Genomic DNA, 46,964 nt, shown 5'->3' on the forward strand with positions numbered 1-46,964 from the left:
ACCAATAGCCGTTAAAGCCGCTGTCGCTCCAGTGCCCCCAGTTTTGGTTGTAGACAAAGCTGCCGACACTGTCAATATCGACCCAGTTGCCGCCCACTTTCACTTTGACTCCCAAGTCTTGGACAACCTCATTCCAGGTGGCGGAGCCTCCATTGAATTTAGGCATCACAAATCCATAGCTGGCTTGTCCAACCCCTGATTTGGTGATGACAGGTCCGTCCGCCGCTGAAAAGTAATCCATTGAGGTAATGGTGGTTCCCGCTCCTTCAGCGGCCTGAACCTGCGCAGTTGACAGCAGGCTGACGCTAGCCACCATAACTATCGCCAGGAACAAACTCAAAACTTTTTGCTTCATAAATACCCTCCCTTAATCATAGTGGATTCTCCTATCCTATGCACGGACAGGAAAATACTAGCATTCTAGTACATCTTCATTCTATCGAATATCATCGCCGGATGAATAGGTGTTATTTTTTTGGTTGGGTCACATTTTTTCGGGTCCCTGCTTAGCAAGAGGTTATTACATTCAGGGAATATATGAAGTGGGGAGAGTTTTCGATTGCACATGCGCGGGATGATGGAATCGCGAGGTGTCTAGCCGCCTAATTCATAGATTTATATGCGGCCCAGTGATATCGCCCGCTTCCTATGTCACCGCCGTATACATAGTGCACGTTGCATTCTCGTTAATGTTGGTAAATTGGCGTCGTTAGTCAAATAAAAAAGCTAAAAGGGTCAAAATATCGGCTTCGGTTTCTTGCGGTATGAACGTCATTTCATGATGCGGCTATCAGATGGTTTGACTATTTTTAGTTTTATAGATTTAAATACAAGCTATCTTCCGAAATTTTCATATTCTGTACTAGATTAAGCAGAAGGGAGGTATCGTATATTATGGCTAGATCTAAATCTAAATATTCCACTCTTTCACCTGCAAGCAAAGCTAAAGGAATCTCTAGAAACAAAAATAAGAACAAATCCAGAAACATGGCTGCCAACAAAGCAAAAGTCATTCAACGTACAATTGTTAAAGTAGTTGTGCCTGGCGAAGAGAAAAAAATCGAGAAACACAATTTTTGGTGCTGATTCCGCATTAGATCAAACAGAAGGGAGTGCTGAATTGTTATGTCTAGATATGGAAAATCCGCTCTTTCGCCTGCAAGCAAAGCTAAGGGGGCTTCTAAGAACAAAAATAAGAACAAATCAAGAAACATTGCTAATAACAAAGTAAAAGCGATTCAAAGAACAACCGTTAAAGTAGTTTTGCCTGAACAGGAAAGAAGACATATGTTCATGTGATTATTACTATGAATGAGCGGTAACCTCACAAAAAGCCGGATCCTATAGCAGACCGCTATAGTGACCCGGCTTTTTTAAACCCATTAAAATACTAAAATAACTCCTTGTACGGCTGCCGGCCCTGCACCTACATTGGTAATACGCAGGCGGAACGTGCCTGGAGGCAGAGTAAAGAATAAACGTACCGTACGAACACCGGTAACTGTCACGCTGTTAGTGACCGGGCGGCCTGTAGTGGCATCCACGATTTGATATCTGACAATCGGGGTGGTAATGCTGCCGGCTCCGCGGCTTTGGGATACAATGATTTCGCCTCTATTTACCCGTTGCCGTACCCGGAACGCACCTGTTTCAACCGTTCCGTTGAAGAAAGGAAATCTAAACGTGAGAATTCGGCGAATTGGTCCGCGTGATCTTTTTAGCGATAGCCTTAAACTAGGGCGCATATCACCAGCTCCTTTTCAGTTGATCTAGTGATAAAGTATGTAAGTATTCCATTTTGGTTCCTACTTCAGAGAAAATAGGTTTTAGTATACTATAAAAAAAGAATCAGCCAGTAAGAACTGGCTGATTCTTTTTACAAAACGGGTAGTTATTCAATCATGTTCTTTGTGGCCGTGTACATCTTTTCTGTGTACTCGTCGATTTCATCTCGTGACATGCGCAAGCGATTCACAGAAGTGCCGTAGCCAATTTCCTGTTTCCCCTCTTCCAATCCTTTGAAAATTCCCTCAGTGAAGGCATCCAATGGTTCGCCTTGTACATGCAGCCCCGCTCCGCCTAGATCTGTATTTACTGCGGGAGGAGCAACTTCAATGACTTCTACAGACGTATCGGAAAGTTGGTGTCTTAAACTCAGTGTAAATGAATGCAGCGCCGCTTTGGTTGCCGAATAAATCGGAGCAATCACAAACGGTGTAAAAGCCAGCCCAGACGTCACGTTGATGATCGCCGCCGCTTCTTTTGCCGCAAAAAACGGAGCGAACAGCATAGATAGGTGGAAAGGCGCCTCCACGTTGGTTAGGATTTCTTGGTTGAAATAACTCGAATTGTTCTTCGCATCCGCTTTTAATACATTAAATCGTTGTTGAATCCCTGCATTGTTGACTAACACATTCACTTCCGGATAGTTCGCAGTCACCCAGTCAAACAAGGCTACGCGCTCGGATTCCATGTTCAAATCACATACATGAGTAATAAGGTTGGGGAACTTTTCTTTCGCATCTTCAAGTGCACGTTCACGCCGTCCGCAAACAATAACCGTATTCCCGGCTTTAATAAAACGCTCTGCAAAAGCCAATCCTATCCCGGTACTTCCGCCTGTAATAAGTATGGTATTTCCTGAAAGTTTCATTACAGCGCCTCTTCTCTTTTATTATTTTTCTTACTTTCCTGAATACGTTTTGCATAACGTGAAATTTTTACGTCAATTCCTTCTAAGGCTTTGGTCATCAACGAAATTTCAGCCAGCACCGCTTGCTTGTGATTTTTCAACATTTCCAGCCGGAGTTCAGTGGTCTGATCTCCTTCTACTACCCAAGCAATATACTGCTTGATGCCACGTATGGACATGTGCGTGTTTTTTAAATAAGTAACGATTTCAAGGAGCGTCATTTGATCTTCCGAAAATAACCGCCTGCCCGCTTCATCGCGCTCGATTAGCGGGAGCAGTCCCTTTTTTTCATAATAACGCAACGTCGATTCCGGAATATTGAACTTGGCTGAAACTTCGCTAATGGAATAATACTTCATCTGGAGACCTCCAAATTTGATCTCATTGCCGACAGGAATAGAATACGACTTAAACCATGGTTTAAGTCAACACATGATATTTTATTCTGTTGAATTAATATTATTAGTGTGTCGTGGTGTCCTATAGACTTCACAAGTCTATTTATTGTTCAGATATCGTTGTTAAACTGGTATATTAGGAGTTGGATTCTGCTTTTTTAACAATGGAGGTGGAAAATTACTTTATGCAAAAACAAGCGGTAACGGACGAACTGGTTTTCAGAGCGATGGAGAGGAATCTGGCTATTATCCGTTTTGACATCGATCGAAAGGTAACCTATGTAAACGAGGTTTTCGCGAATACGATGGGATATTCAATTGAGGATATACTGAAGATGCAGCATCGGGACTTCTGCTTTGACTCATTTGTTAACTCACCGGCCTATGAGCAGTTCTGGGGGGCACTGCTGTCCGGGCAAAGCTTTCAGGATAAGATTGAACGGAAAAACGCCCGCGGTGAAACGGTGTGGCTGGAGGCCACCTATATGCCGATATTTGATGAACAGGATTCTGAGATCATCGGCGTCTCCAAAGTCGCAACGGATATTACTAAACGCCAATTTGGCCTGTCCACTGTGGTTAAGGAATTGGAGAAGACCTCCCAAGGCTTAAACCAGCGTGCCGAGGAGGGGATTAGCCGGAGCAGGGAACTGCTGCTCAGTGTGGACCGGATTGCTGAGTTTTCGGAGGATAACACCCTCACCCTTGAGGGGCTGCAGGAACAGGCCAAATCGATCCAGGGGATCGTGCAGACCATCCGTGATATTGCCTCACAGACCAACCTGCTCGCTTTAAATGCAGCCATCGAGGCAGCCCATGCGGGTCCATACGGCAGAGGGTTTGATGTAGTAGCTACGGAGGTGCGCAAGCTGTCGGGCGAGGTGTCGGAATCCATCACCAAGGTGCAGAGCGCCATTAGCGGCATTACAAAAGAGATCTCCGAGATTTCAGACGGCATCGGCCGCGTCCAGTCTTCTACGGTGGAGAGCCAGCAACAGATACGAGTGACCATGGAAGACTTCAGCAGCATCGTTGACTCTGCCCAAAAACTAGATGAACAGGCCCGGAGTGTTGCTGAAAATATATAAATATGGCATAGTCCCCCCAGCCAGGGGGGATTTACCCGCTACGGTGCGACATAAGGAAGAGGGGGGACTCCCACGAAATGCAAAAGGCTTTTGCATTTCAATCGGTCTAAAATGGGAGTTTACGGAGAATAGAATGCACTTTTGCAGTTGATCTCATCGAGCCGGCCTTCTTCCCACGAAAAATTGTTCATGGCCCTTCATTTTCATTTATTCTTTTGAAAGATCTGGCCTGCTATCTCGCCAACTTCGATTTTTCCGTTACCGGATTGCGTAATGGTCGCGTCTTGCGCCACATGGTCGATATCGAGACTGCCGTCACCCACATGGATCTCGGCTGAGCCACCTACACGATCGATCTCAATATGTCCATTAATATTGTTGATGGTTACATCCGAACCGATATCGTGAACTGTGATGTTGCCGTCCCGATTATCGACTTCAAGCGAGCCGGATAGATTGGACACTTGAATATCGCCGTTAATATTGTCAATCTTGGCGCTGGACGATAGATCCAAAATGTGAATCTCGCCGTCCCGATGTGACTTAATGTCCAACTGGAGCTGCTTTGGAACTTTGATTTCCAAATCGACGGCCCCCGATCCCATAGCCAGAAATTGCCCTCTATACCGTGCATCTAAATAAGCGGTATCTTGCTGTGCTTCCAGCTTTAGCTCCAATTTGTCCATACGGACCCCGTTCGCCCTGGCAAGAGGAACAACCTCGATCCGATCGGAATCAGCATTACCCGTAATATGAATTTCCCCATTCCGATGGTCAATGACCAGCTTCGTTAGACCGTCCGCTTTTAGTTCCAGGTTCTTCGCAGCTGTCTCGGCTGATTCTTCTTTCGCCCCGCAGGCCGCAAGCAAAAGCAGGAACACTACAAACACGGCGCTCTGTATCATCTTTACTCGGTTCATTTTTATTCTCCATTTCCTTGTAGAAGTTTTGCTCTGAAAATCCGCTTCTCAGACCACATCGCGTTTTACAAACAAGGGATACGATATCAGATGCATGACGGCGATGTGAAGCACGATAAGGGCAAGAGAAAACCCTGCCGTTATTCCAGCAACCGAAGGATTTCCGTATAAAAATGGCGTAAGATCCGTATGTGAGAAAATGAAATATTTCGTCCAGGCCCACCCGTCCATTGCGATCGCGATAACAAACCCGGCCAATGAGATAAGCAGGGAAATCACGATCGAGAAGGTCGTACTGCGAAAGGCGGCGGAAATCATGAAAGCAAGCGTAATTGCGATCAGCAGGAAGGGAATATTAAGCACATATCCTGCCAGTAAAGCCTGCAGTGTGGGGATTTCTCTTACAATCTGGTCTTTGACATAGAAATAGCTATCCGACAGTCCAGCGAAACCGAATATGAAACCTCCAAGGAGGACGGATGTGAGCAGGCCAACCGCGGTTAGAAACAGGCCGAACAGGATGGCGGCGGTGTACTTGGACAGATAGATTTTGGTGCGGCTCGCCGAACGGGTCAACAGTAGCTTAATCGTGCCCGATACGAATTCGGCCGCCACGATTTCGCCGGCGATAATGACGGAGATCAAAGATGCCGCAAAAATGATATTCCGCACCTGATCTACCGCAAAGTTCCAGCCATTGGTGCTAGGCGGAATGTTTTGATCCAAATGGTATTGATTCAGCAGGATGTTCTTTTCGGCCTGTTTGATTTCAATCTTCAGCGCATCCGGTTTAGCGGCTTCTTTGCTGAGCTGCACATTTTCTTGTTCCAGCTCCGCTCTCCAATTGTCGCTCGCAGTGCTGCTGCCGGCAGTCCTCAAATTCACGATTTGCAGCAGCACGTATAGCAGAACGATAACAATCATCACCCACGTGCGTTTCCGTTTGTAAATCTTCATGTTTTCATTGCGAATGAATGGAATCAATGCTTTTCTCCTCCCGTTATCTCCATGAATTTGTCTTCCAGCGTCTGCTTGATCGTGTTCACACCATACACATTAATTCCGGCTGCCATTAGCTTTCGGCTAATCTCGGGGATTTGTGTTTTGGGGATACTGATCTGGATATGCCGTTGATCCGTCGTGATTTCGTCACCCGACATGATCGTTTGCAGGATCTGCACCGCTAAATCGGGCCGATCGACCTCGAATCGGACTTGGGCTTGATCGTCATCTGCCGTATCCGCTATTTTATGAACGCCAACCAGCTGCCCTTTTTGCAAAATCGCGACTCGGTCGCACATCATTTCTATCTCGGATAACAGGTGGCTGGAGATCATAATTCCGACATCCTCCTTGTAGGCCAGATGTTTTAAATGGTTTCTCAACTCGCGGATACCAGCCGGATCGAGTCCGTTGGTAGGTTCATCGAGTACAAGCAGGGCAGGCTTATGGACGAGCACGACGGCAAGGCCCAGGCGCTGCCGCATGCCTAGAGAGTAGGTAGCCACTTTATCGTTGATGCTGTTCTCCAATCCAACGAGGGCAATGACTTCCCGGATCCTTGCTTCCGTTACGCCTGGCGTCATGCGGGAAAAGTGTAGCAAATTGTCGTATCCTGATAAATATTTGTACAAATCCGGATTCTCCACGATGACACCAACATGTCTCATCGCTTGTTCGAAGTTCTTATGGGCGTCCACTCCGCCAATCAGCACTTGGCCGCCTGATTTGGACATGAGGCCGACAATCATGCGAATCGTCGTCGTTTTCCCAGCTCCGTTCGGCCCGAGGAGTCCCAGGATTTCTCCTTTCTGCAGATCCAGCGTTACCCGATCAACAATGGTCTTGTTTCCAATCCTTTTCGTGAGATCACGAACTTGCAGCAGCGACAATGCAACCACTCCTTTTAATAAAAATTGGAATGAGATATAATTTCCGTATTCTAATGGACTCATCTCAGCCATCCTCACCCTAACAAAACGGTTGTCATAAAGCCGAGTGACAAGGAGTCATAACCTGGCATGACAAGGAAAACCGGGCTTGTTCAGAAGGGTTGCCGATCATTTCAATTAATAGGGAACGGAGTTGTATTCATGCGTTTTTTTAACCTGAATCGGTGGTCATGGCAGGATTGGACTATGTTTACTATTCGCATCCTATGGGTCGTCGGCGTGATCATTTTAATGTATCAGGATCAGCCTGCCTTTCCTTTTTGGATGGTGTTTGTTCCTCTTCTGCTGTGCAATCTTATTCCCTTTTTATTTGTGAACGGCAACTACGTTGCCTATCTGATTGCGGAGTGCTTGTTTGCAGGCGGCGTATCCTTATTTCTTGCGTACGATCTTGGCTTAATCAGACTTTTTCCGCCGGCTCTCTTTACGATTGCTTTCTATAGCCGGGGCCGATCACACTGGTACTCGCTGCCCGCCGCTGTGCTGCTGTTCGTTTTGAGCGCCGGGAATTCCGTCAGCTTGTCCATGTCACACTCTGTCATATGGCAGAGCTTATTCGATGCGCTTATCTTCTACAGCGTGAGTTTCGCCCTGCAAAAAGGAGCCTTGGCGATCAATGCCATCAAGCGGAAGCTGGCGTTGATCAAAGAGCAATATATGATTTTGGAGCAGTATTCCTCGCAGATTGAAAGAATGACGCTGTTGGAGGAGCGTTACCGCATGGCTCGCGAGCTGCATGATACGATGGGCCATACCTTTACTTCCTTGATCTTGGGGATGGAGACATTGAAGTCCCATATTCATTCGAATGAGGGGGAGGCCAAGCTGCAGGGGATGCTTGAGCTGGCGAGAACGGGATTGGACGATATTCGCCGTCAGGTACATCAAATGGATCCGATCGAGGAGGCACTGCCTTTGGATCGATCCCTGCTTCAGATGATAAATGAATTCAAGACGAACACCGGGATTCGAGTGGTGTTCCGCACGATGGGGGAGCCTTACCCTGTAATGAAGCAGGTCAAGCTGGTTTTGTATCGCTGTCTGCAGGAGGCTCTGACCAATGCCAGCCGTCATGGGCAGGCCAGCGTGATTCAAGTCCTTCTCCAATATGACCACGCACAGGTGATGCTGCAAGTCCAGGATAACGGCAAGGGCGATGATCACCTTCAATATGGATTCGGTCTGACAGGCATGAAGGAGCGGCTGGCCCCCCTGCAAGGCAAGCTCTATATCCATTCGCAAGCGGATGCGGGCACGATGGTAACCTGTACGATTCCCAATATAACTAATGAAGCAGAACAGAAGATCAAAATTTTGCTGGCGGATGACCAGCCCTTGATCCGTGAGAGCCTGCGGCTGCTGTTAGGGGAAGAAAAGGATTTTGTAATCGCGGTTGTTGGTGACGGCAAGCAGGCCATTGAATTTTGCGAGAAAAATCGTCCCGACATTGTATTAATGGACATACATATGCCGGAAATGGATGGCATCGCAGCTACAAAATCCATAAAGGAGACGTGGCCAGACATTCGGATCATCATGATTACGACGATCGAGGATGGTTCTTTGGCGTCTGAGGCGCTTCGTATCGGGGCGGAAGGATATTTGTTGAAATCAATACACCCCAAGGAGTTGGCGGCAACCATCCGGCTCATATACGGCGGGGGGACGATGATCTCGCAAGATGTAGCCCATCAATTATTCCAATCCCAGACGGGGGATAAGGCGCTGAATCCGTACGAACTGACTGAACGGGAAATCGAAGTTCTCCGGTGCCTGTCAGAAGGGCTCCGCAACAAGGAAATTGCCCAGAGGCTGCATCTGTCGGAAGGCACGGTACGCAATTATATCTCCTCCATCTATCTGAAGCTGCAGGTGAACGGCCGTGAAGAAGCTATAGAGAAGGCAAGGGCCCAGTGTCTGACCTAGGCGATTGTGCGTTAAGGAAAGTTGGAAGAGGCGGCGGGCTACCCTCCGTCCTCTTCCCTGTGTAAAAAAATCTATTCAACCCTTGTCCCTGCCTTCCAAGTGCGCTTTAATTTCTTTTAGCCTTTCGTATTCCTCCATTACATCCCCAAGCTCCGAGTCGGATAACGCCATCCGCTCCGCTTCTTGGACAAAAGCATTTGCTATAGTCCGTTCATCCATGGAAAAGGCGATATCGGCCCGTAATACGTACGCTCTATACCGAAGCGTTGCCGATGCCTCCTCCGCTATTGAAAAAACACGATCCAGCACTTTGGCTGCCGCCGCCGGTTCGTCTTTGGCGTACATCAGCCGGTATGAGGTTTCAAACGCACTGGAAAATTTGGAGGTTTCCTTCGTTATTAATTTTGTGGCGGTATGCTTCGTACCTATCAACAAGCGGTTGCCGGCTGGATCGATGAGGTGGAATCTGCGGTCTTCCGTCAGGTCGCTTGGTTTGGAGATTCTGGGGAATCCCTTGGTAGGGATTTTTCCGTATGCTGTTTTCAAATTCTCGCTGAATTCTTTGTACACGGTGTCCACGTCAGGCACGTGGATATAACACATGCTATAAGAATTCGCCGGATCCAATGGCCTCAGCACAAAGAAATGCAGTTCCACGATGCGGTGACGGACGCAAGCGTATAGGTTTGGTTTGGCTTGACGATAGGTCACTTCAAAGCCTAACGCCTGGTAGAAATCCAGTTGTTCGTCAATCGATTTGCTGGGTAAAATGGGGATCGCGGTTCCAAAGCTTTTTGCGGACAAGTGATCAACCTCCTCGTTCAAAGGGCTTATTAACCTACTTACCCCTCTATCGTACAACATTCGTGCAAATGCTAAGGTTTCACCGCATAGCCCCGCATATCCCAATCCGTGAAACCAATAAATCCGTCTCGTACTTTAATGTTTTTGTTAGAGGTTAATGGCATATCGCAGTTGAACGACGCCACCGCCGAGGGGCTTGCAGTCCAGCAATTCCACATGCTTGTAGCGGTAATGATCTTTGTCGATTAAAAGATTCAACCCTCTCCCCTCCAACACAGGCGCCACATTGAAGATTACCTCGTCTACCAGCCCTTGGCCCAGAAACGCGTTGTGGATGTCCGCGCCGCCGCTTATGAAAGCGGTTTGATGGCCTTTTTGCTGTAAATAGTTCAAGGCTTCTTGCGGAGATCTTACAACTGTCACCCCCGGGATGTTAGGGATGCTGTTGGAAATCACAACGATATCGAGATCAGCAAAGGGCCCTCCGCCGCCACCGTTTCCAGCCATACTTTCGAAAGTCCGGCGGCCAACGATGAAATTTCCCGCAGCTTTGGCGTTTGCCGCGAAGTCGGCTAGAGCCTCCTGTTTCGGCGGGTTTTCGGGACCCGATTGCGCATAATTGCCGTTAGCGGTTAAAGTTGCCCATAAAATAGTTTTCATAGAATTAGTCCTCCTCAAGATTTGTTTCTGCCTTCGATTCACATCGTAATGGATCTATGGTACATTTGAAAAGTAGTTACATTTAAGTGCAATAGTTTCAAAAAATAAACTATGGAGTGATAGTCATGATGGATGAATCCTGTCCCGGCTCCGTTGAGCCGATCTTGGAGATTTTGGATAGCAAATGGATGCTGCTTCTTTTGTTTGAGCTGTTTAACGGGACCCGCCGGTTTGGGGAATTACGCCGCAAGCTGCAGCCGATTAGCCCGAAAACGCTGACGGATCGCCTGCGGCTGTTAGAGGAAAAGGGCATCGTCACGCGGACGATTTTCCCCGGTGTACCGCTGCATGTCGAATATGAGCTTACCGAGGCCGGGCAAGGTTTGCAGCCGATTTTTGCCGCCATGTGGACGTGGACTCAGGAGCATGGGGGATATCTGCGGAAAGAGTCGAACGAGATGGGGCAAGAAGGAGAACAGGTAATGTGATTATTGGGAACGGCCAACTGTGGCCTTCAAAAATAGCGGAACTTTATGTACTTATTATCCGGAGCCTAGCATGTTAATCCCCATTAGCGGATTTTTTTGTCCTTATTTTCCTATGAATGGTCTAGAGCCCGGGCATTTCCTAGTGATTTGAGAAAATAGCGACATAAATTTCCTCTATTTACCCTAAATTACCGGATATCTCCGGAATAACGCCATTTTTTGTTCTTATGTTTTTGGTTGGAGTTTCTTAGTCAGCCTGGTTTTTGCAGATTTTATGGGCGCAATAGAAAAGAGCGCAGAGAAAGAGGGATTCTAGAATGGGATTCTCAGAGGGTCACAAAGATATCTCGCCGGAGCCGTACGATGAGAAAAAAGAGAAGCTGCGGAAATACAAGATACTCAATGCTTTTGCGCGTAAGGGGGAGACGGTGTTGGCCGGCTCCTCGCTGATGGAATTTTTCCCGATTAACGAGCTGCAGCAGACGCTGAAGGGCCGGTATTGCATTTATAATCGCGGCATCGCCGGCTATGTCACGGCGGAATTGTTGGAGCCTCAAGCGATGGAGACATGTATTTTCGAGCTGGAACCTTCGAAACTGTTTATTAATATCGGAACCAACGACATCAGTGCCCCGGAATACAGATTGGAGCGTCTAATTGCGAACTATGACGAAATTCTGACCCGCATCAAAACAAGACTGCCGGATTGCCAGGTTTACGTCATGGCCTATTACCCCGTCAATGCCGAGGCGGAATTTCCATTTGTGCCGAAAGAAACTATGGAGGAAATCTTCCGCAGAAGAACCAACGCAGCGATTTGGGAAGCAAATCTGGCGGTCCAGCAACTGGCCATAAATCACGGCTATGAATACATTGACGTGAACGACGGGCTGACGGATGCACAGGGTAGTCTAAAAGCGGAATTCGCGGTAGACGGAATTCATATGCTGGCTAACGGCTATGCCGTTGTGTTGCGCAATCTGCTGAAATATCTGTAGCGCCGCTCCATTGCACATGCCGCTTTTGCCTTTCGGCAAAAAAATTAGCCGCCCGTCAAAGTATTGCTCGTTTCTTATAAAGTATGACCCGGCTTAAAACGTTTCTCTAGACCCACTCGGAATCCGTTTGCTATTCTTTTTAAGTATTGACCATCCGGATGCTTAAGACAAAAGTGGGGGAACGAAGTGAACGATTCGAGATACAGCAATTTGCAGCTTGGAGAAAGAGGCGCGATCATCAGCATTATCGCCTATATTTGCTTATCGGCGTTTAAGCTGTTTATTGGATACGCGGCGAATTCGGAGGCTTTAAAAGCGGATGGCTTGAACAATGCCACGGACATTATCGCTTCCATCGCGGTGCTGATCGGTTTGCGGGTGGCCCGGCGTCCCGCCGACAGCGACCATGCTTACGGGCATTGGAAGGCGGAGACCATCGCTTCCATGGTCGCTTCATTCATCATGATTGCGGTGGGGCTGCAGGTTTTATTTGGGGCGATCTCATCGATTTTTGCGGGTAAAAGCGAATCGCCTGATCTAATAGCCGCGTGGACGGGCGTTTTTTGCGCTGCGGTTATGTATATTGTATACAGATACAACAAGAAACTGGCCCTAAAAATAAACAGCCAGGCGGTGATGGCGGCCGCCCGGGACAATATTTCCGATGCCTGGGTCAGCATAGGAACGGCGATAGGAATCATCGGGGCTGGGTTTGGCCTCCCCTGGCTTGATCCCGTGACCGCCGTTATCGTGGGCGCGCTGATCTGCAAAACCGCCTGGGACATTTTTAGCGAGACGACACATCATCTCACGGACGGGTTTGACGAAGCTTTAATCGAGTCTTATAAAGAGACGGTATCGAATGTCGAAGGGGTGCAGGAAGTCAAAGACTTGCGGGCAAGGCACTACGGCAACAACGTCGTAGTCGATACGGTGATCCTGGTTGACTCCGAGCTTGATATTCACCAAGCCCACGACATTTCAACCCATGTGGAAGAACATTTGTGCCGGACCTATGATGTATATGCGGTACACGTTCATGTAGAGCCATTGCTGATCGCTCCTTAATGTGACGGATTCCATTCAAGCTCTTTTAAAAGAAATCGACGCATTGATTGACTCCCTCCATTGAATAATTCATTGCCTCCGATGGAATGCTATGGCATAAAATGCTATTGCTTAATGCGGGAGGTTATATGAGAAGTGAAATCGTTAAGAATGTTGGCTGTTTGTCTGCTTGTAGTGACCTTATGCCAAGGCTGTGCACAGAACCCGGTAAAAAGCAACAACCGTCCCGAGGCTAAATCCCAAAAGATATCACAGGCACGTATGACGAAGCAGAATCAACAGCACAAAAGCACACCTGAACTCCAAGGCGGTCCGGAGGGCAAAGTCCGTAAACCTCACCCGATGTCGCTTGCTGATTTACACAGTAAGTATCCTACCATTTATGCGCTGAACGGGCCTCGGAGTAAACGGCAGGTTGCCCTTACATTCGATGATGTACCGGACGCCGTGTTTACGCCGCGAGTGCTGGATGCGCTAAAGCAGGCCGGGGTAAAGGCCACCTTTTTTGTTGTCGGCAACCGGGCTGTGGCCCATCCCGATATCATGGCCAGGATCGTTAAAGAAGGGCACGAGGTCGGAAACCATTCGTACAGTCATCCGAACTTGCCGAAGCTTTCCGATTCCCAGTTCCGGAGTGAGGTAACCCGGACGGATCAGATCATCCGCAATTACACCGGTTCCGATCCTGACCTGTTTCGTCCGCCCTACGGCAATACGAATGAGAGTCAGCTTCTCTGGCTTGCGAGCAAAGGTAAAAAAATTGTCGGGTGGAACGTCGATTCACTGGACTGGAAAGGGCTTAGTGCGGATCAGGTGAGCACCAATGTGCTCAGCCATGTTCTGCCGGGCTCGATTATTCTGCAGCATGCTGCCGGTGGACATGGCGAGGATTTGAGCGGTACTGTCGCTGCAATCCCCCGGATCGTAAAATCCCTGAAAAACGATGGCGTAGAGTTTGTTACGGTTAACGCCCTGCTGAACCAGAAGAAGAATACCGGAAAAAATATCCGGACTGGGTCAAATCAGTAATACGGCCTCGCCAAAAGTCAGAGCCCCCTCGCGCAAGGGGGCTTTAAGTTTTTTAAGATAAAGCGGCTTTTGAATCGTTGTCATAATATAGCCCCAGATGATAAGCTCGCAACAGGAGATTTTCGAATATTTCCGGCCTTGAATCCATGGTGTCGTATAAGATCTCGACCTTGCTGTTAGAGATTCCGCAGTATTCGGCTATTCCGATGTTCAGAAAATGAGCGAGCATTTTGTCGTATTGTCTCTTCTCAAAGTCTGCTTGCGGAGCTCCTCCCAGACCGATCCATAGCACTCGTTGATGATGCAGTTTATTGGAGCCGTACGCAAAACCATTGTTCCATACCCGGTCGATATATCCTTTTAGCATTGCAGGCAGACTGTACCACCATATCGGGAAAATAAAAGCGAGTGCATCGTGATTTTTCATTCGTTCCATCTCAGCCTCCACCTCAGGCGAATAGATCTTGCGATCGGATGACCAATCGGGTTCGTCCGCTTCCCACATGACGGGATTGAAGCCGCTGCGGTGCAGGTCCAGCATCTCTGTTTCATGTCCCGCATCAGTGAGCCCCTGTATAAATCTGTCTGCAACAGCAAAGGTTAAGGAATTCACTCTGGGATGCGATACAACAGTCAAAATTTTCATAAACGTCACCTTCCCTATCTCAACTTTTAACTTCAATTGAGGTACGATAAAATTATCTATACTACCGTGAAAAAAGGGAAGAACGCACTTTTTTGTAATATAGGCACTAAAAAGTAATATAGATACCGGAAAGTGACTATTCATAAGAACCGACGAGAGGATGGTTATCCTATGGAAAGGACGGCAACACGGACTTATAACATCCCTGCGGAAGCGACATTAGAGGTCATAGGCGGGAAGTGGAAATTATTGATTTTATGCCATTTGAACTGCGGACCTGGCCCCATGAGAACGAGCGAATTAAAAAAGGCGATTCCCGAAATTACGCAAAAAATGTTAACTCAGCAGCTTCGGGAACTGGAGGAAGACGGCATCATCACGAGAACGGTATATAATCAGGTGCCGCCGAAGGTGGTCTATGAAATGAGTGAGCTTGGATTGTCGCTGACATCCATATTGGACAAATTGGACGAGTGGGGCGAGCAATATATCCATCAACGGGAATGGAAGCCTTCCTGTTCCGGATGAGGGGGAAATTTCGCGCCTACGTAAAAGGGGCCCCTTGTGAAAGGGGCCTTTAAACTTATTAAAATGGGATTCGTCTAGAATGAATCACGTAGTCATATTTGGCTGCCCAATCCACGAGTCCGCTCCAGAAATTTTCACAAGCCGAAACGATTTTTGCGGGTTCTGCCAATGTCCCGGACATAACCATTCTTGCAACACCGTCGAATCCTTCCGGACGATCCGGCAGTTCCAGGGCTTCCGGCAAAACCATTGCCCCGGTCGAGTAAAGTTTCCGGTTGTGCAGCCCAACCAGCATAGCTCCGTATTGAGCGAACTGCACCGCCAAGTACGGCAGATAGGTGTGCGGGCCGTTTAGACTGGCATTTCTGAGCTTTCCAATGAACTCGTACATTTCCCCGACAAGCACTTCATTAATCGCATATCTGAAGTCTTCCTTTGTTGGCGACTCGGCAGCTTCCCTTAATCTGGAGAAAAAGTGTTGAGGGTCATACAGGCTAAGCTGGGAAAAAAACGGTCCATGCGTCAGCGGCCAGTCCCCTTCGACCGTTACGGCAGTCTTCAGAAGAACGTCAGCACTACAGACATCCACTTCCGCTTTCCAATGCCCCGCCGACCATTCATAGCTAAATTCTACGGCTTCGCTGGATTCCTTCAACACACAAAACATCTCAATGTCCGAAAAAGGGCCGTCCGTTCCTCTGGCAACAGAGCCATAGACGCCAATGGCCAGGATTTGTTCTCCGTATAACTCATGTAATCTCGCAGCAATTTCGCGGCAGGTTTCAAGCCGTTCGCTTCGGGAAATTTCAACAGGGCCATTCATGTGCATTAGCGTGCATCTCCTTTAAATTGATTGGGGTAAGCAGTTGCTAAGCTAATGTATGGATGGAGGGCCTCGGGCTTAACGGGGGATTTTTTTGGGGTGCATGTGATTTCCTCCTACAAGGTTCTGTTATGGGGATAATACCCAATCCAATCGATTTTGGCAAGGTGTGGAGCAGCCGGAGTTGTGTCTGGTACAAGCCCGGTTTATAAGTCGTAATACTTTCACCCTGTTGGCATGAAGTGAATTCTGAGAAGATAAGTGCAACAAAGGTTCGGGTCACGGACTTTGACCTTTGACCTTCAGGCTACCCGCGGTCCTTCCTTCTACTTCAATTGGCGAAATTAGGGCCGCAGCTTTCCTGAAGGAGTTCTAATTTAAGAGAGGAGGCGTCCAGGCTATCATTATTCCTTCCTTCTATAACGACCTTTATTCGGATTAGGGATATGGCTTTCCTGGACTCTTTGATCATGACAAACACCATCTATTTGCGAAGAGCAAACAAACTTATTGTGGAACAAGGGCGAGGGGAGAAACGGCTCCCAAAGGCTTATTTGGCAACGGCCTTAAAAAATATCGAATCCCTTGGATTTACGTTTTCGCATCAGTTGATGCGCGCCGTGTGCACTTTATCCAGAGAACAGTTTAAAGAAATATATGATCTTCTGGTGGCTGATTTGCGGGTCATGGTAGGGGCTCATGTGGAATACAAGCCGATGTATTCCGAATTTCCACTGCAGGTGATGCAGGAGGATGACGCCGAGCTTTATCTGAATGCCTTATACCATTACCTTACTTTAGAATTGCCTGAGCACGAGCCGGCCAATAGAGCGCCTTTACCGGATAAGATAGCCCTAAAAGTCATTGACCTCGGAGGCAAGGAAGAATTCTATACCCTGATCCGCCAACTGGTTGAAGCGAAGGTCTCCATCTCCGAAACGGACAAAAAAGATATCGATACAGTGATTGAATACGCGAATCCGGATGAACTGGATGCGGTGCTGCCTTCGCAGATTCCGTTCAAGGAGAATGCAGGTTTCGTAGCAGCCTCCTTATTGAAGCATGACAAGGCGAATATGAGGCTGATCGGGCGGTATTTTAAAACCGCCACCGATGTCCTCCGGCTGGCCGTGGCCTGGTCGGATGGGGATGTCAGTCTGGCCGAGGCTTCACGTTTCCGTAAATTTAAACGGCGCGAGCGACGGCTGCTGCTTGGACTGCTGGAACAATGCGGCCTGATTACGGAGGATATGCTGGGGTATAAAGACCGCTGGATTCGTTTAGGCGAGATTCTGCATCCTTCCGAGTATAAGAGCCGGTTTGCCCGGTGTGCGGAAGCTTTTGATATTTTGCGCAATAACAAGCCATTTACGACCTTTAACGGTAGTGTTGAACTTGCATTTCAATATTGCAATGTCTGGACCCTTATTGATTTATTGATGCAGCGTCCAGGCGAATACGCCAGAAGATTGGATCACTTGCTTCGAACTGCCGAAGACCCGGAGTATGTGGTGCTGGCCTTTGGTGAAATCGTAGATCAAGTATCGACACCTGTTCTGCTGCAAGTGAAAAACCATTTTACCCGCCGAAATGAGCCGAAGGATCTTCGCGTCTTTTTCCCAAAAGGAAATGTGGCTAAAGCCTTTGCGATTGCAAATACACTTCCGGAGATCGATGAGGCATTATGCCGGGATATTGTGCAATGGTGCGAGCAGGCGCTGGTTCAGCGGTTCTCCACGCTTCCTCCGTTGGGGAAGGTATATGTCGATCAACGATTAGTGGATTATCATGTGCCGTTCTCCCAGAGATCGGCGAGCAAGGCCCTGCGTACGATTGTGCGGGGAAGCCGTGTGCCGATGGAAGAGGGAGATACCATTCGTTTTTTTAGCTGGTGGAAAGAGGGGATCGTTAACGGCAAGCCTACCGGACGGGTAGATATTGACTTATCCGCTGTGATGTATGATCATAACTGGCAGTATGTGGAGCATATCTCCTATACCAATCTGCGCTCCTCCAAATACCGGGCCGTCCACAGCGGAGATATCGTATCGGCCCCTCAAGGCGCATGCGAGTTCATCGACCTGCACATTCCATCCATCGTCGATTATGGGGGACGTTATATTGTGGCCACCCTGCATGCGTTTACGGGTCAGCCTTATTGTGATTTGCCGGAATGCTTTATGGGCTGGATGATGCGCAGAAAACCGGGTTCCGGCGAGATTTTCGAGCCTTCGACAGTAGTGAACAAAATTGACGTTACCGCCGATACGCAGATTGCCATTCCCGTTATCCTGGATTTAGTGGAGCGTACGGTCATTTGGACCGATTTATCGCTAACAAGACATCCTTATTACTACAACAATGTCGAGGGAAATCAAAAAGGAATGGTCATAATGGGCAAAGCCATGACCGCCTTACGCAAACCGGACCTGCGTGACTTATTTATGCTCCATGCCGAGGCCCGCGGAGAACTGGTGAATGATCCGCAGAAAGCCGATACGATTTTTTCGGTGAACAAAGGGGTTACCCCATTCGATATCGAAGAAATTATGGCTGAATATTTGGTTTAGGGTGATCGCTGTGAGTGATTTGATGAAGATGGTGGGAGAAGGCATTCGGCACTTCCGAAAGCTACTTGGACTAAGCCAGGAGGAACTTGCAAATAAAGCTGAAATACATGAAACTTACATTGGTAAACTGGAGCGTGCCGAAAAAGTATGTTCCGTCGTGGTACTGGCTAAAATTACGAAGGCGCTCAACCTTTCGATGGTGGAGTTCTTTAATTATGTCCAGCCTGTAAGCGGGGAGAAGAGTGAGTTTACACTTGCAGAAATTGTGGACAGGCTCCGAGGCAGAAGTGAAAATGAGCAAAAGAGGGTATTGAAAGTCATTGACGCTATGCTGGATGATACGTTGAATTGAGAAGAATCGAAAATATACGGTCTTAATAGCGAAAGGAGCTGCCTGCGGCAAGCTCCTTTCGCATTAACTAAACCCCTTTTAAAATCTCTTCCGTTGTGCGAATCCGCCCAATTCTCGGGAAAATAACATCCCGTACATGCTCATGCTCGGACTTAGTAAATCCAGTCATGGCGTCGATCGCGAAAATGATATGATAGCCGTGTTGAAAGGCTTCTCTGGCGGTTGTATCTACACCGATCCCGGAGGCTATACCGCATAATACGATTGTATCAATGTTCCGTCGGCGCAGCTGCAGATCAAGGTCTGTTCCGTGAAAAGCCCCCCACTGTTTTTTGGAGACGATATGGTCGGTTTCGGTCACGGCGAGCTCGGGAACAAATTCATCCCAGCCCTCTGCCAGGTTCAGTTTAGGAGGTGTGGTATCGAGTTTGGGACTAGGCATATCTTTAAGTCGACCTAATTAGGCTTAACCTAGAAACCGGCGCTTGACTCCGTTAGCGTAGGTACATTAATTTACACTTATTATTCAAGACCGTGGCATTTGAAGATATGGTTTGGATTATTCTCAACTTGTTCTTTCTGAAGTTCATACATGGCTATTTTATAGTTAATTTCCTCCAAGTACCTCAAGTCTTCTTCAATTTTCTTCTGCACTTCCAATTTATGCTTCACCAGCATTTCTTGCCTTTGCAAGAAGGTAGAATTGCCTACCCTAAAAAGATCCTTATATTCTTTTATCTTAGCAAGAGACATCCCTGTCTCTCTGAGACAACGAATAAAAGAAATCCAATCTATATCTTGTTCGGAATAAACTCTTCGACCATTTTCATCACGAGATACATTTTCCAATATTCCTTGTTCTTCATAAAATCGAAGTGTCTTAGCCGTTATGTTAAAGTTGTCCACTACATATTTCATTGAAAACAACAGTTTACCCTCCCTGCCTTTAGCTACAGTTACTGCAACTGGAATGATATCATAAAGGGTTCTAAATATCCAATTAATTAGGCTTTTTTGTATGAAAATTTTATGTTTGACTTACCCTAACGTCAACAAGTTACACTTAGGTCAGAACTTGCAACAAAATAAGAGATTGAGAGGTAATAGAAATGAATCAAAAATACAGTAAGTTCTTTGAATCCTTTACGTTCAAAAGCGGAATAACAATCAAGAATAAAGTCGTTATGTCACCGATGACCACATGGTCAAGCAATGATGACCTTACCATTTCCGATGAAGAGGTGAAATATTACAAACAGCGAGTAAATGGAGTAGGGCTCGTCATTACTGGTTGTACTCATGTTTTACCTAATGGGCAAGGATTTACGAATGAATTTGCTGGATACAGCGATGAATTTGTTCCAAGTCTACGGAAATTAGCGGAAGCCGCCAAAAGTGGAGGAGCCCCTGCTTTACTGCAGATTTTTCATGCAGGCGATAAAGCCTTGCCAGGATTGGATGTAGTTAGTGCGAGTGAATTTCAATCTGATCCTACCCCATTTGGCCCAGGTGTAGAAACAAGAGAGCTATCACATGAGGAAATCCTGTCGATTATACGTGCTTTTGGCGACACAACGAGAAGAGCGATTGAAGCAGGATTTGATGGTGTTGAAATTCATGGGGCTCATGGGTTCTTAATCCAAAATTTCTGGTCTCCAGCAACCAATAAACGAACAGACCAATGGGGTGGAAGTCTTGAGAATCGACTGCGTTTCCCATTGGCAATTATTGAGGAAATCAAAAAGGTAATCGAAAAGCACGCTACGAAACCATTCCTGTTAGGGTATCGATTGTCCCCTGAAGAATCCTCCAAAGTGGACGGATTACGAATGAAAGACACTTATGAATTAATTGATTTCCTTGTCGAACAAAATTTGGACTATATTCATGCTTCATTAGATCATGTGGCTTCCAAGCCAGTCGATAGTCAAGATGAGAAAACAAGGCTTGAATTGATTCTTGAAAGAGCAAACGGTAAGGTACCTGTGTTAGCGGCTGGTTCCATGCTAACACCAGATGATGCTCTAAAAGCTATGGAATCAGGACTACCATTATTCGCCATTGGACATGCGTTAATTATGAACCCCGATTGGGTTGAAAAGGTGACAAATGGACGTGAAGCCGAGGTCGCTACCGAAATAAATGTTTCAAAACTCGACCAGCTTCAAATTCCAGAAAAACTTTGGAATGTTATTCAGACGGCACCAGGTTGGTTTAATATCGGTAAGTAAAAGAGTGGGGTAAGTATTAGAAAGAAATACATTGTTGAAAAACTTAAGTAAGGCACCCGTTTGGGTGTCTTTTATTTTGCGATAAAATTCGCCGATAGAGCGTGTGCGGAACGTCATCCCTTGATGCTACTGGCGAAATCGTAAGTATGGATATAAGCGAATTTCCAAACCATGTGTTAAGGACAAAAAAGTATCCCAACATTATAATTGTTATATATATCCTATGCGGCAATGACCTGGAGGACCGGCATGCAATTTCAACCAATCTATTATAATGGGAAGTTAATCCTGCCAAAGATCGAATTAAATATGACATCGAACCAAGCGATTGGCATTATAACGGACTTGAAGCGCAAGCAGCTTTTAATGAATCAATTAGCGGATCATTCCCAATATTATTTGTTTCGAGCTGGGCAAAACGAGTATATGCGCTTAACGGTGGAAGAGCTAATCACTTTTCTAATCAAAGTAACGGAGCGGAATGAGCGTGCCGCTTTCTTAATGGATTATTTTGCTTTAAAAGAAGAACGAAAGGTAAAAATTAAGGATCTAAGCTCATCGAAAAGGATGTATGTGACATTGCTGCGTGCCTTTTTTGCGCATCAGCCTACTCTTGTACTGGAGGAACCCTATTTTTACTTGGAAGAAGAAGATCGTCGTCAATTTAAACGGATTTTAGATGACCTTTCGAAAGAGAAGCAGCTTTTAATTTTAACCTCGAATTTAGAGGATGCCATGATTTCCTGTGATGCCATTTATCGATTGAACGAATTCGGACTTCATCCACTGGATATTCGGGACTCGGAAGAGGATAAGCAGGAAGTGCCGGAACAAGATCGGGCCAACATAACCTTGCAGAAGATTTATACGAAAAGAAATGACAAAGTGATTTTATTTGATCCGCCTGAAGTCGATTACATAGAAAGTATGGATGGTTCGATCCTTGTTCATGTGGGTGGAGAAAATTATGTCTGTGCTTTGACGCTAACCGGGCTCGAGCAGAGATTGTTGAATTTCGGATTTTTTAGGTGTCATCGATCCTATATCGTTAACTTGCAAAAAGTAAGAGAGATTATTACATGGACGAAAAATAGCTACAGCTTGCGATTAAATACAGGTAAAGATGCCGTAGTTCCGTTATCTCGTTCAAAATTGCATGAATTAAAAGTACTTCTTAAGATTTAAAATGTTTGCGAAGCAAACATAACTTTCGTAAGCGTATGCTATTTCCGGGGCAATATCGAACAGGTCAAGCATTCCGTGGTACCATTCAGGCGATAACAGCTACATTTCGGCGGGTTTTGATGGCTGGAAGCAGGCAATCTTTATATGCTTAAGGCATCAACGCTAAGGAAGTGGTGTTCATGGATGTGATCCAAGTAGAACATATTCGAAAGAGATTTGGGAATAAGGATGCGTTATCAGACGTGTCCTTTTCCATTCCGGCAGGAGAAATTTTTGGTTTTCTGGGTCCGAGTGGTTCGGGAAAAACGACATTAATCAAGATTTTAACGGCGCAATTAAATCCAACAAGCGGACAGGCCAGTGTGTTTAACCAGCCGGCGGAGATGATGCAGCAGTCAGCGCAGAAGATGCGCTTTGGCATTTTGACGGATAACAGCGGTCTATATGAGAGATTAACGATAGAGGAAAATCTGGAGCTGTATCGTAAGTTATATGATCTTCCTAAATCTTCGATCGACAAGGTCCTGCAGTTCGTAAACCTAAGCGGAGAGCGCAAAAAGAAAGTCAACCGCTTATCGAGAGGGATGCGCCAGCGCGTCATGTTGGCATGCGCGGTGATTCATGAACCGGAATTATTATTTTTGGATGAGCCTACTTCGGCTTTGGATCCGGTAAACTCGGCTCATATTTATAAAGGCTTACGCTATTTAAATGAGAAAGGGACAACGATTTTTTTAACTACGCATGATATGGCTGAGGCAGAATTGCTATGTAACCGTGTAGCGATTTTGTATCAAGGGCAAATTCAAGCCATCGGCTCGCCCAAGGAACTTAAAAAACAGCATCGGGAAAACGTAATTTGTGTTGAGTTAATCACTGGGGAAGCCTACGAGCTTCCCATCGATGAGGGAACGGCCGAGCAAATCGCCGATTGGATGAAACGAGGGTTCATTGATCGATTGGCAACGAAAGAGCCAAGTCTGGGTGATATCTTCATTAAAATGACAGGAAGTGAGTTACTATGAGTATCTCATTAAAACGTGTCCGAGCGATATTTGTGAAGGACTACAAAGAGTTTTCGCGCAATTATGCGGTCTCTATTATGCTGATTTTTCCAATTATCTTCGCGTTTCCCTTCCGAGGTGCAGGCCCGTTGCTGCCCGGAGCTATCGGTCTTGTTCTTAATTTATCGTTTGTGATACTAACGAGTTTTGCACAAGCATGCTTGATTGCGGAAGAAAAGGAGCGTAACACCTTACGATCATTAATGATGACTCCAGCCACAACCTTAGATGTTTTAATCGGCAAAAGTGCTTTAGTCTTTGTCATGTCTGCTGTTGTTCTGGCTATTGCTACGTATATAATGGGCTATAAACCAGCCAGTATAGGGGCGTTTGTGACAGCAATCATTTTTTCAATAATTTTATACACCGCTGCTGGTACGATATGCGGTTTATTCTCCAAGACGTTACTTGATGCGTCTTTATCTATAATTGTTGTATCGATCGTATTCACCGGGGTACCGTATGGAGGAATGTTACTGGCGGATGATTTTCCGATTTTCAAAGTGCTGGAATATGCACCAAACATTCAACTTGTGCGTTTGCTGGATATACCCCATATAGGCTTTACGACGGGAGACTTATTAAAACCCCTGCTCATTATTTTGGCCTGGACGGTTGTATTAACGATTGTGTCTATTGTTTTGTATCAACGACGGTTAAAGGACGAGTAGGAAGGAGGGATCAAATTCTGATGAATATAGCCGTCAAGTGGATGCGAGAATGGAGAGACCGCGATAACCGGCTTAAGCTGAAAGGCTATCGGGACAAAGCGGAGCTCATCAGGAAGCGGAATTTGGAAGCATGGGACGATGGGCAGCTTCAAGCGGAATCCCTCCGGCTGCAAAAAGAAGCAAAATCGGGGGCGCCTTTGGACGAGCTGCTTATCGATGCCTATGCGCTAGTCTGCGAGGCGGCGAAGAGAAAGCTCGGGTTACAGCCTTACGATGTCCAGATCATGGCTGCTATCGCCCTGCATGAGGGGTTTCTGATCGAGCAGCATACCGGCGAAGGAAAAACGCTCTCTGCGGTGATGCCTGCTTATCTAAATGCGCTAACCGGCGAAGGCGTTCATGTGCTGACTTTTAACGATTATTTGGCAAATCGAGATGCCGAGTGGATGGGCCCGATCTATCGTTTCCTCGGGTTAATGGTAAAATCGGTTCAAGCGGGCATGAGCTTGTCCGAGAAACGGGAAGCGTACGCTGCGGATATCACCTATGTTACGGCCAAAGAGGCGGGATTCGATTATTTGCGCGACACGATCGCACTGGATGAAGCCGATACCGTGCATCGTCCTTTCCACTACGTCATCGTTGACGAAGCGGATTCACTGCTTCTCGACGAAGCGCGGGTGCCGCTGGTCATTGCCGGCGAGCCGGGCTCTTCCAAGAGCGACGGCATTGGTTTCGCAGAAGTGGCTAGGCAACTCGAACAAGATGAGCATTACGACTTCGACGAGTTCCAGCGGAATGTTTATTTGAATGAAGCGGGATCAGCGAAAGTGGAAGCGCTGCTGGGATGCGGCAATTTGTACGAAAGCCATAATAGTCATTTGTTAATGTCGTTAAATTGCGCGCTGCATGCGGAATTGTTATTGAAAAAAGACGTCGATTACATCGTCCGGGACGGAAAAATCGAGCTGATCGACGAATATACCGGTCGGGTGGCGGAGAACAGGCATTTGCCGGAGGGGCTGCAAGCCGCGCTTGCGGCCAAAGAAGGGCTGCAACTGAAGGCCGGAGGGAAAATTCTCGGTACGATTACCCTTCAGCACTTCCTTAGCCTATATCCAAAGATTTGCGGAATGACGGCGACCGCACAAGCTTCCGCAATGGAGTTCGAAGCAATTTATGCGCTGCAGGTCGTGCAAATCCCGTCCAACCGGCCAAACATACGGATCGACCATCCGCATCGGATTTATACTCATAAGGAAGCCAAATTTAAGGCGCTTGTCCAAGAAATCTCGTCCGTCCATAGGGCGGGCCGCCCAATCCTCATTGGTACGTCAAGCGTCGAGGAGTCTGACATGCTGGCGGAGGCGCTAGCGGCCCGCGGCATACCTTGCCAGGTTCTGAATGCAAAAAATGATGCAAAAGAAGCCGAGCTCATTGCCAAAGCGGGAGAAATCGGCGCCGTAACGGTGTCTACGAATATGGCGGGACGCGGCGTTGACATTCGGCTCGGCGGCGGCAACCCCACGCAAGCGGAAGTTGTCGCCAAGCTGGGCGGGTTGTACGTGATTGGTACGCATATGCACCAAAGCGTGCGGATCGACAACCAGCTGCGCGGACGATCCGGCCGCCAAGGCGACCCGGGAGCTTCCGTATTTTTCGTAAGCTTGGAGGATGAGTTATTGCTTCGGTTCGGCATCGATAAAGCGATTCCACCCTCCTATCGCGATCTCAGGCAGGATGATGCTCTGGAGGAGTCGGTGCTCCGCAGCAAAATCGAGCATATTCAGCGCGTTATTATGGGCCAAAACTTCGATATCCACCAGGAACTGAACTGTTATTCGGATATGGTGGAGGAACAGAGGCGCATGCTATACGAGGAGAGGCTCGGAATTTTGCAAGGCAAGACGCCGATGAGTCCTTCGGAGCAGCGGGTACGGCTTTATTATATCGACAAGTTCTGGGCTGACCATCTGGCATACGTTTCTTATATTCGCGAAGGCATCCATTTGACGAGCCTTGTTAATCGCAATCCGATCGACGAATTTCATGCGCAAATCATTCAAGCCTACGAGCAAATTCCGGCTAAAATAAATAGAGAGTCGGCGAACATGCTCGCAAAGCTCGAAGGTTCGAATGATCCGGCGATGTGGGAAAAGTTTGGGCTGAAGAACCCCACTTCCACTCGGACTTATATCATCAACGATCAATACAAGGAGTACTTGCAGAATCCCAGTTCATGGAGCCCAGGGACGATCATCGCTTATTGGATGCGCAAGATGTTGAGGCCGGTATTCAGGTGGTCAAAATTTTAATCGGGACGAGCATGAGCGGGGAGAAAATGATTGAAGTTGAACAATATTTATAGGAAGATATAGTGAAAGTCCCCTTGGAGGTGTGTATCTCATGAAAACAATAGGCCTAATCGGTGGGATGAGTTGGGAGTCCTCGTTGTTGTATTACCAAATCATTAACCAACGGGTAAATGAGAAGCTAGGAGGACATCATTCCGCAAAAAGTCTCATGTATTCGGTAGATTTTGATGAGATCAAAAATCTTCAATATCAAGGGAAATGGAATGAAGCCACAAAAATAATGATTGATTCTGCACATCAGTTGGAATCCGGCGGGGCTGATTTCATCGTTATATGTACCAATACTATGCACAAGATGGCAAAGGAAGTGGAAGAAGCGGTCACTATTCCACTGGTTCATATCGCAGATTCAACAGCAAAAGAAATTGTTAAGGATGGATTTAAGAAAGTCGCGCTATTGGGTACAGCCTTCACGATGGAACAAGATTTCTACAAAGGCAGGCTTATTGATAAGTTCGGACTCGATGTTATGGTCCCGGGCGAAGCAGATAGAATGATCATTCATGACATCATCTATCAGGAACTGTGTCTTGGAATCATTAATGATGAATCTAGGCAATCCTATCTAAGGATCATAAATAAGCTTAGTCAGCAGGGAGCTGAAGCTATTATTCTTGGGTGCACCGAAATAACCTTACTCATTTCCCAAGAGAACTGCGGGATCCCTCTCTACGACACAACAAGACTTCATGCAGAGGCTGCTGTTGACTTCGCTTTGGGTGAGGACTGTTAATCCTTGCCAATCGCGGGCCGCTGCTCCTTGACTTGCTTCAATGCGGCGACGATCAGAAAGCTGATGATGACGAGGAGAAGCCAGGAACTGATCTTGCCGACATGGACAAGGTGCCAGGCGCCGGATTGATTCGGGTATTTCCACGCGCTAAAGAGAGTGGCGACATTCTCCGCAATCCAAATAAAGAAGCCGATCAGCACGAAGGAGAGGGTTAGCGGCATCCGGTAGCGATGGCGCCCAACCTCATAGGTCACCCAGGTTCGCCAAAATACGATCAGCACCAACGCCGACAACCACCAGCGAACGTCGATCCAATAATGGTGGGTGAAGAAATTCAGATAGATGGAAGCGGCGAGCGGGATGGCCAGCCAGAGCGGCGGAAAGCGAACCAGATCAACCTTCAGACGCCGCCAGGCCTGACACAGGTAGCTGGCGACGCTGGCATACATGAATCCGCTGTAGAGGGGGACCCCGTTCACCTTCGTCCAACCTTCTTCCGGGTAAGACCAGGACCCCATGTGAACCTTGAACATTTCCAGAGCCAAACCGATCAGGTGGAAGACGGTGATCACCTTTAGTTCGTCGCGGGTTTCAAGTCCGGAACGCAGCATCCATACCTGCATGGTCAGGCAGATGATCAACAGCCAGTCGTAGCGGTGCAGCCAGGGAAGGGGGATGAACTGCGTCAGAGCCAGCGAAGCAAAGATGACCACGGGAAATACGCAGGACAACGCTTGCTGCCAGCCGAAGCGGACCAACTGCTGCAGGGCATGCCATAAGCGGTTTTTCATAAGTGTCCCCCCATTTATCCATTGGATCCTTGAGTCTCTTCATCGTTTCTGTATTCCAAAATATCTCCGGGCTGACAATCCAAAGCTTTGCAAATCGCCTCTAACGTGGAAAATCGAATCGCTTTGGCTTTCCCGTTTTTCAATACGGAAAGATTTGCCATCGTGATGCCAACCTTTTCCGAAAGTTCCGTGACGCTCATTTTCCTTTTCGCCAGCATTACGTCAATATTGATGATCACGGCCATGTTATTCACCTCAGATCGTTAAATCGTTTTCCGATTTTATGTCGATGGCATTTCTTAATAGCTTTTGAAGCACAGCCGCAAAGACGGCAATCACGATGGACGCAAAAACAATGACCAACCCGAGCGCGGCGAGCCCTGGGGCGTCATCTTTCTCCGCGATAATATAAAGAATCGGCAGAATTGCCGCATACAAGATGCTGATGGCGATTGCACAATTTCTAATATTTTTTAAAGCCTTCACCGACGATTCCGAGAAAGCAATGTTCTTGTCGATATAACTTAAAAGCTTCAACGTCTGATGCAGCGCAAAGAAAAACGGGATCGCCGCTCCATACATACCAATTAAAATAGGCAAGTGAACCATCGCGGGGTAATATTCAATCAATTCATTGGCGATCCCGGGCACCCCAAACAGGCATAAAGCCAGTACCACAATGCCCATCAGGAAAACAACAGCTTTTAAAAACAGCGTTGAACCTTGTTCACGTTTCATAAAAAGCACCTCACATAGTTAATGTCGACTTAAATTTAACATGTGATTTATCGTTTTGCAATAAATTTTTATCAAATTATATGATATAAATATCGTTTGGCCCAGGCCAGACGACCGTCTTCTATATTGTCTTGGCGGCTATAGATTTAAAGGGGATTCGATTAGTTGATATTTAATCAAAGTTTAATAACAAGACGCGATTATAGGCAGCCCAAGGGTTTGCTCCCTCTATGGTAAGTGTTGGTTAAAAAATATATGTTATGGTTTTCGTAGGGGCCCCAATCCCACTAATCAAGGAGGACATTATGAAAATCCATAACGAACTCAAGATAAGCCGGATCGGCAAAAAATTGCTGGGAGCCGGACTCTGCCTTTCGATCGTCTTTTCCGGGAGCGTGGCGTTAACGAGCCAGCCTGCCCAAGCTGCGGCGGCTTCGTCCAACACATCCATTGCGGATAATATTGCCGCCACAGGGGAACAATTTATGGGCGTTCCTTATCGCTTCGGTGCCAAATCGGGAAGAACCGATGCGTTTGATTGCTCCTCTTTTACTCAATATGTGTACAAGCAAAACGGCATCAACCTTCCGCGTTCGTCGCGACAACAGGCGAAGGTAGGCACCCCGGTGTCCAAAGATCAATTGCAACCAGGCGATTTGGTCTTCTCGGATACGAATCGGGACGGCGTCATTAATCACGTAAGTATTTACATCGGGAACGGCCAATTGCTGCACACGTATCGGGTTGGCATCGGTGTTACGATTTCCAAATTCGCGGGCAGCGCCTGGGATCGGACGTTTGTGACGGCTCGCCGCGTTCTTCCTAACAACGGATAAGCTCCTGCAGCATCCGGCACCGGGAATGCCCAGACAAATGTCCGCTTCTTCTCTTTTTTGACAATCGTTCTACTGCCCAATTCGTTTTGCTTGACAGCATGAAGGATTTTATGCCATGTTACTGATGTCGAGCAGGCAAAAAGAACGCGAAAAGCGAGAAAAGGTGAACCTTCTGAAAGCGAACCGGATGGAAGCATTTAGCGATGGCGTACTGGCGATTATCATTACAATTATGGTGCTGGAATTCAAAGTGCCTGAAGGCCATGATTGGTATGCGTTAATCGGACTTGGCCCGAAACTTCTTAGTTATATCTTCAGCTTCGTCTACGTCGGCATCTACTGGAACAATCATCATCATCTGCTGCACATGGTGCGAACGATGAACGGGCGGTTGATGTGGCTCAATTTGCTGCTTCTCTTCTGGTTATCTCTTGTGCCGTTCACGACGGCATGGATGGGGGAAAGCCATTTTGCGGCCACACCAACGGCGTTGTACGGGATTATTCTACTGTTAGCGGCGCTTTCGTATTGGCTGCTCCAGCGTGTGATTATTAACCAGCATTCCAGTGATTCCTCCTTCGTCTTGACGTTGGGAAAAGACTGGAAGGTGAAGTTATCTCCTTTGCTCTACTTGGCTGCAGTTTTGACTGCGTATGTGAGTCCTTGGATATCCGGTTTCTTTTTCGTGCTCGTTGCCGTGATCTGGTTCATGCCGGATAAGCGAATCGAGCATGCTCTAAGAAGCCGCTAAGAAAAGCTCTTCGATTCTCGCGTACAGGCGGATTCGAAGAGCTTTTTTGGCTATAGGAAATCTTCCAAGATCGCTCTTAACCCGTCCGGGTCCTTCATCATCGGCAGATGCCCGGTTTCCAGGCTGCGAACCGATTGCGGGGAAAGGTTTGAGATCATTTGATCTTGCAAGGACAGACCGAGTTCTTTATCCTGGGTTAACTTCACATATAGTTTTGGTACATCCGGAACGGACACGTGGATTCGATCAGTATATACGCGTACGGCTTCGGGGGTAAATCCTCGGGCGATTTCCGCGGCTTGATCCGGCGAGAGATCGTTGCATAACCCTGCGCGGATAGCGGACTCCGGCGGTTTCGTACCTATGGTTCGCAGGATCGCCGACATGATTATTTTTTGGGGAAATGGCATTACGGACAAAAATGAACCGCCATTCTTGGGAATTACCGCCCCAACAGCGATAAAACCCGCCAAACGATCGCTCAGTTCGGAAGCAAGCTTGAGAGCAAGAACTCCCCCAAGTGAATGCGCCACGATCACGAATTTGCGACCCCCCCATTCATCCACTTGTTTTTTCATATGTGTTACATAATCCTCCAGAGAAAGCCGGCGCCTTAAATCAACCGGACTATTCCTCAGAGGGTACTCAACAAGTAAACAAGGGTGTTCCATTCCTTCTACAACTTTACTCCAAATTTGGCTTCCCAAGCCTGCTCCAGAGACGAATACCAAGCCGGTCTTATCTTGCGGATTCTTTTGCATTTTATTTATGATCCTCCTCGTAAGGTTGTCAATTCGGATAACTTATGGGATGATAATATCATTTAAACAAGACAAGTTATGTCTTATTTACGGAAATGAGGGGGAGTTATTGCAAAAGTCACAGCGTCTCATTCAATTGATTATGCGGATCAACGCCAAACGATCCTTTACCGTCAGGGAGCTGGCCGATGAATTCGGGCTGTCCACGCGAACGATTACGCGGGATTTGCAAGAACTCAGCGAACTCGGCATTCCCATTTATTCCGTTCAAGGAAGGGGAGGAGGGTACAAGCTTCTTCAAGCAAGACTTTTGCCGCCCATCAGCTTTACCGAAGGTGAAGCGCTCGCCATGTTTTTTGCCGGTCAAACTTTGGATTATTTCGGTTCCTTGCCTTTTGGCGAGGGAGCCAATTCTGCGCTTCACAAGTTTTATCATTACTTGCCTGCCGATATTAAAGAGCAGATCGACCGGCTCAAGAACCGGATCATGTTCTGGAGTCCATATCGCCCGATGTCTGCGGAGATTCTTCAAATTCTGCTGCAAGCCATTATGATTCGCAGTGTAGTTACCGTAAAATACAAATCCAGCGGCGGAGTATCGGAGCGGAATATTCAGCCCATCGGCCTCTATGCCAGTTCCGGCTATTGGTATTGTCCCGCGTATTGCTTTCATAGAGAAGACATCAGGCAGTTCAGGGCCGACCGGATTCTCTCCGCTGCGCTGAATGAAATGATTCCTTGCCGAGAAGATATAAGCCTGATGACTTTATTGGATAAGCCTAATAAAGACCAGCTGGAACAGACGACCCTTCAACTGGAGATGACGAAAAAAGGAGTGTGGCTATTGGAGTCCAATCCCCGGTTTGCTCCTTTTATACAGCAGAACGAAGACGGCAGCGGAATGGCAACCGTTAATATAGCGGCGGAGGACTTGGATTTTTACGTGGACTTGATCTGGCAGCTGGGGGGAGAAGTCAAACTCGCAGCACCTGCGGAGGGAATTGCCTACATGAACCAAAAAATCGAATCCATGCGATTACTTTATCAAACGGGCCCACTCCTCTAACCATTGGGCAGCCTTTAGCCGGTCCGACCAGGTTATGGTCATATTTTCGATCAGTTCATTGCATTTCTTGCCCTGAGGAAAACGAGCCGCCAACCAAGCTTCGCGGGGTAACCGAAACAAAGCGGAAATTAATTTCCGTTCGGTTTGATTTAATGGCCGGATCTCCTCATAGCCCGTCAGCAGCGCTTGAATAAACTCCGGGTTGAATTGAGCTGTATTGGCCAGGGTTTTTGCCACTTCCACATAGATCGAGCCGAGCCTTACCCGATCCCAATCTATGAGGTATAGCCGGCCGTCATCCGAAATAATCACGTTGGCTGAGGTAATGTCTCCATGTATCAATGTTGGGCGGCTGCCTTCATCCTGCAGGAGATCGGCAACAGCCGTTTCCTTTATTTCGGCCCATGATCGTTCGGACAAGCCTTGGCATTCGCTGCAATATTGTCTGTACCATCTGCGATACTTGGCGTTTTTTTGCACGGCTTTGGACTTGTCGCTAAGGAAATGGCGATGCTGCATTTTCATTAAGCGGATTTGGTTAAGGGTGAATAAACCCGCTTTCTTAGTGTGGAGCCCATCGCTCGATGACTGATGAAGAGCGGCCATAGCCCGGCCGAGCTTGACATAGTCACCGGATTGCCCCAAAGCTCGTCCGTGTAACCATTCAGTCATGTAATAAGGCGTTCCTCCCCTCACAGTCCACAGCTTCCCGGTATCTGCATAAAGTGTTTTTGGCATATGGCCATATCCCGTATTCAGCAAAAATTGAATGTGTTCGGCGGCTATTGTTATTTGTTGAATCGTACTTGTTTTAAATAGCCTACTCCGAACAAAAGGTTTTAATGCGTAGTATCCACGGCTTGTTTTGATCCGGATGACGGCTTGTTTTCGATAAACGGAAGGCAACCATTTATATTTTAAGGGAGTTAGACCAAAGCATCGTGTTATTCGTTCTACCCGTGGTTTTTTATACGATCCGTTCATGAAACTCCCTCGATTCGTTAAAGGTAATGGTTTATTTATCGTACTCAATAAAAGGCGAATGGTCTGGACTTTCGCCGTGCATTAGTCGGCTTTTATGTACTATTTTCATAAAAAATAGCGCCAGACAGAAAAATGACTGTCTGGCGCATTAGCAAAGTAATTACTCTTTGCGTATACACTTACAATTCAGAATCTACACTTTGTAAATTACCAGCATTAGGCGTTGTTGTATCCGACTCTTGATCTCCCTCACTATTAGGCATTTGTGTTGGTTTTGATATTTCTAAGCTCATTGTCATTTTCATCCCATTAACATTGATAGTAATCATCAAAACCCTTGAACCATCTGCTTTAACTACTACTTTAGAATCAGTAGTTGACTCAGTTTTAGCTGCCTGCTGCTCACTGCCTTTATCTAAAATCTGAAATACTCCTTGCCAAAATTGTTCTTGTTCCAAATCTTTAGAGTTTCCGCTTTTTAATATGTTTTTACAGGTATCCTCGTAGACTTCTCTATTATCCAATGACTTATTCCAACTACTTGCCTTTTTTTCATCGTAAGAAGTGAAAATCATATATCCATCAATAATCGTCAAAATACCATTTTCACAGCGAACTGCGTTGCCCGAAGCTTCTAGTGCTGCCCGAATCTTAGCGTCCTCATAACTTCCTGCAATTTGAGGATACTTTAAGTATTCTTGGGTAATCTCTTCAAGCTTCTCTTCACTAACTGATACGCTTACATCAAACTCACTTTCTTCTCTATCTATTCCCAGATATCTGTTTACAGCTTCCATCATATCATTCGTTTTATTGTACACACCGCTATTATCCAACCCGTTTAATTTCTCTTCAGGTATGTATGTATCAAGCTTCGGGGCATTTTTCATTACAGTATCTAAATTGTCTTTAAAATTAGACATTTCCCTCTTTTTATATTTTCCCCCAATTACATTACCTGCTGTATTACTAATACTATTGATATTCATAGTGCCTCCTCCTAAAGAAACAAAAATATTCACAAAGTAAAAAAGAGAATGGTGGAAATAATACTTTATAAAAATTTCGAATAATGATACAATTTTTCCTTATTTTCCCTCTTTTCTTTCACAATAGCACTTAATTGTACTTCTTGCAAGCACATAGTTAACAATTAGTTTTGAAGCAAAAAAACATGTCATATACGACTTGCAGCGCTGTTAAAGTAAAGTCGTCACATGATAGTACCTGAGCACAATCACGACTCGTAACTTGTAAGACAGTCGTTGAAGGATTTTCCTCATTTTCTCGCCGGTTTCGTTCATCAAGGTGTAACGGTCGGTCTCGGGAGCCTCCTCCTTGACTTCCAGCAAGGTGTGCCGTTCAAATAAACGGAACTTGCGCCACATTTTCCGCTTCCAATCCTGCACCTGCCGGAGAACGATGCCGTGCAGCCATGGTGTAAGGTCTATGCCCTGCAAGTCCGTTCCTCCTTCAGTGTGACCTCACCCGTATATTCGCTCCGAGTTTAAAAAAGGTTCAGTAAAAATTGAAAAAAATTGGGCTCAAAACCGAGATCGTGTCTTGGTATCCCTGCATGCTGCTTTGCACGATTATCCCTTTCGTTTAGGGGGGGCAGGGGGGAGGGGCTAGTGTACGGGATATTGCGGCTGCAGCAAGATCACGGTCTTTTCATTTTTTCGGTGTCTTGCCCCATCCCTTCCGTCGGGTCTGCTTCCCTTCTCCTAAATCTCCTTCTCTCAAACCTTCTAATGATCTCGAACATGTCTGCTTCTCACAAACATATCTCCTTCTCCTGAATTTATCTTCTTCTCTGCTTCCTGATCAAATGGGATAATCGTGCAAAGCTTCCTGACAACGGATGTTGATCCTGCCGACCACCCCACTGGCCTTCTCTGTCCTCAAGCTTTCAACGCCCTTCCGGCATTTCTTGCCACGATCGGTTGGCGGCTTGACTGTCAAGCGCTGATTAATCCCTTGTACAGTTTTTGTTCAGATATAAATGATACAATGCGCAGGGGGGATCAGCAGAATGGAGGTCAAAGGCTTGGAATGGCGAAGCAGGCGTAAAGTGTTGTGGGCGGTGGTTGCTTTACTTTTAGTTGCATCCTTGGGGATGGGGGGATGCCGTTCCCATGCAGATGGAGAAGAATCTACGAAACGATTTATTAAAAAGAGTCTGACCAACCCTAACGGCACACTTGCTACCTATCTGCAGGCGGCAGAACCGGTCAGTCCTGAATTGGCGGCGGGGCGGGAGGCGCTCTCCGAGTCGCTTGGGCTTTGGATGCAGGCGGCACTGAAAAGCCATGATCTTACCGCGTTTGAAAAAAGTTATGAAACGTTAACCCGTTATTTCATGACGGATCGAAATTATATTGCGTGGAAGTTAACCCCAGAAGGCGGTACGGAAGTCAGCACAAACGCGCTTGGTGACGATCTACGAATCATTGGGGCGCTGCTGGAGGGGGCCCGAACGTGGAAGGGTCACCCCGAGTGGGAGTCGACGGCCAAAACTTTAGCGGAAACCTTGTTAAGCCGGTCGCAAAAAAACGGGCTCCTGACGGATTTCTACGATTTCTCCAGGGAGGAAGCTCCCGATACTTTGTCTCTCGCCTATGTGGATCTGCCGGCGCTGAAAAAGCTTGTGCAAGCAGGGATGCTGGACGAGGCAACGTACGGCCGGTATTATGACCTGCTGCAGGACATGCCGGACGACGGCATATTTTATCCCAAGTCTGTTGACGTGGTAACTGGAGAGTATACGTATGAAACAACCGTCAATTTAATCGACCAGCTGCTGGTGGCGATTCATGCCGGGGAAACGGAAAGAAATCAAAAGCAACTGCTTCTATTCCTGAAGCAAAAATTCAAGCAAACGGGGAAGCTGTCCGGACAGTACGTGCGTGCCGACCGAACAGCCGCGGTAAATTATGAGTCCCCTGCGGTTTACGGCCTTGCCATTAGGTTTGTTGTCAAACGTGGGGACAGGCCTTTTGCGAAAGCCTTGTACAAGCATATGCTGACCCTCAAAGGGCGCGATGCAAAATATCCCGGCGGATACGTGTTTGCAGGGAATACACATATTTTTGATAACCTGCTTCCACTGTTGGGGGAATATGCCTTAGAAAACAAATGAGAAACATCAATGAGGTAAACATGAGGAATAAAAAATTAGTCCAGCGCATGGTCTGGGGGTACGTGCTGTTGATCGGGTTGGCGATCCTGCAGGAACTGCTGGTGTATATTCATGTCTTTAGAGAACAATCGTTAGCCATCGTCGATCTGGGTTTCAGTATCGGTTGTCTGGCCGCTCTGTTGCTGGGCTTTCTGGCTCCGGCCGGGGTCTCGGCCGTTTTTATTTTTGTTTATATGGTTGCGTATTTCGTCTGGTTTTCGGTTTATGCCGAAGCGGGAGTGCTGTCATTTTCCTGGTGGTGGCTGCTTCCGGGCAATGCGGCCGCAGCCGCGTTTATCAAGGCTGGGTTGATCCGCAATAAGCGGCTTATGGAGCGGCTTGAGGAGCTGCAGCGCAGAAATCCGGAAGTGGATCCGGATACTTCTCTCGGCAATAAGGAGGCTTTTGCGGAAACGCTGGTGAAGCAGTCCAACCTGGCTCATCGTTATTCGGACGTATACAACTTTTGCCTGGCCATGTTTAAAATCGATTTTCTGCCGATGGTGCAGGAATCCCTCGGTTCGCCAGGGTATGCCCGGCTGCTCGCTTCTTTGTCGAAAGAAATCCAGCAACAAATCCGTTACGAGGATTACAAGTTTGCGTTAGACCGGGGCAGGTTTATCGTTTTGCTCCCGATGACCAACCAGGCGTATTTAAAGGCGCTGACGGAACGGATGAAAAACACGCTGACGGAGATTCCATTTGAGAACCGGAAAGGCCGCAAGCTGAATCTGGTAATCCGGGCTGGGGCGCTGGTTTTTAATAAGGAGCAGTTCAGCAAGTATGAAAATGCGGACGCGGTCATTGCCGCGCTCGAACGCAATACCGAAACGGATTTGATCGGGGAATACATTTGAACCCATCGCGATTCGTTCTGGATGATTGGCAGCAGGAGGAGAAGGAGATGTCTTATACCGCATGGTTCATCCCGTTATGCAAGGCGGTCAGCCTGATTTTCACCCTTGCGGTTCTGGGGTTGTTTATCGCGACACTGGTCTTTCGGTCCCGCGTAACCCGAAAGTATGACCGGAGGAAAGTCAGTGGCTGATCTATTATTGGTGTTTTCCATTCTAAGCATTTGGGCTGCCGTCTTTGAGGCGATTCTGATTATGTGCGGGGCGGTCCGGTTTATTTTCAGGCAGAGCCGTCAGGAATGGACTGTTCCCGATCCGCAAGAGATGAAGCACTTTCCTAAGGTCACCGTGTTGGTGCCCGCCCATAATGAAGAGTTGGTGATCGCCGCCACAGCGGAAAATATTTTGCGGTTGAATTATCCGCAGGACAAAGTCCAGCTTATCGTCATTGCCGATAACTGCAGCGACGATACCGCGGGGAAACTGCAGGCACTCAAGCATAAGGACGCGTTTCGGGACCGGGATTTTATGATCTTCGAACGGACGGGAACGGGTGGCAAATCGGGAGCGCTTAATGATGCGCTGCAGTTTGTCAAAAACGAGTGGATCTGTATTTTTGATGCCGACGCAGCGCCTGAGCGGAACGCTTTATACTTTTTGGTTGAAAAAGCGCTGGAAGACCCCGAGACCTATGGAGCAGTTTTCGGGCGGAATAAGGCGAGAAACCGCGGGCAGAATTTTTTGACCAAATGCATTAATCTCGAGCTGGTGACGGCCCAGCGGATTTATCATACCGGATTGTGGGAGCTGTTCAAGCTGGGGACGATCCCGGGGACGAATTTCATCATCAAAACGGATCTGATCCGCGAAATCGGCGGCTGGGATACAGAGGCGATAACGGAGGATACAGCTATTTCGTTCGAGATTATGGCGAGGGGACAGCTCATTGCGCTGGCGCCCCAGGCGGAAGCCTATCAGCAGGAACCAGAGCAGCTCAGCGTGTATTTGAAGCAGCGGACACGGTGGGCGAAGGGGAATTTTTCCGTGGTGATGGAGAACATCCATCATTTGTTTCACCGGTCAAGCTGGCGCATTAAGCTGCATGTGCTCTATTTTGCGGCGAGTTATTTCTGGTTTTTGCTTGCCTTGATCGTCGCGGATATCATCTTCATCGTTAACCTGGCTTACGGGGCGATCGCTTTATTCAACCCGGAGGTGGTTTCGCCGTTTCAATTTGCGGGGGATGTGTATGTACACCTGATGATTGCGTCAGGGTTGATGTACTACCTTTTTGTGCTGCAGATCAACCTGGCGCTGTCCACCGATATTGGACAAAGCACGAAGGAAAATTTTATTTTATCCTGCGTATCCTATTTCACTTATTCTCAGCTGTTTCTGGTGATTTCCCTGCGCGCTTGCTACTCCATGATTGTCGACAAACTGACGGGCCGAAAAACCAAGTGGTACAAAACACAGCGGTTCGGGTAAGCGGGACGGCTTTAACACCCATGAGACCGGACAGAACGATTCGACGTACGTGGGGCGGGCTAACGGACCCCAGCGCCGTTATTTTGGTGAAAACAACCGTTTTCAAAATGTAACGGACACCACAGACCTTATTCGGCATCTACATGCACATATCCGGCCTTTTTCGAGCAAATAGAGGCTCCCCTGTCCGTTAGAAATGAAAACGGCGTATTTACAGGCAAATAAAGGCGTCCAGGTCCGTTAGCCTTGCCTTCCTTACGGCAAGAGGAGGATGAGCAGGAACGCAGTGACCGGGAGGGCGATCCCAACCAACACGGCAACATACGGATAAGGAGTCTTTAAGTAATCTTTAAATTCCCGCGCTTCGGATTTCTTGATATATTGGAAATTCACCTGTTCAGCAAATCCGTGAATCAGCTTTGTTGCTTCACTCTCTTCATAGTTACTATATTATACTTCCATATTTCTCCTTGAGGTCCTGTTCTCTTCTAAAATCACTTAAATTAATTTCCGCTTGCCGATAAGCCAGGAAACATTTATATTTTAAGAAATATTGCCGCAAGGGAATAACTAAAATGTATTCTTTATGCATGAAATTGAAAGGAGCAGCCGCATGAAACTGAGAGTATCTGCCGTTCAGTATCATCTTCATACGATAAAATCATTCGAAGATTTCGCCCATCAGGTCGAGCATTATATCAAAACCGCCGAGGAGTTCGGCGCGGATTTTGTGCTGTTCCCGGAATTTTTCACGACCCAACTGATGTCCATTGGAAACAGCGAAGGAAAAGCGTTAACGATTCAGGAGCTGCCTGACTTTACGAAACAATACCGGGCTTTATTTTCCGGATTGGCCAAGCAGACTCAGATGCATATTATCGGCGGGACGCATGTAACCCGGGAGGGAGAACGGCTGTATAACGTGGCCCACCTGTTTTATCCGGACGGAAAAATAGCGGAGCAGCCGAAGCTTCACATTACGCCAACCGAAGTGAACGAATGGAAAATGACCCCCGGCGACGGCCTCCAGGTATTCGAAACAGAAAAGGGAACCATCGCCATGTTAACCTGCTATGACATCGAATTTCCGGAGATCGTCCGGATGGCCAAGGCCAAAGGGGCGGACGTCATTTTCTGCCCTTCGTGCACCGATGACCGTCACGGATTCCATCGGGTCCGTTACACCAGCCACGCCAGAGCGGTCGAAAACCAGGTTTACGTCGTTACGACCGGAACGGTCGGCTCGCTGCCGACGGTGGACTTTATGCGGGCCAATTTCGGGCAGGCGGCGGTGATTACGCCCAACGATATTCCGTTCCCGCCGCGCGGTATCCTCGTGGAAGGCGAGATCAACGACGATATGATTGTCACCGCGGATCTGGATTTGGAATTGTTGTACCAGGTCCGGGAAAAAGGCTCCGTCACCACTTGGCGCGACCGGCGGACAGATCTCTACACCGACTGGAAATAAGCGGAGGACCACTTCCGCGTATGGAGGCGCAAGCAATGTATCGGAAAGAGCTGTATGTGTTTGACGGGAACCGGCCGGTTCCGGCGGTCATCCGAACTTATGAGGAGCGGGATTTTCCGGGCTTGATCCGCATTCAGCAGGAAAGCTTTCCCCCGCCGTTTCCAGCGGAATTATGGTGGAACACCAAGCAGCTAAGCAAGCATGTTGAGCTGTTTCCGGAAGGGGCTCTATGCGTCGAAGTGGACGGGGAAATCGCCGGGTCGATGACCGGTTTGCTGGTCGACTTTGACCCGCGCGCACCGCAGCATTCCTGGGCGGAGGTTACCGACAACGGCTATATCCGCAACCATAATCCCAAGGGGAATACGCTGTATGTCGTCGATATCAGCGTACGCCCGTCCTACCGCAAGCTGGGACTGGGCAAATGGCTGATGTTGTCCATGTATGACCTTGTCGTGCACAAGGGCTTGGAACGCTTGTTGGGCGGCGGAAGAATGCCCGGTTATCACAAGCAGGCTGATAAAATGACGGCGGAGCAGTATCTGGAGACGGTGCTTAAAGGCGAATTAAAGGACCCTGTCATTACCTTCCTCCTGCGCTGCGGCCGGACTCCCGTCACCGTGGTGGCGGATTATTTGGAGGATGAGGAATCGCGCAATTATGCCGCGCTGATGGAATGGAAAAATCCCTTTTACCCTGTAACATCCGATTAGGAGGAGGCCTAAACTCATGGAATATACGCGAATCACGAACATTCAGGACCCTTTATTTAAGCAAATGCATCAGCTGATGCAAAACATATTTCCGCCGGAAGAAGTGCTGGAATTCGATCTTTGGAAAGAGCCGCTGGAAGACCCGGGCATCCGCGTGTTTGTCGCGGTGCATGAAGGTCAAGTGGTCGGCGCCACGGAGTACCGGTATTATGAAGATTTCAACGTCGCAATGACGGATTTTACGATTATCGGACAAGCGGGGTTGGGGATCGGACGGTTTTTGGCGGATAAAAGATTAAAGGATCTGCATGCCTTGGCCGAAGTAAACGGGAAAAAGCTGCACGGCATGTTTGCGGAAATTTACGATCCGTATCGGGTGGAGGACCATGAATTCGGTGGCGTAAAACCGATGGACCCTTATGTGCGCCGCGAGGTTTTGTCGCATCTTGGATATAAGCGTCTTGATTTCCCTTATGTCCATCCGTCCTGGAACAACGACGGGGAAGCGGTCACCGGGCTTGATCTTTGCTTCCTGCCGATGGGCGAGAACGAGGAGACGCTGCAAACCGATCTGATCGTGAAGTTTTTGCAGCGTTACTATACCGTCCTCCCAAACAAGCCGCAGTCCTGGTACGATATGATTGAAAGCCTGAAAGTCAAAGAAACTGTGAAGCTGCTGCCGATTTAAAGGAATACAAAAGCATTTCACTCAGGTAGTCCCTCATCTGTTCATCAACAGGAGGGACTTTTCCTTGTTTTCGGGCACACTTGCAAAAGGTCAGGACGGGATGTTCAGAGCGGTTTGAATGTTTTGCAGGTTCCGCCCGATTTGCTCGTCCATCGCGTATGGTTTGTAGAATCCCCGTCTCATCATGTAGTCGATGATCATCTCATGTGTATTAACGGCTTCCTCCAACTGTTTGGTCAAAATAGCTTTGACCTCCGGAGTGGCGCATTCCGTCACGGCCATGGCATAGTTTCTGACCCCGCTTTTGGCGTTCAGGAGAAAATCCATGGCGATGATTTCATCGGTCAACGCGTCCATACCCATCATCCGTTCCAGGATAGGGATCATTGGTTTATCTCCTTTCCTAATCCTGATTTAGAGAGAATTTCACCGAGCTCTTGAAGCTGCCGTGTGGATACCTGAACATCCTGCTGCAAAATTTGCTTCAGTTCCGGATCAGAAACGAGAATTTGCATCGTTTTGGCTTTGGTCATGCAGAGCATTTTGAACGCGGCCAGTTCATGAACCTCCAAGGTTTCGTGCAGGCCGTATGTTGTCGGACTCATTGTGTGTTTCCTCCCGCAATCGTACTTAACTTAAGGCTTCAGGATGACTTTGATACAGTTGTCTGTTTTTGTATCGAACACTTCATATCCGTGTTTTGCTTCGCTGAGTGGAATGACGTGCGTGACGATATCGCCGGGATCGACTTTGCCCGTAGTGATCAGCTCGTACATATACGGCATGTAATGAATGACCGGGGCTTGTCCCGAGCGAAGATTGATGTTGCGTTGCATAATGTCGCCCAGCGGAAAGCCATTATATCGTCCGCCGTACACCCCGGTGATCTGAATCGTTCCGCCTTTGCGGACCGCCTGGGTGGCCATAACCAAAGCGCTCATCGTTCCGCCTTGCAGCTTCATCCCGCTGGCCAAAAACTCCAGATCGCTCATTTTCCCATCCATGCCGACCGCATCGATCACGACGTCCGCGCCGCCCTTGGTCAGTTCTTTGAGATAGCTTCCGGTGTTTTCTTGCTGCTCGAAATTGACGATTTCCACGTTGTTCGTGCGCTTGGCGTGTTGCAAACGGTAATCTACGTAGTCGACGGCAATGACTCGCCGGGCCCCTTTCAGCCAGGCGAATTTCTGCGCCAGCAGTCCAATCGGACCGCAGCCAAACACGATCACGACATCTCCGTCTTTGACGCCAGTATTATCTACACTCCAGAACGCCGTTGTCATTGCATCGGCGATCAAACATAGCTTTTCATCCGGTTCTTCGCAGCTTTCCGGGATTTTGAAATGGGTAAAATTCGCGAAAGGAACGCGCAAATATTCGGCTTGTCCGCCGGGGTAGCCGCCCGTATTTCCGGAGTAGCCGAAATAAGCCCCCATGTCCCCGTGCTCATTGGCATTATCGCATTGGCTTTCCAGGTGGTTTTTGCAATAGAAGCACTCTCCGCAGGCGATCGTGAAGGGGATGATCACCCGGTCGCCTTTCTTCAGCTTCGTCACCGCCGGGCCAACTTCTTCCACAATCCCCATAGGTTCATGTCCAATGACGTAGTTCTCCTGAAGATTGGGGATCATCCCGTGAATCAGGTGGAGATCGGAGCCGCAGATGGCGGAACTGGTCATTTTGATGATCATATCGTCGGGCTTTTCGATTTTGGGGTCAGGCACCTCTTTGACGGCAACGTTTTTGATTCCTTGATAGGTGACGGCTTTCATGCTTGATGTCCTCCCAAGTGTTCGTCCGGCGTCCGATCGAACATGCCCTTGCGCCGGGTATCCGCAGGAAATAAATTCATTTGCCCGATCATGACCGTGTTTTTGGCCGAAAGCTGGTCCAGCTGATATTGTTCTTGCAGCTCGTAAGGGTAGAACCATTTTTTTCGCATCATCAGTTCGGAGATTTCCTGGTGCAGCGCGATTCCTTGCCGGAGCTGATTGCGGAGCAGCGCCCGGGCTTCCGGAGACGCCGTTTCCGTCAGTGCGATCGCTGCATTTCTTACCCCTTCTTTCGCCCGTATCAGAAAGTCCATGGCCAAGGTCATGTCCGCCATTTCCGGCATATTTAACGCGTTAATCGGATCTAAATAATCATTGTTCATCGCTTGTTCCCCTTTAATGTAAGATCGGCTCGGGACGGCTTTCGGGGACAGGCGCCCGGAAAGGAGCTCTCGCATAGACGGCCTGCAGATCTTGAATCGCCTGAATCGATTGAACAACGTCTTTTTGCATCAAGTCTTTGAGCTCCTGGTCAAACACGAGGCCTTGCATCAGTTTGGATTTGGCCAGACAGAGCGTCTTGAAATTAAGCATCTCGTGAAGGTCCATGGATTCATGGGGCGCCAGCGTTTGCATATTCATCGGGACAGCATGCCTCCAAATTTTTTAGAGATAGCATGCCCTTGGGTCTGAGAGTTATGCTTTGGGCTATCCGCTATTTAAACGAGGGGAAGGCGCTTAAATGAAGGAGGGGGGGGGATGGACTTGGCGGAAAGAGCGATACGCCTTGGTATGGCATTGGAGGGGCAGCGAGATGTAATTTTGAAGGTTCCCGCTGCCGCGCGCCGTAAGAATGGTACGGAGTGTTCTGTTCTACACAACGCTTGACTTCGACGTATTGGAATCGAGCAGATCGGCGTCCATAATGTTCGTAAAGGTCAGATAAAACGGGGATAAGTCGCCCATAGACTCCACGCCTTGGCTTCGCTTCGTTGATACGAGCACATCCTCCATCAGAGTGGATCCAAGGCTAAGGGACGATGCTCTATCTAGCGTGTTCACCTTAAAAGCGAATACATTCACAAACATCGGGCTAAAATTTCTATTCATGCCATTACCTCCTTAGCTGCAGCAATTTAATTCCTTACCCTTATTGAAGAAGGCCGGGGCATCGATCAGATCCCGATCGTCGATAGCCGATCGCAAGCCGAAGAAACCGCTGTCGTCACCGTAATTATTGCCGAAGCCATGTGTATGTTTGGACGAATTGTTCCAATCGATCAAATAATTCTCGCCTATATTCACGGCAGACGTGTTTTCAATGGAGTTAATTTTAAGGATGTAGATATTGTTGGTAATGATGGAAGGCCTCCCGTACATTCCCGATCCCTCCTTTTCGACATGTATATGAGGATATTTTCTGAATATGTATTTTAGTAAAGGGGGGAGCATCAATGGACATGGATAGGCTCAAAAAATGGTTCGAAATCGCGCAGCAGTTTCATGGCAAGGAATTTTGGGATGATGTCTTTCGCGAACAAATAAAGCCCTTTAAAACTTCCTCCGAAGCCTATGCTTCAAATTTAAACGAAAACTTTTCCGGTATAGAGCAGCAGCCCGATTCTCCCCAAACGGAATACCCTCCGATCGATGTTCTTAAAAGCGAGCATGAGCTGCTGATTGTCGTTGATGTGCCCGGATATGACAAAGATCAAATCGAGGTGTTTATCGAGGGCAGGCAATTGCGGATACAGGGGGAACCAAGCGCGGAATATACCAGTTACTCCTTCATCAAATCGGAAAGGCATAACGGCGCTTTTCAGCGAGTCATCGGCTTGCCCGGCCGCGTCGACACGAAGGAGGTTACTTCCTTCATGGATAAGGGACTGCTGCTCATCCGGTTTCCGATTAAACCTGTACAAGGGAGGAAGGTCATCATTGATTAGTTTTCGTCTGACATGCGGGTCGGACTATCGAACAGATCCCGGTCATCGATATTCATGACGGAATGGAAGGCCACCGATCGGTCCGCTTGTTGGCGAATCAACTGACTGATCTTCATGGCGTTTAGGAAAGTCTGCTTTTGATTGACGCCGCCTATGGAGAGCTGGGAAATATAATCGATGGAATTGACTTTGATTAAGCCCAAATTGATCTGCCGTGCTTTCTTCATGGCAATCCCTCTTTCATCGCTAGATTTACTAAAAAAGTATGCAACTGAATCTGGCTACATACATAACCGGATAAGAAAAAGGTGATCGCACAAATGGCAGGGCAATTTTGGAGAAAGTGGTTTGGCGCAAATGATCATGTACATAATCAAGTAAATGATCAAGTAAATGATCAAGTAAATGATCAAGTAAATGATCGAGTAAACGAAGTGGATGATCGGCTGAGGAAACTCGAATTAGAACTGGAAATATTAAAAATCCGTGATACCCAAGTTAAAATCCATGATATCCACAACAGCATCATGATCGAGCTCCAAAAGCTTCGTCACACCATGGATAAACTGGCGGAGGCGGAGGAGCAGAAGCAAAAACAGCCCCCCATCCACATCGAAAAGCTGGACATCGAGAAGGTGTTGATCGACCGGGTGGTGACCAACAACAATATCGGGGCCGTGGGCATCAAAGAGCTGGCCGGAAGACTGAATATCGGCGCCAATTATGGACAAGGGGCGGAAACGGGGGCAATGCCGAATAAAGAAAAGGTCGCCGCCCTTATGCAGAGTTATGGGGAGAAACCCCAGACGAACGGGCCAACTAATGAGCCGCCCGCCGTCAACATAAAGGGCCGGTCAAGGAGGGCCTGAAAGTCATTAGGGATCAATAAAAAATGAACTGACACCGGTAGGATACAGGGGTCAGTTCATTTGAGGCAAGTTCAAGTTCTAACCAGCAGATAAAGGAAGGGGGGGGACCCGTTACTTAAATCCAGGCAACACTAATAATTACTAAGAGAATAAACAGTACCAGAATGACTCCTGTACTAGTCCAAAGTCCACCGCCAAATCCCGCGCAACTAAATCCACCGCCGAATCCAAGTCCTGCGCCTACACCCAATCCCATCTTTCTTCACTCCATTCTTTAATTTTTAAAATAAGATTCTCCATTATGAAAGCAAACTAAATTTCTGGTTAAGCTATTTTTTCCCTTCACTTCAATCTAGTCTAGTGTATGGTCTTCCTGAACTTACGGTTTGGACTAGTGCCTTATTTTAAAAAAGGAATTTTTCAGGCTACTTCGTTGATCAAGAGCATAGGAGATCCCTTGTAAAACGTGCCGTAGGCATGATCTCTAAATCGGGCAAGCTACTCGGCCGATTTGCTGCGATTCCGCTCAAACATGGAATTATGGAAGCGCCAACGATGAAGAGGGCGTCACGATCCGCCGAGCGAGGTCAGCGCATCTACCTTCTGCACCGTGGCCGCCCTCGAGCAGTGTCACAAATCGACGCCAGGTGAGGGGGCTATCTAAAGGGTTGGTGTCTTGGCGTCTTGGCGTCTTGACGTCTTGGTGTCTTGGTGTCTTGGTATCCCTGCCTGCAGCCTTTGCACGATTATCCCTTTCGTTCAGAGAGCAGGGGGTGAGGGCTAGAGCAGGGTTCGCAAAAAAGAGAGAAGAAAATGAGATGAGGAAAAAATGAGACGGTTCAGTTGAGATTTTTGGC

At 47.6% G+C, this 46,964-nt stretch carries 56 protein-coding genes and 1 pseudogene (1 of these 57 only partly in view); 29 read left to right on the forward strand and 28 right to left on the reverse strand.

All coding sequences use genetic code 11. The features are described 5' to 3' along the window. Positions 1-355, reverse strand: the start of a protein-coding gene (locus ACLD72_RS28490) for a glycoside hydrolase family 16 protein (RefSeq protein WP_411002385.1). Its footprint begins 1,997 nt before the window's first position; only the first 355 of its 2,352 coding nucleotides appear in the window; the start codon lies at positions 353-355; its stop codon lies beyond the left edge, outside the window. 539 nt (positions 356-894) lie between these two features. Between ACLD72_RS28490 and ACLD72_RS28495 the strand changes: the two genes are divergently transcribed. After that, positions 895-1,086 carry a hypothetical protein gene (locus tag ACLD72_RS28495; RefSeq protein ID WP_251594256.1) on the forward strand — a complete coding sequence of 64 codons (192 nt, stop codon included), beginning with the start codon at positions 895-897 and terminating at the stop codon, positions 1,084-1,086. Positions 1,087-1,125: 39 nt separating this feature from the next. Further along, the gene (locus ACLD72_RS28500; protein ID WP_411002386.1) at positions 1,126-1,299 is read left to right on the forward strand and encodes a hypothetical protein; all 174 of its coding nucleotides are present in this window, start codon (positions 1,126-1,128) and stop codon (positions 1,297-1,299) included. A gap of 592 nt (positions 1,300-1,891) precedes the next feature. Here the strand turns inward: ACLD72_RS28500 and ACLD72_RS28505 are convergent. Continuing rightward, entirely contained in the window at positions 1,892-2,653 is a 762-nt protein-coding gene (locus ACLD72_RS28505) for an SDR family oxidoreductase (protein WP_411002387.1), read from the reverse strand. Then, positions 2,653-3,051, reverse strand: coding sequence for a MerR family transcriptional regulator (locus tag ACLD72_RS28510; protein ID WP_251594263.1), 399 nt, complete (start codon positions 3,049-3,051; stop codon positions 2,653-2,655). The genes ACLD72_RS28505 and ACLD72_RS28510 overlap by 1 nt, the downstream gene beginning before the upstream one ends. A 203-nt stretch (positions 3,052-3,254) precedes the next feature. Between ACLD72_RS28510 and ACLD72_RS28515 the strand changes: the two genes are divergently transcribed. Next, positions 3,255-4,178, forward strand: a complete 924-nt coding sequence (locus ACLD72_RS28515; protein ID WP_458476353.1) for a methyl-accepting chemotaxis protein — start codon at positions 3,255-3,257, stop codon at positions 4,176-4,178. A 203-nt stretch (positions 4,179-4,381) separates the two neighbouring features. On the opposite strand, the gene ACLD72_RS28520 is transcribed toward ACLD72_RS28515, so the two are convergent. From ACLD72_RS28520 to ACLD72_RS28530, 3 genes are read right to left on the reverse strand one after another with little or no spacing between them, the layout of a single operon-like run. Further along, positions 4,382-5,098, reverse strand: a complete 717-nt coding sequence (locus ACLD72_RS28520; protein ID WP_411002389.1) for a hypothetical protein — start codon at positions 5,096-5,098, stop codon at positions 4,382-4,384. A gap of 48 nt (positions 5,099-5,146) precedes the next feature. Beyond that, a complete protein-coding gene (locus tag ACLD72_RS28525) occupies positions 5,147-6,082 on the reverse strand; it encodes an ABC transporter permease (RefSeq protein ID WP_411002390.1) in 936 nt (311 codons plus the stop codon). Beyond that, positions 6,079-6,990, reverse strand: coding sequence for an ABC transporter ATP-binding protein (locus ACLD72_RS28530; protein WP_411002434.1), 912 nt, complete (start codon positions 6,988-6,990; stop codon positions 6,079-6,081). Before ACLD72_RS28530 ends, ACLD72_RS28525 begins: the two co-directional genes overlap by 4 nt. Positions 6,991-7,236: 246 nt before the next feature. On the opposite strand from ACLD72_RS28530, the gene ACLD72_RS28535 reads away from it, so the two are divergent. Beyond that, positions 7,237-8,976 carry a response regulator gene (locus ACLD72_RS28535; protein WP_458476356.1) on the forward strand — a complete coding sequence of 580 codons (1,740 nt, stop codon included), beginning with the start codon at positions 7,237-7,239 and terminating at the stop codon, positions 8,974-8,976. 75 nt (positions 8,977-9,051) lie between these two features. Here ACLD72_RS28535 and ACLD72_RS28540 read toward each other — a convergent pair whose 3' ends face one another. Both ACLD72_RS28540 and ACLD72_RS28545 read right to left on the reverse strand, forming a co-directional pair. Beyond that, positions 9,052-9,780: a bleomycin resistance protein gene (locus ACLD72_RS28540; protein ID WP_411002392.1), complete on the reverse strand. Its 729-nt coding sequence runs from the start codon at positions 9,778-9,780 to the stop codon at positions 9,052-9,054. Positions 9,781-9,927: 147 nt separating this feature from the next. Then, positions 9,928-10,440, reverse strand: a complete 513-nt coding sequence (locus ACLD72_RS28545; RefSeq protein WP_411002393.1) for a dihydrofolate reductase family protein — start codon at positions 10,438-10,440, stop codon at positions 9,928-9,930. A gap of 125 nt (positions 10,441-10,565) precedes the next feature. On the opposite strand from ACLD72_RS28545, the gene ACLD72_RS28550 reads away from it, so the two are divergent. The 4 genes from ACLD72_RS28550 (at position 10,566) to ACLD72_RS28565 (ending at position 14,023) form a co-directional block, all read left to right on the forward strand. Continuing rightward, complete coding sequence (locus ACLD72_RS28550) at positions 10,566-10,928, forward strand: winged helix-turn-helix transcriptional regulator (RefSeq protein WP_411002394.1); 363 nt, start codon at positions 10,566-10,568, stop codon at positions 10,926-10,928. A gap of 317 nt (positions 10,929-11,245) precedes the next feature. Continuing rightward, entirely contained in the window at positions 11,246-11,926 is a 681-nt protein-coding gene (locus ACLD72_RS28555) for a GDSL-type esterase/lipase family protein (protein ID WP_411002395.1), read from the forward strand. 186 nt (positions 11,927-12,112) lie between these two features. After that, positions 12,113-12,994, forward strand: coding sequence for a cation diffusion facilitator family transporter (locus ACLD72_RS28560; protein WP_411002396.1), 882 nt, complete (start codon positions 12,113-12,115; stop codon positions 12,992-12,994). Positions 12,995-13,255: 261 nt separating this feature from the next. Then, positions 13,256-14,023 (forward strand): polysaccharide deacetylase family protein, encoded by a 768-nt coding sequence (locus ACLD72_RS28565; protein WP_458476359.1) that lies wholly within the window; start codon positions 13,256-13,258, stop codon positions 14,021-14,023. A 52-nt stretch (positions 14,024-14,075) separates the two neighbouring features. Here ACLD72_RS28565 and ACLD72_RS28570 read toward each other — a convergent pair whose 3' ends face one another. After that, positions 14,076-14,669, reverse strand: a complete 594-nt coding sequence (locus ACLD72_RS28570; protein ID WP_411002398.1) for an NAD(P)H oxidoreductase — start codon at positions 14,667-14,669, stop codon at positions 14,076-14,078. A 171-nt stretch (positions 14,670-14,840) separates the two neighbouring features. On the opposite strand from ACLD72_RS28570, the gene ACLD72_RS28575 reads away from it, so the two are divergent. Beyond that, positions 14,841-15,197 (forward strand): winged helix-turn-helix transcriptional regulator, encoded by a 357-nt coding sequence (locus ACLD72_RS28575; RefSeq protein WP_411002399.1) that lies wholly within the window; start codon positions 14,841-14,843, stop codon positions 15,195-15,197. 58 nt (positions 15,198-15,255) lie between these two features. On the opposite strand, the gene ACLD72_RS28580 is transcribed toward ACLD72_RS28575, so the two are convergent. Continuing rightward, positions 15,256-16,026, reverse strand: coding sequence for an ANT(4')-I family aminoglycoside nucleotidyltransferase (locus ACLD72_RS28580; RefSeq protein ID WP_411002400.1), 771 nt, complete (start codon positions 16,024-16,026; stop codon positions 15,256-15,258). A 464-nt stretch (positions 16,027-16,490) separates the two neighbouring features. On the opposite strand from ACLD72_RS28580, the gene ACLD72_RS28585 reads away from it, so the two are divergent. Together ACLD72_RS28585 and ACLD72_RS28590 are read left to right on the forward strand one after the other, a co-directional pair. After that, positions 16,491-18,590: a TerD family protein gene (locus ACLD72_RS28585; RefSeq protein WP_411002401.1), complete on the forward strand. Its 2,100-nt coding sequence runs from the start codon at positions 16,491-16,493 to the stop codon at positions 18,588-18,590. Between the two features lie 10 nt (positions 18,591-18,600). Continuing rightward, on the forward strand, positions 18,601-18,942 hold the full coding sequence (locus ACLD72_RS28590) for a helix-turn-helix domain-containing protein (protein ID WP_411002402.1): 342 nt from the start codon (positions 18,601-18,603) through the stop codon (positions 18,940-18,942). A 67-nt stretch (positions 18,943-19,009) separates the two neighbouring features. On the opposite strand, the pseudogene ACLD72_RS28595 reads toward ACLD72_RS28590, so the two are convergent. Further along, positions 19,010-19,390 (reverse strand): annotated as a pseudogene (locus tag ACLD72_RS28595) (isochorismatase family protein); the annotation flags it as partial. 74 nt (positions 19,391-19,464) lie between these two features. Then, positions 19,465-19,860 (reverse strand): MerR family transcriptional regulator, encoded by a 396-nt coding sequence (locus tag ACLD72_RS28600; protein ID WP_411002436.1) that lies wholly within the window; start codon positions 19,858-19,860, stop codon positions 19,465-19,467. 191 nt (positions 19,861-20,051) lie between these two features. Between ACLD72_RS28600 and ACLD72_RS28605 the strand changes: the two genes are divergently transcribed. The 6 genes from ACLD72_RS28605 to ACLD72_RS28630 all read left to right on the forward strand — a co-directional run bounded on the left by ACLD72_RS28605 (position 20,052) and on the right by ACLD72_RS28630 (position 27,201). Continuing rightward, a complete protein-coding gene (locus ACLD72_RS28605) occupies positions 20,052-21,173 on the forward strand; it encodes an NADH-dependent flavin oxidoreductase (protein WP_411002403.1) in 1,122 nt (373 codons plus the stop codon). Positions 21,174-21,422: 249 nt separating this feature from the next. Continuing rightward, positions 21,423-22,358, forward strand: coding sequence for a LytTR family transcriptional regulator DNA-binding domain-containing protein (locus ACLD72_RS28610; RefSeq protein ID WP_411002404.1), 936 nt, complete (start codon positions 21,423-21,425; stop codon positions 22,356-22,358). Positions 22,359-22,537: 179 nt separating this feature from the next. Further along, positions 22,538-23,383, forward strand: a complete 846-nt coding sequence (locus tag ACLD72_RS28615; RefSeq protein WP_411002405.1) for an ATP-binding cassette domain-containing protein — start codon at positions 22,538-22,540, stop codon at positions 23,381-23,383. After that, positions 23,380-24,093, forward strand: a complete 714-nt coding sequence (locus tag ACLD72_RS28620; protein ID WP_411002406.1) for an ABC transporter permease subunit — start codon at positions 23,380-23,382, stop codon at positions 24,091-24,093. The genes ACLD72_RS28615 and ACLD72_RS28620 overlap by 4 nt, the downstream gene beginning before the upstream one ends. A gap of 20 nt (positions 24,094-24,113) precedes the next feature. Further along, positions 24,114-26,408 carry a preprotein translocase subunit SecA gene (locus ACLD72_RS28625; protein ID WP_411002407.1) on the forward strand — a complete coding sequence of 765 codons (2,295 nt, stop codon included), beginning with the start codon at positions 24,114-24,116 and terminating at the stop codon, positions 26,406-26,408. Positions 26,409-26,499: 91 nt separating this feature from the next. Then, on the forward strand, positions 26,500-27,201 hold the full coding sequence (locus ACLD72_RS28630; RefSeq protein ID WP_411002408.1) for an aspartate/glutamate racemase family protein: 702 nt from the start codon (positions 26,500-26,502) through the stop codon (positions 27,199-27,201). Here the strand turns inward: ACLD72_RS28630 and ACLD72_RS28635 are convergent. From ACLD72_RS28635 to ACLD72_RS28645, 3 genes are read right to left on the reverse strand one after another with little or no spacing between them, the layout of a single operon-like run. Then, positions 27,198-27,992 carry a DUF817 domain-containing protein gene (locus ACLD72_RS28635; protein ID WP_411002409.1) on the reverse strand — a complete coding sequence of 265 codons (795 nt, stop codon included), beginning with the start codon at positions 27,990-27,992 and terminating at the stop codon, positions 27,198-27,200. The genes ACLD72_RS28630 and ACLD72_RS28635 overlap by 4 nt on opposite strands. Before the next feature lie 14 nt (positions 27,993-28,006). Next, positions 28,007-28,237, reverse strand: a complete 231-nt coding sequence (locus ACLD72_RS28640) for a helix-turn-helix domain-containing protein (RefSeq protein ID WP_036627271.1) — start codon at positions 28,235-28,237, stop codon at positions 28,007-28,009. Between the two features lie 10 nt (positions 28,238-28,247). Then, positions 28,248-28,730, reverse strand: coding sequence for a DUF2975 domain-containing protein (locus ACLD72_RS28645; protein ID WP_411002410.1), 483 nt, complete (start codon positions 28,728-28,730; stop codon positions 28,248-28,250). A 305-nt stretch (positions 28,731-29,035) separates the two neighbouring features. Here ACLD72_RS28645 and ACLD72_RS28650 point away from each other — a divergent pair, with 305 nt between their 5' ends. Next, a complete protein-coding gene (locus ACLD72_RS28650; protein WP_458476365.1) occupies positions 29,036-29,566 on the forward strand; it encodes a C40 family peptidase in 531 nt (176 codons plus the stop codon). Positions 29,567-29,738: 172 nt separating this feature from the next. Next, positions 29,739-30,317, forward strand: a complete 579-nt coding sequence (locus ACLD72_RS28655) for a TMEM175 family protein (protein WP_411002438.1) — start codon at positions 29,739-29,741, stop codon at positions 30,315-30,317. Between the two features lie 50 nt (positions 30,318-30,367). On the opposite strand, the gene ACLD72_RS28660 is transcribed toward ACLD72_RS28655, so the two are convergent. Continuing rightward, positions 30,368-31,078, reverse strand: coding sequence for an alpha/beta fold hydrolase (locus ACLD72_RS28660; RefSeq protein WP_411002412.1), 711 nt, complete (start codon positions 31,076-31,078; stop codon positions 30,368-30,370). Between the two features lie 109 nt (positions 31,079-31,187). Here ACLD72_RS28660 and ACLD72_RS28665 point away from each other — a divergent pair, with 109 nt between their 5' ends. Continuing rightward, complete coding sequence (locus tag ACLD72_RS28665; RefSeq protein WP_411002413.1) at positions 31,188-32,144, forward strand: helix-turn-helix transcriptional regulator; 957 nt, start codon at positions 31,188-31,190, stop codon at positions 32,142-32,144. On the opposite strand, the gene ACLD72_RS28670 is transcribed toward ACLD72_RS28665, so the two are convergent. The 3 genes from ACLD72_RS28670 to ACLD72_RS28680 form a co-directional block, all read right to left on the reverse strand. Next, entirely contained in the window at positions 32,115-33,128 is a 1,014-nt protein-coding gene (locus tag ACLD72_RS28670; protein WP_411002414.1) for a phosphotransferase, read from the reverse strand. The genes ACLD72_RS28665 and ACLD72_RS28670 overlap by 30 nt on opposite strands. A 179-nt stretch (positions 33,129-33,307) precedes the next feature. Then, on the reverse strand, positions 33,308-34,117 hold the full coding sequence (locus tag ACLD72_RS28675; RefSeq protein WP_411002415.1) for a hypothetical protein: 810 nt from the start codon (positions 34,115-34,117) through the stop codon (positions 33,308-33,310). Between the two features lie 210 nt (positions 34,118-34,327). After that, on the reverse strand, positions 34,328-34,588 hold the full coding sequence (locus ACLD72_RS28680; RefSeq protein ID WP_411002416.1) for a hypothetical protein: 261 nt from the start codon (positions 34,586-34,588) through the stop codon (positions 34,328-34,330). A 572-nt stretch (positions 34,589-35,160) separates the two neighbouring features. Between ACLD72_RS28680 and ACLD72_RS28685 the strand changes: the two genes are divergently transcribed. The 7 genes from ACLD72_RS28685 (at position 35,161) to ACLD72_RS28715 (ending at position 41,520) form a co-directional block, all read left to right on the forward strand. Then, positions 35,161-36,267: a glycosyl hydrolase gene (locus tag ACLD72_RS28685; protein WP_411002417.1), complete on the forward strand. Its 1,107-nt coding sequence runs from the start codon at positions 35,161-35,163 to the stop codon at positions 36,265-36,267. A 20-nt stretch (positions 36,268-36,287) separates the two neighbouring features. Continuing rightward, the gene (locus tag ACLD72_RS28690) at positions 36,288-37,163 is read left to right on the forward strand and encodes a GGDEF domain-containing protein (protein WP_411002418.1); all 876 of its coding nucleotides are present in this window, start codon (positions 36,288-36,290) and stop codon (positions 37,161-37,163) included. Continuing rightward, entirely contained in the window at positions 37,160-37,354 is a 195-nt protein-coding gene (locus tag ACLD72_RS28695; protein WP_458476376.1) for a hypothetical protein, read from the forward strand. The genes ACLD72_RS28690 and ACLD72_RS28695 overlap by 4 nt, the downstream gene beginning before the upstream one ends. After that, positions 37,347-38,648 carry a glycosyltransferase gene (locus tag ACLD72_RS28700; RefSeq protein ID WP_411002419.1) on the forward strand — a complete coding sequence of 434 codons (1,302 nt, stop codon included), beginning with the start codon at positions 37,347-37,349 and terminating at the stop codon, positions 38,646-38,648. Before ACLD72_RS28695 ends, ACLD72_RS28700 begins: the two co-directional genes overlap by 8 nt. A gap of 613 nt (positions 38,649-39,261) precedes the next feature. Beyond that, the gene (locus tag ACLD72_RS28705; RefSeq protein WP_411002420.1) at positions 39,262-40,119 is read left to right on the forward strand and encodes a carbon-nitrogen hydrolase family protein; all 858 of its coding nucleotides are present in this window, start codon (positions 39,262-39,264) and stop codon (positions 40,117-40,119) included. Between the two features lie 35 nt (positions 40,120-40,154). Further along, a complete protein-coding gene (locus ACLD72_RS28710; protein ID WP_411002439.1) occupies positions 40,155-40,832 on the forward strand; it encodes a GNAT family N-acetyltransferase in 678 nt (225 codons plus the stop codon). Between the two features lie 16 nt (positions 40,833-40,848). Beyond that, complete coding sequence (locus tag ACLD72_RS28715; RefSeq protein ID WP_411002421.1) at positions 40,849-41,520, forward strand: GNAT family N-acetyltransferase; 672 nt, start codon at positions 40,849-40,851, stop codon at positions 41,518-41,520. Positions 41,521-41,610: 90 nt separating this feature from the next. Here the strand turns inward: ACLD72_RS28715 and ACLD72_RS28720 are convergent, their stop codons facing one another. The 7 genes from ACLD72_RS28720 to ACLD72_RS28750 form a co-directional block, all read right to left on the reverse strand. Then, entirely contained in the window at positions 41,611-41,907 is a 297-nt protein-coding gene (locus ACLD72_RS28720; protein ID WP_411002422.1) for a spore coat protein, read from the reverse strand. Continuing rightward, positions 41,904-42,125, reverse strand: a complete 222-nt coding sequence (locus ACLD72_RS28725) for a hypothetical protein (RefSeq protein ID WP_411002423.1) — start codon at positions 42,123-42,125, stop codon at positions 41,904-41,906. Before ACLD72_RS28725 ends, ACLD72_RS28720 begins: the two co-directional genes overlap by 4 nt. A 30-nt stretch (positions 42,126-42,155) precedes the next feature. Further along, positions 42,156-43,292, reverse strand: a complete 1,137-nt coding sequence (locus tag ACLD72_RS28730; RefSeq protein WP_411002440.1) for a zinc-dependent alcohol dehydrogenase — start codon at positions 43,290-43,292, stop codon at positions 42,156-42,158. After that, on the reverse strand, positions 43,289-43,675 hold the full coding sequence (locus ACLD72_RS28735; RefSeq protein ID WP_411002424.1) for a spore coat protein: 387 nt from the start codon (positions 43,673-43,675) through the stop codon (positions 43,289-43,291). The genes ACLD72_RS28730 and ACLD72_RS28735 overlap by 4 nt, the downstream gene beginning before the upstream one ends. 13 nt (positions 43,676-43,688) lie before the next feature. Beyond that, positions 43,689-43,934, reverse strand: a complete 246-nt coding sequence (locus ACLD72_RS28740; RefSeq protein WP_411002425.1) for a spore gernimation protein GerQ — start codon at positions 43,932-43,934, stop codon at positions 43,689-43,691. A 231-nt stretch (positions 43,935-44,165) separates the two neighbouring features. Next, positions 44,166-44,402, reverse strand: a complete 237-nt coding sequence (locus tag ACLD72_RS28745; protein ID WP_124332321.1) for a hypothetical protein — start codon at positions 44,400-44,402, stop codon at positions 44,166-44,168. Between the two features lie 12 nt (positions 44,403-44,414). Next, positions 44,415-44,672 (reverse strand): hypothetical protein, encoded by a 258-nt coding sequence (locus tag ACLD72_RS28750; protein ID WP_411002426.1) that lies wholly within the window; start codon positions 44,670-44,672, stop codon positions 44,415-44,417. A gap of 74 nt (positions 44,673-44,746) precedes the next feature. Here ACLD72_RS28750 and ACLD72_RS28755 point away from each other — a divergent pair, with 74 nt between their 5' ends. Then, positions 44,747-45,238, forward strand: coding sequence for an Hsp20/alpha crystallin family protein (locus ACLD72_RS28755; RefSeq protein ID WP_411002427.1), 492 nt, complete (start codon positions 44,747-44,749; stop codon positions 45,236-45,238). Here ACLD72_RS28755 and ACLD72_RS28760 read toward each other — a convergent pair. Next, positions 45,235-45,465, reverse strand: a complete 231-nt coding sequence (locus ACLD72_RS28760; RefSeq protein ID WP_411002428.1) for a hypothetical protein — start codon at positions 45,463-45,465, stop codon at positions 45,235-45,237. The genes ACLD72_RS28755 and ACLD72_RS28760 overlap by 4 nt on opposite strands. 93 nt (positions 45,466-45,558) lie before the next feature. On the opposite strand from ACLD72_RS28760, the gene ACLD72_RS28765 reads away from it, so the two are divergent. Continuing rightward, entirely contained in the window at positions 45,559-46,107 is a 549-nt protein-coding gene (locus tag ACLD72_RS28765) for a hypothetical protein (RefSeq protein WP_411002429.1), read from the forward strand. Between the two features lie 115 nt (positions 46,108-46,222). Here ACLD72_RS28765 and ACLD72_RS28770 read toward each other — a convergent pair whose 3' ends face one another. Further along, positions 46,223-46,363 carry a sporulation protein YjcZ gene (locus ACLD72_RS28770; protein WP_411002430.1) on the reverse strand — a complete coding sequence of 47 codons (141 nt, stop codon included), beginning with the start codon at positions 46,361-46,363 and terminating at the stop codon, positions 46,223-46,225. Between the last annotated feature and the right edge of the window lie 601 nt (positions 46,364-46,964).

This window comes from Paenibacillus lacisediminis (assembly GCF_046567315.2).

What these genes read in the sequence shown, in the direction of transcription:
- ACLD72_RS28495 (WP_251594256.1), top strand. Translation starts at nt 895, where the DNA reads ATGGCTAGATCTAAATCTAAATATTCCACTCTTTCACCTGCAAGCAAA.
- ACLD72_RS28500 (WP_411002386.1), top strand. Translation starts at nt 1,126, where the DNA reads ATGTCTAGATATGGAAAATCCGCTCTTTCGCCTGCAAGCAAAGCTAAG.
- ACLD72_RS28505 (WP_411002387.1), bottom strand. Translation starts at nt 2,653, where the DNA reads ATGAAACTTTCAGGAAATACCATACTTATTACAGGCGGAAGTACCGGG.
- ACLD72_RS28510 (WP_251594263.1), bottom strand. Translation starts at nt 3,051, where the DNA reads ATGAAGTATTATTCCATTAGCGAAGTTTCAGCCAAGTTCAATATTCCG.
- ACLD72_RS28515 (WP_458476353.1), top strand. Translation starts at nt 3,255, where the DNA reads ATGGAGGTGGAAAATTACTTTATGCAAAAACAAGCGGTAACGGACGAA.
- ACLD72_RS28520 (WP_411002389.1), bottom strand. Translation starts at nt 5,098, where the DNA reads ATGAACCGAGTAAAGATGATACAGAGCGCCGTGTTTGTAGTGTTCCTG.
- ACLD72_RS28535 (WP_458476356.1), top strand. Translation starts at nt 7,237, where the DNA reads ATGTTTACTATTCGCATCCTATGGGTCGTCGGCGTGATCATTTTAATG.
- ACLD72_RS28545 (WP_411002393.1), bottom strand. Translation starts at nt 10,440, where the DNA reads ATGAAAACTATTTTATGGGCAACTTTAACCGCTAACGGCAATTATGCG.
- ACLD72_RS28550 (WP_411002394.1), top strand. Translation starts at nt 10,566, where the DNA reads ATGATGGATGAATCCTGTCCCGGCTCCGTTGAGCCGATCTTGGAGATT.
- ACLD72_RS28555 (WP_411002395.1), top strand. Translation starts at nt 11,246, where the DNA reads ATGGGATTCTCAGAGGGTCACAAAGATATCTCGCCGGAGCCGTACGAT.
- ACLD72_RS28565 (WP_458476359.1), top strand. Translation starts at nt 13,256, where the DNA reads ATGACGAAGCAGAATCAACAGCACAAAAGCACACCTGAACTCCAAGGC.
- ACLD72_RS28570 (WP_411002398.1), bottom strand. Translation starts at nt 14,669, where the DNA reads ATGAAAATTTTGACTGTTGTATCGCATCCCAGAGTGAATTCCTTAACC.
- ACLD72_RS28575 (WP_411002399.1), top strand. Translation starts at nt 14,841, where the DNA reads ATGGAAAGGACGGCAACACGGACTTATAACATCCCTGCGGAAGCGACA.
- ACLD72_RS28580 (WP_411002400.1), bottom strand. Translation starts at nt 16,026, where the DNA reads ATGCACATGAATGGCCCTGTTGAAATTTCCCGAAGCGAACGGCTTGAA.
- ACLD72_RS28585 (WP_411002401.1), top strand. Translation starts at nt 16,491, where the DNA reads ATGACAAACACCATCTATTTGCGAAGAGCAAACAAACTTATTGTGGAA.
- ACLD72_RS28600 (WP_411002436.1), bottom strand. Translation starts at nt 19,860, where the DNA reads ATGAAATATGTAGTGGACAACTTTAACATAACGGCTAAGACACTTCGA.
- ACLD72_RS28605 (WP_411002403.1), top strand. Translation starts at nt 20,052, where the DNA reads ATGAATCAAAAATACAGTAAGTTCTTTGAATCCTTTACGTTCAAAAGC.
- ACLD72_RS28610 (WP_411002404.1), top strand. Translation starts at nt 21,423, where the DNA reads ATGCAATTTCAACCAATCTATTATAATGGGAAGTTAATCCTGCCAAAG.
- ACLD72_RS28615 (WP_411002405.1), top strand. Translation starts at nt 22,538, where the DNA reads ATGGATGTGATCCAAGTAGAACATATTCGAAAGAGATTTGGGAATAAG.
- ACLD72_RS28620 (WP_411002406.1), top strand. Translation starts at nt 23,380, where the DNA reads ATGAGTATCTCATTAAAACGTGTCCGAGCGATATTTGTGAAGGACTAC.
- ACLD72_RS28625 (WP_411002407.1), top strand. Translation starts at nt 24,114, where the DNA reads ATGAATATAGCCGTCAAGTGGATGCGAGAATGGAGAGACCGCGATAAC.
- ACLD72_RS28630 (WP_411002408.1), top strand. Translation starts at nt 26,500, where the DNA reads ATGAAAACAATAGGCCTAATCGGTGGGATGAGTTGGGAGTCCTCGTTG.
- ACLD72_RS28635 (WP_411002409.1), bottom strand. Translation starts at nt 27,992, where the DNA reads ATGAAAAACCGCTTATGGCATGCCCTGCAGCAGTTGGTCCGCTTCGGC.
- ACLD72_RS28640 (WP_036627271.1), bottom strand. Translation starts at nt 28,237, where the DNA reads ATGGCCGTGATCATCAATATTGACGTAATGCTGGCGAAAAGGAAAATG.
- ACLD72_RS28645 (WP_411002410.1), bottom strand. Translation starts at nt 28,730, where the DNA reads ATGAAACGTGAACAAGGTTCAACGCTGTTTTTAAAAGCTGTTGTTTTC.
- ACLD72_RS28650 (WP_458476365.1), top strand. Translation starts at nt 29,036, where the DNA reads ATGAAAATCCATAACGAACTCAAGATAAGCCGGATCGGCAAAAAATTG.
- ACLD72_RS28660 (WP_411002412.1), bottom strand. Translation starts at nt 31,078, where the DNA reads ATGCAAAAGAATCCGCAAGATAAGACCGGCTTGGTATTCGTCTCTGGA.
- ACLD72_RS28670 (WP_411002414.1), bottom strand. Translation starts at nt 33,128, where the DNA reads ATGAACGGATCGTATAAAAAACCACGGGTAGAACGAATAACACGATGC.
- ACLD72_RS28675 (WP_411002415.1), bottom strand. Translation starts at nt 34,117, where the DNA reads ATGAATATCAATAGTATTAGTAATACAGCAGGTAATGTAATTGGGGGA.
- ACLD72_RS28685 (WP_411002417.1), top strand. Translation starts at nt 35,161, where the DNA reads ATGGAGGTCAAAGGCTTGGAATGGCGAAGCAGGCGTAAAGTGTTGTGG.
- ACLD72_RS28690 (WP_411002418.1), top strand. Translation starts at nt 36,288, where the DNA reads ATGAGGAATAAAAAATTAGTCCAGCGCATGGTCTGGGGGTACGTGCTG.
- ACLD72_RS28705 (WP_411002420.1), top strand. Translation starts at nt 39,262, where the DNA reads ATGAAACTGAGAGTATCTGCCGTTCAGTATCATCTTCATACGATAAAA.
- ACLD72_RS28710 (WP_411002439.1), top strand. Translation starts at nt 40,155, where the DNA reads ATGTATCGGAAAGAGCTGTATGTGTTTGACGGGAACCGGCCGGTTCCG.
- ACLD72_RS28715 (WP_411002421.1), top strand. Translation starts at nt 40,849, where the DNA reads ATGGAATATACGCGAATCACGAACATTCAGGACCCTTTATTTAAGCAA.
- ACLD72_RS28720 (WP_411002422.1), bottom strand. Translation starts at nt 41,907, where the DNA reads ATGATCCCTATCCTGGAACGGATGATGGGTATGGACGCGTTGACCGAT.
- ACLD72_RS28725 (WP_411002423.1), bottom strand. Translation starts at nt 42,125, where the DNA reads ATGAGTCCGACAACATACGGCCTGCACGAAACCTTGGAGGTTCATGAA.
- ACLD72_RS28730 (WP_411002440.1), bottom strand. Translation starts at nt 43,292, where the DNA reads ATGAAAGCCGTCACCTATCAAGGAATCAAAAACGTTGCCGTCAAAGAG.
- ACLD72_RS28735 (WP_411002424.1), bottom strand. Translation starts at nt 43,675, where the DNA reads ATGAACAATGATTATTTAGATCCGATTAACGCGTTAAATATGCCGGAA.
- ACLD72_RS28740 (WP_411002425.1), bottom strand. Translation starts at nt 43,934, where the DNA reads ATGAATATGCAAACGCTGGCGCCCCATGAATCCATGGACCTTCACGAG.
- ACLD72_RS28745 (WP_124332321.1), bottom strand. Translation starts at nt 44,402, where the DNA reads ATGAATAGAAATTTTAGCCCGATGTTTGTGAATGTATTCGCTTTTAAG.
- ACLD72_RS28750 (WP_411002426.1), bottom strand. Translation starts at nt 44,672, where the DNA reads ATGTACGGGAGGCCTTCCATCATTACCAACAATATCTACATCCTTAAA.
- ACLD72_RS28755 (WP_411002427.1), top strand. Translation starts at nt 44,747, where the DNA reads ATGGACATGGATAGGCTCAAAAAATGGTTCGAAATCGCGCAGCAGTTT.
- ACLD72_RS28760 (WP_411002428.1), bottom strand. Translation starts at nt 45,465, where the DNA reads ATGAAGAAAGCACGGCAGATCAATTTGGGCTTAATCAAAGTCAATTCC.
- ACLD72_RS28765 (WP_411002429.1), top strand. Translation starts at nt 45,559, where the DNA reads ATGGCAGGGCAATTTTGGAGAAAGTGGTTTGGCGCAAATGATCATGTA.
- ACLD72_RS28770 (WP_411002430.1), bottom strand. Translation starts at nt 46,363, where the DNA reads ATGGGATTGGGTGTAGGCGCAGGACTTGGATTCGGCGGTGGATTTAGT.